Raw genomic sequence first — 46157 nt, 5'->3', positions numbered from 1 at the left:
CGCAGCCGGTCGACGAGCCCGGTGACCGTGGGGTCGCCGGACCGGCGGCCGGCGACCGCGCGCAGGTCGGCCACGAGGCGGCGGGCGTGGTGCTCCCGCTCCTCGGGGACCCCCGCGGCACGGGCAGCCGGGTCGGTGAACCAGCGGTACACGCCGTAGCGCCGGTCTCCCGAGAAGCCGGTCCGGTCGCCCGCGAGCAGGACGGACGCCCGGTTCTGGGCGAGCGCTTCCCCCAGGTCGGACAGCACCATGGCCGGGGTGTCCCCGAGCAGGCCGAGCATGCGGACCAGGCCGGCCCGGGCCAGACGGGCCACCCCGTCGGCGGGCGGCGGCCGGTGGCCGGCCAGGTGGAACAGGTGGTCGCGCTCGTCGTCGGACAGACGCAGCGCCCGTGCCAGCGCGCCCAGCAGCTGGGGCGACGGCTGACTGCTGCGGCCCTGCTCAAGACGTACGACATAGTCCACCGACATCCCGGCGAGCATGGCCACCTCCTCCCTGCGCAGGCCATGCGTACGGCGCCGGGGACCTTCGGGGATGCCGGCCTCGGCCGGGCGGATCGCCTCGCGGCGGAGGCGCAGGAAGTCGGCGAGCTGGTCGCGTTGCATGCACTCATGGTCCCTCGCGGCGCCGGGCCGATCCAGGGAGCGGCGCTCCCATGAGGAACGCTCCGCTTTCGCGCCGGACATCCCGGGCCCAAGGTGGGTGACAGATCCACCACGAAGGAGAACGGGATGCAGAGACGGACCCTGGGAACCACCGGCCCCGCCGTATCCGCGCTGGGCCTGGGCGCGATGGGCATGTCCGGTGCCTACGGAGAGGCCGACCGCGCGGAGAGCATCGCCACCGTGCACGCGGCGCTGGACGCCGGTGTCACGCTGATCGACACCGGCGACTTCTACGCCATGGGCCACAACGAGCTGCTGCTCGCCGAGGCCCTGCACGGCCGGGACCGGGACAGCTACCGGCTGAGCGTCAAATTCGGCATGCTGCGGGGGCCGGGCCCGGAGTTCGGCGGACAGGACTGCCGTCCCGCGGCGGTGAAGAACTTCCTGGCCTACTCGCTGACCCGGCTGGGTACCGACCACATCGACATCTACCGCCCCGCCCGGCTGGACCCCGACGTACCGATCGAGGAGACCGTCGGCGCGGTCAAGGAGATGATCGACGCCGGGTACGTACGGCACCTCGGCCTCTCCGAGGTCGACGCGGCGACGATCCGCCGGGCGCATGCCGTGCACCCGGTCGCCGACCTGCAGATGGAGTACTCGCTGATCTCCCGTGCGGTGGAGGCGGACGTGCTCCCCGCGCTGCGGGAACTCGGCATCGGGCTCACCGCGTACGGGGTCCTCAGCCGCGGCCTCATCTCCGGGCACTGGTCCGCCGGCCACGCCGCGGGCCCCGGTGACGCACGTGCCGCGAGCCCCCGGTTCGCCGACGGGAACGTGGAACACAACCTCACCCTCGTGGAGGCGCTGCGCCGGGTCGCCGACGCGAAGGGGTGCACCGTCGCCCAGCTGGCCATCGCCTGGGTGGCCGCCCAGGGGGAGGACATCGTGCCGCTGGTCGCTGCCCGTACCCGCGAGCGGCTGGCCGAGGCACTGCCCGCGATGGAGCTGCGTCTCTCCCCGGAGGACCTCGCGGAGATCGAGAGGGCGGTGCCGGCGGGCGCGGCGCGCGGCGACCGTTACCCGCCGGCGGCCATGTCGGTGCTCGGCGTGGGGAACTGAGCCACCCAGCCCCGTTCTCGGGCTGTCGGGCTCTCCGGCAGGTCCGCGGCGCCGGCCGGGCTCTCCGGCAGGTCCGCTGCGCCGCCGGTGCAGCGGACCGTACGTCCCGGCTTCGGCGGTGCGCCTACACGCCGTTGAAATAGAGGTCCACTTCGCCGTTGGAGCTGCTGGAGTCGACGACCTTGGTGCTCGCCGCCGAACTGTTGCCGGTCCAGGCGATGGTGGGCGGTGCGGTGTGTCCCGGCTGGCCGGTCAGGCTGATGTTCTTCATCGCGACATCGGGCGCATCCGGGTTCTTCGTCGCGTCCCCGTCGGTGTACGGCTCGAAGCACTCGATGACGCCGTCGGCCGCGCTGGTCCGGTTCACGGTGACGTCGGCGGAGGGGTATCCGGCGAACGACTCCTTGTAGGTGTAGGTGCCGTTGCTCTGGGAGACGAAGTCGATCCTGCCGGTCAGGGAGGTGCCGGGGGAGACGCTCAGATAGGTGCCGTGGGCGTACTTGCCGCCGACGTAGTACCAGTTGGCCATCTGGTAGGCCGCCGTGCCGTTGCCCCACTGGAGGACCGGCTGCAGCGCACCTCCGGCCAGCCCGTTCCAGATGAAGAACGTGGTCGTGCTCGTCGAGTCGGACGGTTTCGGCGGCACCGTCCAAGTGGTCTTGAACGACTGGATGTTGGTGGGGCCCCAGTCGGCCGGGCAGTTGCCCCCGAGGTCGGTGGCGCTCGCGCCCGGCGCGGTGCCTGCCTGTGGTGTGCCTGCCTGCGTGATGCCTGCCTGGGCGCGCAGGCTCGCGGCATGGCGGTACGGGTCGGCCGACGCAGGGCCCGAGGCCGCTGCTCCGAGGCGGGCGACGACGGCGTGGCTGCGCAGATCCACCTTCTCCACCTGGCCGTTGACGACTTGGAGCGTCTGGTGGCTGTCGACCTGTACGACATCGGACCGGGGTACGCGGCCATAGGGGGTGAGGACCGTCGCCGGGGGAGTGTGCGCCGAAGCGGGCACGGCCAGGGCCGCCGCGCCGAGTGACGCCGCGGCGGCCAGGGTGGCGATCCGGAATCTTGTGAGCATGGTGCCTCCGTCCGGAGTGCAGCGGTGAGCGACCGCACCACCCCAGGGAAGCGGCTGCGGGGTCCACGCCGATCCGCGCACTCACTTTGTCGATTTCTGCTCGAAACGAGCCATGACCGAGCGCAATGCGTCACGTACGCTATGGCCTGGACCAGCACCTGCCAAGATGACGACGTGTGAGCTTGTCGTGAAGACCGGCCGGGGAGCCACCCGCTGTCCGGCCTTGTGGGGCCGCCCGGTCGAGGCGATGGGGCGGTGGTCCTCACCCTGTCGTCGGCTGGCCGAGTATCCGGTTCAGGGGCTCGGCGTCGGGACGCGTACCCGCCCAGGCGATGTACCCGTCGGGGCGGACGAGCAGGCTGGTGGTGCGGCCGCTCGTCCAGTGCGCGTGCACCAGCGGAACCGTCCCGGTGCGGTGGGGGACCCCGGGGGGTGTGATCAGGACGAAGGAGCCGTGCCGCAACAGCTCGGGCAGGTGCCCCTCGGCGAGGCGCAGCGCGGGGGCCCGGGTGCCCGTGAGGCGATGGCTGCCCCTGGGGGCGCCGTACGCGATGCCGATGCCGGAGAGCCTGCCGACGACCTTGTCCGAGGCCGGCCGCACCGCGGACAGCGCCCGTACGAGGGCTGCGCGCACCGTGCGCTGCCACGGCGTCCTGGCCATGGCGAGCCGGATGACGGCGCCGCTGGCGCGCAGTACCTGGGCGCCGACCGGGTGCCTCTCCGTGTGGTAGCTGTCGAGAAGCGCCTCGGGGTCCGCGGAGTGCCCGCGCAGGACGGCCGCGAGCTTCCAGGAGAGGTTCGCCGCGTCCTGGAGGCCGGTGTTCATGCCCTGGCCGCCCGCGGGGGAGTGGACGTGGGCGGCATCGCCCGCCAGGAAGACCCGGCCGGTGCGGTAGGCGGGCACCTGGCGTTCGTCGCTGTGGAAGCGTGACAGCCAACGGGCGTCGTGCATGCCGTAGTCGGTGCCGAGCGCGAGGCGGGTGATCCCGCGCAGTTCGTCCAGCTCCACGGGTTCGCTGTCGTCGGCGTGCCGGGTGCGGTTCCAGCCCATGACGCGGTACCAGCCGTCGCCGAACGGGGCGATGAAGGCGAAGGCGTCGCCCGTGCCGTTCACCGTGAGCGGCGCGGGGGGTGTCCCGGTGAGCCGCACGTCGGCCAGGACGATGGACTCGATCACGGATTCGCCGGGGAACGGCAGACCGAGAGCCCGGCGGACCGAGCTGTGCACCCCGTCCGTCCCCACGAGATACCGGGCCTCGATGGTGGAGCGCACCCCGTCGGCGCCGCGTACGACGGCGGTGACCCGGTCGCCTGCGGGGGACTGGCTCAGGTCGGACAGCTCCGTTCCGTGCCGGAAGTGCACCCCGGCCTTCAGCGCGCGGTCCCGCAGCAGCTGTTCGACCTCGTACTGCGGTGTGATCAGCAGGAACGGGAAGCGCGACCGCAGCCGGGAGAGGTCGAGCGCGAGCCGGCCGAAGAGCCGCATCCGGTCCAGCCGGGTGCCGGTCCTGATCAGGGCGTCGGCGAGGCCGCGTGTGTCGAACAGCTCCAGGGTGCGGGCGTGCACGGCGAAGGCCCGCGTCAGATTGCCCGTCCCGGGCGGGCGCCGCTCGACGACCGTGACCGACAGCTGCTGCGCGGCGAGGTCGCCCGCCAGGAGCAGGCCGGTCGGCCCCGCGCCCACGATCAGTACATCGGCCGGGACACAGGTGGTGTCCGGGTGGTTCGCTGCGGTGCTGTACGTGTCCGTCACGGCGGCCTCCGAATCGCACATGCCAACGCCTGTTGGTCAACGCTTGTTGGCAAGGTTAGGGCGGGGCGGTCTGGCATGTCAACTCTTGTTGGCCTACGCTTGTTGGTATGTCAGCTCCGGTCCCCTCCGCCCCGCGCCGGTCGGCCGCCGTCACCAAGGCGGCGATCCTCGAAGCAGCCAGGGAGCGGTTCGCCGCCGACGGATACGAACGCGCCACGATCAGGGCCATCGCCCGCGACGCGCGCATCGACCCGTCGATGGTGATGCGCTACTTCGGCTCCAAGGAAGGGCTGTTCGCCGCGGCGTCCACCATCGATCTGCGGCTGCCCGGCCCCGGCGCGCTGTCCGGGCGGCACATCGGCGCGGTTCTCGTCGGGCACTTCCTGGACCGCTGGGAGCGGGACGAGGTGCTGACCGGCCTGCTGAGGGTCGGCGTCACCAACGAAGCGGGAGCCGAGCGGATGCGGGCGGTCTTCGCCGAACAGCTCGGACCGGTGGCCGCCGGTGTGTGTCCCGACCCCGCCGACGCCCCGCGCCGCGCGGCGCTCGTCGCGTCGCAGATCCTGGGCATGGCCCTCGCCCGGTATGTGCTGCGTATCGGGCCCGCGGTCGCGATGTCCCGTGACGAGATCGTCGCCTGGCTCGCCCCGACGGTCCAGCGCTATCTGACGTCCGAGCACCCTTGACGCGGGACCGGAGAGCGCCTCGTCGCGAACCCGGTACAACTATCCGCGTTGTTCGAGGGTCACATCAGGTGGGAGCAAAACCACTCTCGTACACGCAAGGGGGAAATATGGGGATCACGCGCACTCTCGTGGCCGCCGGGGCGCTGACCGCTCTGGCGGTGGGCGCTACGACCGCGCTCGGTACAACCGCCTCCGCCGCACCCAATGTCACACCGCAGGGCGTCTGCGGCAGTGCCTACAAGACCGTGAACTCGGCGCCCATCGGCTCGCTGGGGACCGTCTACCTGACGTACGACTCCTCCAACGGCAAGAACTGCGTCGCGACCATCCGGTCCAACCCGGGCAAGGCCACGTACGTGTCCACCTTCATCTACGTCCCGGACACCGGCACTTCGGCCGGCGACGACGGCAACTACACCTCCTACGCGGGTCCGGCCTACGTCTACGGCAAGGGCCACTGCGTGAGCTGGGGCGGCACCATCGACAACGTGTACGTGTCGGTGGACAACTCCAACTGCGCCGCGCTCAAGGAGCACCGGGTCACCGGTATCCGCTGAGCCGGGGTCGCCGGACGCGGCTCACGCACCGAAGCCCGACGACCGTACGAGCGGTGCAACCGCACAGGCGCCACTCGTTACAAGTGGACAAGCGGACAGGCGGCCGGACCCCGTGGAAGCGGAGCCCGGCCGCCTGTGGGCCGGTGGGGTGGGGCGGTGTCAGCAGACGCTGTCCGTCGGCTTCGGGTTGCCGAGGCCGAACAGCGGACGCAGCCGCAGCCCCGCCCATGTGCCGAGGATGGCGACCGCACCCCAGACCCACCCGTGCAGCGAACCGGACGCGATGCCCGCGAGGTAGGCGCCGATGTTGCAGCCGCCGGCCATCCGGGCACCGATGCCCATCAGGATGCCGCCGAGCACGGCGGCGAGAGCCGTGCGGGCCGGGATGGCGCGGTGCAGCTTCCAGACTCCGCCGGCGGCCGCGGCGACCGCGGCGCCGATCATGATGCCGATGTCCGTGAGGCTCGTCTTGTCGGTGAGTACGGGGCCGGACAGCTGGGCCGCGCTCCCCGGCTGCCGCCAGAAGGCCCAGTTCGCCGGGGAGCCGCCGACGGCTTCCACCGCCTTGGACCCCCACAGGGCGAAGGCGCTGGTGATACCCCAGGCGCCACCCGACACCATCAGCACCCCCGCGCCCAGCAGCGCGAGCACCACGGCGCCCGCGGCGAGCGGCCAGGAGCCGCGCACCGTACGGGCCAGAGTGCCGCGCGCGGACGGCGGGGCCCCGACCGGGGGCGGGTTGCGGCGCTTCTGGACGGTGCGGCTGATCAGCCAGATGACGGCGAGCACCGCGATGGTCACGGCCCAGGAGCCGAACCAGCCCACATGGTCGGAGAGCACGAACGGGTCGAGAGCCGGGAGATCGCTCCACAGCCCGAACTGCCAAGCGGCCAGCGTCGATCCGACGATGAAACCGAAGAGAGTGAGGACGATCGCGCTCTGGCCGGAGCCGACGGCGAAGAGTGTCCCCGAGGCGCACGCGCCGCCGAGTTGCATGCCGATGGCGAACAGGAACGCCCCCACGAGCAGACCGACGCCGAGAGGTCCCGCGCTCGGCGCGGGCGCCGAACCGAACAGTCCGGTACTGGTACCGATGACCAGCGCGAAGAGGGTCGCCGTCACACCGAGCAGCAGGGTGTGGGCGCGGAGCCCGGTGCCGTTGCCGACGGCGACCAGCTGGCGCCAGGCCGAGGTGAAGCCGAACCGTGAGTGGAAGAGCGCGAAGCCGAGACCGATGCCGAGCAGCAGCAGGACGCCCGGCTTCGCCCCGTGCGCCGCGAACACATAGGCGCTGAGTGCCACACCGACCACGGCGGCGACGGCGAGCGGTGTCCGCCGTACCCGGGGGGCGGGCTCGGCCTCGGGGGCCGGTACGGACGTCGGGAGCGGAGCGAGCAAGGCAGCTCGGGGCGGCGCCCCGGCAGGAGGAGCGGTAGTCAAGGGGTTCTCCGGGACTGGAGGGGGAGGCGGACCGGCGTACGGGCCAGAGAGGGAGGCCCGGTCGTACGTCAGCGGCGACAGAGCGCGTCGTCGACACTCCACGGCGTTGCCGCGAAGAGTGCGAGCGCCAGTCGGCGAGCGGGTCCGAACATGCGTCCCACCTTATGCGGCGCCGAGCGTATGGGAACACCGCGTTCCATTTTGTGAGACGCCGTCCGCGGAGTGAGACGGGCTGGTGGGGCGGGGCCGCGGCCCGTCGTACCAGGTTCAGGGGTGAGGCGGAGCGAGCACCGCGGAGGGCAGACACGCCGCGAGTTCGAGAGCGCAGCGCAGTTCGGTGTTGTTGCGCTTCTCGCCCAGCAGTTGGTCGATCCGGCGCAGGCGGTAGGTCACGGTGTTGCGGTGCGTGTGGAGCGCCCGGGAGGTGAGCGCGATGCTTCCGTTGGCGTCGATGTGGGCCGCCAGGGTCCTGCGCAGTTCGACGGTCCGCTCGTCCTGCGCGGTCAGCGGCCCGAGGACCGAGCGGACGAAGGCCCCGGCGCGCTCGGCATCCGCGGCCAGCAGTGAAACGAGCCGGACATCCTCGTACGCCGTGACAGCGTTCCTGGTCCGGGAGAGCCGGGCCACGTGCTGGGCCGCCTTGGCCTCCTGGTACGTCGACCGGAAACCGGGCAGTCCGCTGCCCGGCCTGCCGACCGCGATGCGCAGCGGGGACGGCCACGCCCCGTGGTCCCGCAGCCGGTCGGCGACGGCCGCGTCGGGTGAGCCGAGCCACACGTCCGCCTGCGAGAACCCCCGCATGACGACCAGGGGGTGGTGACCGCTCAGCGACACGGCGGCTATCTCCCGTGCGACCGCACCGAAGTCGAAGGCGCGGGCGCTGTCGACGTCCACCCCGGCCAGCCACAGCACGAGTCCCGCATGGCTCTGGTCCAGCTCGTGCCCCAGCTCGCGTGCCGCCTCCGCCCGGTCGACCCGGACACCGTTGATGATGCGGCGGATCAGCCGCGCGGTGACGCCGTCGCGGCTCCTGGACCAGCGCTCGTACTCGTCCGCGTACTGGACGGAGATGTTCCTGGCGAACAGCGACCAGGACTCGATGACCACCCGGGTCATCTCCTTCACCACCCGCATCCGCGACTCCTCGGGGACGAGGGCCTCGACGCAGCCGAGCAGTTCCTGGGTGAGGAACTCCTGGCCGGCGTGCACATTACGGACCACTTCGTCGAGCGGGATGCCGTGACGTACGTAGTAGGAGACGTTCTGCAGGGGTTCGGCCGACTGCGCCAGCACGTTCCGGTCGCCCGCGACCAGTGCGGTGAGGGTGTCGAGCGTGCTGGCCTCGGTGGCCCGGCGCAGCGCCTCGGCCTCCCCGTCGGAGTGGTCGCCGGGCCAGTCCACCAGGGTTTCGAGGATGTAGTCGGCCATCCGGCGCCCCGCGGTGACGGCCCACGCCGTCGCGTTCTCACCGATCACGGATGACGCCCGGTGCCGGGTCCCGAGTGACGTGACACCGTCCTCGGGACTCCCGGCCGAGAGCTCCCTCACCCACGTGTGGTCCATCTCCGCTGCCACCTGTCTCCGCCACCCCGTCCCGTGCGCTGAGGGTCTCCGGACACTGTGACTCACTCGCCCGCCGGGGTCACCAGCGCGGTCACGCGTCTGTGCAAAGTGCCGCACATCGGAGACACGTCTGTGCTGCGCGCCCAAGTGGTGCGGCCGGGGCGGATGGTGCGCGGCACGGTGCACAAAGCCCCGTACGGCCTTGGCCGCGCAGCCCATGGCCACCCCTGTTCACCCCGTCGCAGACTCCAGGCAACAGAGATTTCGGGCCGCAGCTCCTTCCCCGTATCGGAGTTCCAGATGAAAGTCCCCACCCTGAGTAATGAGCCCGTGCCCACCCGGGCCGCGGGCACATCCCCTGATACCGAACCGGACCCGGGCCTCGTCGCACGGGCCGCTGCCCTGCGGCCGCTGATCCGTGAACGTGCCGAAGAGGGATCCCGGGAAGGCCGGGTGGTCCCCGATGTGATCCGGGCGCTGGAGGAACAGGGCCTGCTGAAACTGACCGTGCCGCACCGCTACGGCGGCCATGGGGCCAACTCCCGCACCCTGGTCGACGTCCTCGCTGGGCTGGCGCGCGGCGACGGTTCGACAGCCTGGACAGCGATGCTGCTCAACATCGGCAACTGGTTCGCCACCACCTGGCCGGTCCGGGTCCAGGACGAGATCTGGGGCGACAACCCCGACGCCCGGTGCTGCGCGATCCTCGCACCGTCAGCGACCGCCAGGAGCGCCGACGGCGGCTGGCTGGTCTCGGGCCGCTGGCCCTACGCCTCGGGCTCCTTCGCGGCGACACACGCCCTCACGGGCTTCCTGGTTCCCCAGGACGACGGCTCGTCCCGCGCGGCCGTCGGGCTCTTCCACCCCGGGCAGTGGAGCATCGAGCGGTCCTGGTTCCCGGTCGGTATGCGGGGCACCGGAAGCGACACGGTCGTGATCGACGAGGTCTTCGTCCCCGATCACCGGATCCAGTACTTCGACGACCTGGTCGCCGGTGACTACGCCACCGAGCTGCGGGACACCGACATACGGTCCCGGGCCCCGTTCCTGCCCACCGGAACGGTCATCTTCGGAGCGATCCAGGTGGGCCTCGGCAGGGCGGCACTCGACCTCGCGGTCGAACGGCTGCGTTCCAAGGGCGTGGTCGGAAGTGTCTACACCCGGGCCAGGGACTCGCCGGTGCACCAGACCGCCGTCGCCGAGGCTCTCTCGAAGGTCGACGCGGCCGAGCTGCTGGCCCACCGGTCCTGCCGGGACATCGACCGATCGGCCGTCACGGGCGACTACCCGGACGAGCTGGCCCGCGCCCGGGTCCGCAATGACACCGGGACCGTCGTCACGCTGGTGCACGAAGCCGTCGACCGGCTCCTCAAAGCGGCGGGCTCCGGCAGCTTCCTGGAGACCAGCCCGCTCAGCCGGATCTTCCAGGACGTGGGGATGGCCGGCAGCCATGTCCACGCGACACCCGCCATCGCCGCGGAGGTCTACGGCCGGCTGCTCCTCGGCGCCGACGGCGGTCTCACGGTGCAGGTCTGACCGCCGGATCATGGAGGTACAAGCATGACCACCACACTCGTCAACTCCGCGACCGGACCGGTGGATTCGGCCCGCAAATTCCGCCACGTACTGGGGCACTACCCGACCGGAGTCACCGTGGTGACGGCGCTCGACGCCGAGCGGCAGCCGGTCGGCATGACCATCGGCAGCTTCACCTCGGTGTCGCTCCAACCCGCCCTGGTCGCCTTCTTCCCGGCCAGGACATCCAGCACCCTCCCCGCGATCCGTGAGCACGGAAGCTTCTGCGTCGACGTGATCGGGGCGCACCAGGAAGAGATCTGCGGGGCGTTCAGCCGCCCCGGCCCGGACCGCTTCAGGGGTCTGCGGTGGAGGCCCGCACCGTCGGGCGCCCCGATCCTGGACGGCGCGGTCGCCTGGATCGACTGCGAGGTCGACCGCGTCGACGACGCGGGGGACCACCACCTGGTCATGGGGCGGGTCAACGGACTCGAAGTGGAGTCGCCCGACAGGCCGTTGCTGTTCCTCCGGGGCGGCTTCGGCGCGTTCGCACCTCTCCGGCCGGCGGCCGCCACCGCGGCGGACCGGCCCGACGACAGGAGCACCTCATGACCGCGTCACCCGCACCCGGTACCGCCGGGACGTCGTCCGACCCCCGGGTCACCACGGTCCGGCGGTCCACCGCGACCTGGATCGAGTGGGACAACGGGACCACGAACCTGCTCGACCTCGAACTCACCGCCGCCATCAACGAGGCCCTGCTCGACGCCGAAGCGGATCCCGCCTGCGCGGTCGTCGTACTCGCGGGATCGCCCACCGCGTTCTGTGGCGGCGCCGATCTCGCGAAGCTGCGCAGGACAGGCACATCGACCGGATTCGCGGCCGAGGTGATCCGCCTCCTCAAGCTGGTGCCCGCCCTGCGGAAGCCGGTGATCGCCGCGGTACGGGGCGACGCCCTCGCCTCGGGGTTCTCCATTGCGCTGCTCGCCGATGTCACGGTGGCGGCGGACGGCACCCGCCTGGGAACGGTCGAAGTGGCCGGCGGGGGCTGGCCGATGATCGCTCAGGTCCCCGTCCTGCACACGCTGCCGCCCAAGCCGGCGCTCCTGAACGTGGTGACCGGAGTCCCCTTCGACGCGGGCCGGCTCCTGGACCTCGGCGTCATCGCGGACCTGGTGCCCGCTGCGGACGTCGACCGCCGCACCACCGAGTACGCGGATCTCATGGCCCGCGCAGGAACGCTCGCCGGGACCGGGCGCCGGGCCCTCAAGTCCATGAGCCTGTCGGCCGGTTACGAGGCCGACCTCGACGCCGCATACGACGGGTTCGTCGCGATGCTCAGCAGTAAGGACGGCACATGACCAGCACCGCTCACCGCACAGCTGACCGCCCCACTCAGGGCGCCGCTCGCAGCGCCACGAAGCCCGCGGAGCCGCCGGCGGAGAAGACGTCCGCGGAGACCGCACCCGCGCAGGCGGCGGATACGGTCGGGCAGATCGAGCGCCTGGCCCGCAGGATCCGGCTGCGCGCGGTGCGGATGATCGCCCCGCACGGCTTCGGCTACCTCGGGCAGGCCCTTTCCGCGGCCGAGACCATCGCCACGCTGCACACCGGTTTCTTCCGGCCGGGGACCGACCGTTTCGTCTGCTCGCCCGGCCACTACATCATCACGGCGTACGCGGCCGCCGCCGAGGCGGGCGTACTGGCGGACACGGAGCTGGCACGTTACGGGCAGGACGGCTCGGAGATCGAGGCGATCGGGACCGAGCGGTCCCCGGGTACCGACCTGACCTGCGGATCCCTCGCCCAGGGGCTGTCCGGCGGCGCCGGTTTCGCCCTCGCTGACCGCCTCAGGGGAGCGGAGGGAACCCGGCGGACCTTCGTCCTGGTCAGTGACGGCGAAGTGGAGGAGGGCCAGACCTGGGAAGCGGCCCTGTACGCGGCCCACCACCGGCTCGGCGACCTCGTCGTCCTGCTCGACGCCAATGACTCACAGGTGGACGGGCCGGTCAGCTCCCTCACCACCGTCGAACCACTGGCCGAGAAGTGGCGCTCCTTCGGGTGGTACGCCGAAGACGTCGACGGACACGACCCGGTGCAGCTGCTGCACGCCCTGGAGAAAGCGGTGGCCGACCCCCGCCCGGGCGTGGTGATCGCCCGGACCTCCACCACCCACGGCCTGTCCTGCCTGCCACCCGAAGCGGACGGCCACTTCATCAAGATGCCGGCCGGGCTGGCCGAGCTCGCTCTCGGCGAATTGGCGGACGACCATGCGTGAGGCCCCCTACCCGACCGTACTGAAGCCCTACGGCCGCGCCCTGGTCGAACTGGCCCGCAACCGCCCCGATGTCGTCTGCCTCTCCGGTGACCTCACCCGCCAGTGCGAGGTCGATCTGTTCCAGGAGGCGTTCCCGGACCGGTTCATCCACGCGGGGATGGCCGAGGCCAACATGATGTCCATGGCCGGGGCGCTCGCCAGGGAAGGGCTGATCCCGTTCGTGCACACCTTCGGTGTGTTCGCGACGCGTCGCCCCTACGACCAGGTGGTCAACGCGATCGCCTACCCGAACCTTCCGGTCCGCATCATCGGCTTCATGCCGGGGCTGTCCACCCCGGGCGGCCCCAGCCACCAGGCGATCGAGGACGTCGCGATCATGCGGGCCCTGCCCCATATGACGGTCGTCGACGTCGCCGACGCGGTCGAGATCGCCCAGGTGGTCCCGGCGATCGTGGACCACCCGGGACCGGTCTATCTGCGGCTGAAGCGCGGCGAGATACCGGTGGTCTTCGAGGAGGAGCATCGCTTCTCCCTCACCGCGGCACAGCACCTCGTCCCCGGCGGGGACGTCGTCCTGGTCACCAGCGGCATGATGCTGCCCGCGACCCTGCGGGCAGCGAACGTACTGGCCGCGGCCGGGGTGGCGGCCGGCGTGGTGAACGTACCCGTCATCAAGCCGCTCGACCGTGCCGGAATCCTGCGCTCCGTCGGATCCGCCCGAGCGGTGGTCACCGTCGAGAACCACACCGTCATCGGCGGCCTGGGCTCGGCCGTAGCCGAAGCCCTGGCCGAGTCGGGGGCCGGCGTGCCGCTGCGGCGGGTGGGCATCCAGGACACCTTCGCCGAGGGCTCGAAGTCCGGGCCCTATCTCTTCGAGAAGTACGGCCTGTCCACCCAGCACATCGTCGACACCGCCTGGTCGCTTCTCGGCCGGCCACCGGCGGCCCCGCGCGCACCGGAGAACCGGGCCGAGCAGGGCGAGTACGCACCCGTCTGAGCCACCGCCCGCACAGCGAACAACCGTCCGGGCTCCGCCCGGATCCGAAGAGGAGTCATCAACCATGCCGTCCCACAGCATTGCCTCACCCGGAGCCGTCCTCGGCGTGGACTGGGAGGAACGGGTCAACTTCGACCGGCTCCGCAGCGAGCGCCTGGCCCGCGCCATGCGGTCCCTGGAAACCTCCGGCCTGGGGGCCCTGGTGCTGTTCGACATGAACAACATCCGCTACACGACCGCCACCCACATCGGGAACTGGGCCCGTGACAAGCTCTTCCGCTGTGTGCTGCTGATGCGCGGCCACAGCCCGATCCTGTGGGACATCGGCTCGGCGGCCCGGCAGCACAGGACGCACGCGAGCTGGCTTCCCGCGGACAACTGGCGTGCGGGAATCTCCAGTTGGCGGGGCTCCATCCCCGAGGACGTGGGTGTCGAGGCGGGCAACGCCAAGCGGATCGCCGGTCTGCTGCGTGAGAACGGCCTGCACGACGAGCCGGTCGGCATCGACGTCGTCGAGATCCCCGTGCTGCGCGCACTGGAGCGTGAGGGTCTGCACATCGTCAACGGCCAGGAGCTGATGCAGCAGGCCCGCCGGATCAAGACCGTCGACGAGATCGCCCTGCTCGACCACTCCGCCGCGATGGTCGACGCCGCCTACGACGAGCTCTACCGGTCCCTCCATGTCGGCATGCGGGAGAACGACTGTGTCGCCCTGGTCAACAAGGTCCTCTACGAGCTGGGTTCGGAGGAGGTCGAAGCCGTCAACGCGATCTCCGGTGAGCGGTGCAGCCCCCACCCGCATGTGTTCAGCGACCGGATCACCCGCCCCGGCGACACCGCCTACTTCGACATCATCCACTCCTTCAACGGCTACCGGACCTGCTACTACCGCACACTCAACGTGGGAAGCTCCAACGCCCAGCAGCGGGACGCCTACCAGCGCGCCCGTGACGCCATCGACGAGGCCATCAGCGCGGTGCGACCGGGTGCCACCACCGCCGATGTGGCGCGGGCGCTGCCCAGCGCGGCGGACCTCGGCTACGGGAGCGAGGAGGAGGCGTTCGGCCTCCAGTACTGCCACGGCATCGGGCTCTCGGTCTGGGAGCAGCCGCTGATCAGCCGCTACCACTCGCTTGAGCACCCGGTGCCGGTCGAGGAAGGCATGGTGTTCGCGCTGGAGACCTACTGGCCGACCAAGGACGGCTCGTCGGCGGCCCGTATCGAGGAGGAGGTCGTGGTCACCGCGGACGGCCCGAGGGTCATCACCCGCTTCCCGGCCGACGAACTCCTGGTGGCGGGGACGCGCTACTGGAACGGCTTCTCCTTCGCGGTCGACCGGTCGGACCGGGCGGACAGGGGGGACGACGGAGACGGAGCGGGCCGGGGCGCTGCGTCGTACGCGGGCCGGAGCAGCGACACCAACGGAACGGAGTAGCCGGATGCTGGAGCACTATGTCGTCCTCAAGCCCCACCCGGGCCGCGAGCAGCAACTCACCGAAGCCCTCAGGGAACTCGCGGCCGGCATCGGCGGCGGTGTCACCGGGCTGCGGCATCTCACATGGGGCGAGAACACCAATGCGTCCGGGCTTGCCCGCGGCTACACCCACGGATGCCTCGGCCGTTTCGACACCGCCCGGGCGTTCGACGCCTACTGGGTCCACCCCGCGCACCAGTTGTTCATGTCCCGGCTCGACGAGATCTGCTCCGAGAGGTTCGCGATGGACTACGCGACCGACCCGGCACCCCCAGGCGAAAGCCAGGACCGGACATGAGGGCCGACATCGGCTTCGTCGGACTGGGGACCATGGGCCGGCCCATGGCGCGGCGCCTGCTGGAGGCCGGGCACCGTGTCACCGTCTGGAACCGCTCCCCGGCACCGGTGGAGGAGCTGGCCCGGCAGGGCGCGGTCCCTGCCGGGTCGCTCCGGGAGGTCTTTGCCAGGCCGGTCGTGTTCTCCATGCTGGCGGACGACGACAGCGTCCGCCGGCAGGTGGTCGAGACCGGTGTGCTCACCGACGCGGCATGCGGCGTGCACATCAACATGGCGACGGTGTCCACCGCGTTCGCCCTTGAACTCGCCGCCCGGCACCGTGAGCACGGCATCGGGTATGTCGCCGCTCCCGTGCTCGGCCGGGCAGAGGTGGCCGCAGTCGGCGCCCTGCACATTCTGGCGGCGGGCGACCCACAGCGGCTCGCCGAGCTGGAACCGCTGCTGCTGACGATGGGCCGCCGGATCTGGAACCTGGGATCCGGGCCCGAACGCGCGAACGCCGTGAAGATCGCCGTCAACTTCACGGTGGCGAACGCCATCGAGTCGATCAGCGAAGCCTGCGCCCTGGTCGAGTCGTTCGGTGTCGAGCGCACGCTGTTCGCGGAGGTGATGACCGGGACCGTGCTGCCGGGCCCCGTCTACACCGCCTACGGAGCACTGGTCGCGAACCGGACCTATGAGCCGCCCGGCTTCACCGCTCGCCTCGGGCTCAAGGACGTCCGCCTGGCCCAGGCCGCCGCGGCGGCGAACAACGTCCCGCTCCCTCTGGCCGGGCTCGTACATGACGCCCTGCTCCAGGCGCTGGCCAAGGGGTGGGGCGAGCAGGACTGGGCGGTGCTGTCGGAGGTGGCCAGGGACAGAGCCGGGCTGGCCCCCTGACGGCTGGCGGGGGGGGGGAGGGTGCTCACACCCCGTTCCGCAGCACACGCGACAGACCGAGTGCCGCCGTCCGTACCGCTGGTGCGAGTTGCGCGGGATGGTAGCGGTCCATCGGTACGGCGACCGACAGGGCCGCCACCGCGGTGCCGCCTCCGGCGAAGACGGGGGCCGCGATGCAGTTCACCCCGAGGGTGGCCTCCTGCTCCTCGTACGCCATGCCCGACACCTGCGTCTGCTCGATCTCGGTGCGCAGCCGTGCCGGATCGGTCAGTGAGTGCGGGGTCAGTCCGGGGAGCGGCGTGCCGAGCACCTCGTCGAGCAGCTCGGGCCGGGCGAAGGCCAGGAGCGCCTTGCCCACCCCCGTGCAGGTGAGGGGGAGGCGGCCGCCGATCCGGGAGGGCAGGGGCAGGACATCGTGGCCATGGATCCGCTCCAGGTACACGACCTCGTGGTGCTCGCGGATTCCGAAGTGCACGGTCTCCCGGGTGGCTTCGAACAGATCCTGGAGGAAGGGCAGCGCCGACTCCCGCAGATCGAGGCGCCTCGGCACGAGTGTGCCCAGCTCGAAGAGCTTCCCACCCAGCTGGTACCGGTCTCCCGAACGTTCCAGCAGCCCCAGGCGTACGAGGTCGGTCGCCAGCCGGTGCACGGTGGTCTTCGACAGTCCTGTGCGCACCGTCAGTTCCGCCAGACGGTATGAGCCGCCTGCCTCCTGAAAGCAATCCAGGACAGAAACCGCCTTTTCGAGCATATTGCCGACCACGCTGTTCCGTGTCATGGAACGAAGTTTGTCACCTCCGCGACGCTCCCTCTATACCGAGGACATCGACTCGTCACCGAGGACATCGACTCGTCGTTCCCGGGGGCGCCGCCCCCGCACACCACTCCCCGTACCGGAGGTTCCGTATGTCCGTGCCGCGCATCCGCTCCCAGCGAGCCCTCCGCAGGTGCCCATGACCACCCCGTCCGCCCCGGAGGCGGTCCGCGAAGCGGCCGACGCCCTCGCGCGGGCCGAGCGGACCGGCATCCCCTGTCCTCCCGTACGCGATCTGGTGGCCGCCGGGGACATCGTGGCCGCCTACGCCGTACAGCGGGAGAACATCCGGCGCAGGACCGCCCAGGGGCGCCGGGTGGTCGGCCGCAAGATCGGCCTGACCTCACCCTCCGTCCAGCGCCAGCTCGGCGTCGACCGGCCGGACTACGGAGCCCTGCTGTCCGACATGGCCGTGTCCGACGGCGGGGTGATTCCGGCAGGCCGGCTGCTCCAGCCGAAGGTCGAGGCCGAGGTCGCCCTCGTCCTGGGGGCGGACCTCACGCACCCGGAGCCCACCGTGGCCGATGTGCTGCGCGCCACCGAGTTCGCGCTGCCCGCTCTGGAGATCGTCGACAGCAGGATCGCCGCCTGGGACATCAGCATCGTCGACACCATCGCCGACAACGCCTCCTCGGGTCTCTTCGTCCTCGGCGGCGTGCCCGTACCCCTGCACTCCGTCGACCTGCGGTCGGTGCGGATGACCCTCACCAGGGACGGCGAGCAGGTCTCCGAAGGCCGCGGCAGCGACTGCCTGGGCGGCCCGCTCAACGCCGCCGTCTGGCTGGCGTCGGCGCTCGCCGCTGTGGGAGATCCGCTGCGCGCCGGCGACATCGTGCTGACCGGTGCGCTGGGGCGGATGGCCGTGGCCTCGCCCGGCGACACCTTCGAGGCCCGGATCTCCGGTCTCGGTTCCGTGCAGGCCGGCTTCGGCCCGGACGTTCCCGCCACACCGCAGCAGGGAGACCAGAAGTGAGCAGCGCAGAGTCCGGTGTCCCCACGAAGGTCGCCGTCATCGGCTCGGGCAACATCGGCACCGACCTCATGATCAAGGTGCTGCGTCTCTCCGAGCGCCTGGAAATCGTGGCCATGGCGGGCATCGACCCCGATTCGGACGGCCTGGCCCGCGCCCGCCGTCTGAAGGTCGCCACCACCCACGAGGGTGTCGAGGGCCTGGTGAAGATGGATGAGTTCGCCGACGTCGAGATCGTCTTCGACGCCACATCGGCCGGAGCCCACCGCCACCACGAGGAGGTGCTGCGCCCCCTCGGCCGTACCCTCATCGACCTCACCCCGGCCGCCATCGGCCCCTACCTGGTGCCTCCGGTCAACGGCGAAGCCCACCTCGGCGCCCCGAACGTCAACATGGTCACCTGCGGCGGCCAGGCCACCATCCCGATGGTCGCCGCGGTGAGCGCCGTCACCCCGGTCCACTACGGGGAGATCGTCGCCTCCATCGCCTCCCGCTCCGCGGGCCCCGGCACGCGGGCGAACATCGACGAGTTCACCGAGACCACCTCCCACGCCATCGAGCAGGTCGGCGGCGCGGCCCGCGGCAAGGCGATCATCGTCCTCAACCCGGCCGAACCCCCGCTGATCATGCGGGACACCGTCTACTGCCTGGTCTCCGACTGCGACCGGGACGCGGTGCGGACCTCCGTGGAGCAGATGGCGGAGACAGTCCGTACGTACGTGCCCGGCTACCGACTCAAGCAGCAGGTGCAGTTCGATCCGGTCACCGACGACGACCCGCTGCGCAGCCTGCTGCCCGCGGGCGCCGCGGCCGGACCGGCGCTGAAGGTGTCCGTGTTCCTGGAGGTCGAGGGCGCCGCCCACTACCTCCCCGCCTACGCGGGAAACCTCGACATCATGACCTCGGCCGCGCTGCGCACCGCGGAGCGTATGGCCGCACACCGCTCGTCCCGTGAGGTGGCGCCCCGATGACCACGCAGACCGGCAACACACCCACGCAGGCCGGCAACTCACCCGCGCGGACCGGCGACTCACCCACCCTGTACGTTCAGGACGTCACGCTGCGGGACGGGATGCACGCCATCCGGCACCGCTACACCACCGATCAGGCGCGCACGATCGCCACCGCCCTGGACACGGCCGGGGTCGCCGCCATCGAGATCGCCCACGGCGACGGGCTGGCCGGCTCCAGCATCACCTACGGCATCGGAGCCCACACCGACTGGGAGTGGATCGAAGCAGTCGTCGACGCCACCCGCACCGCCGTGCCCACCACACTGCTGCTGCCCGGCATCGGCACGCTGCACGACCTCAGGCAGGCGCACGCGCTCGGGATCAGGTCGGTCCGTGTCGCCACCCACTGCACCGAGGCCGACATCTCCGCCCAGCACATCGCCGCGGCACGCGAGCTGGGCATGGACGTCGCGGGGTTCCTGATGATGTCCCACATGGCGGAGCCCGCCGAACTCGCCCGCCAGGCACGGCTGATGGAGTCGTACGGCGCACACTGCGTCTACGTCACCGACTCGGGCGGCCGCCTCACCATGGACGGTGTCCGCGACCGCGTCCGCGCCTACCGTGACGTCCTCGGCCCGGCCACCGGGATCGGCATCCACGCCCATCACAACCTCGCACTGGGCGTGGCCAATACCGTGGTTGCCGTGGAGAACGGTGTCACCCGGGTGGATGCCTCGCTGGCCGGCCAGGGCGCGGGCGCGGGCAACTGTCCGCTGGAGGCGTTCATCGCGGTCGCCGACCTGATGGGCTGGGAGCACGGCTGCGAGCTGTTCCCGCTCATGGACGCGGCCGACGACATCGTCCGCCCGCTCCAGGACCGCGAGGTCCGGGTCGACCGCGAGACGCTGACCCTCGGCTACGCGGGTGTGTACTCCAGCTTCCTGCGCCATGCCGAGGCTGCCGCCGAACGTCATGGTCTCGACACCCGAAGCATCCTCGCCGAGGTCGGCCGACGGAAGATGGTCGGCGGCCAGGAGGACATGATCACCGATATCGCGCTGGACCTGGTGGCGGGCTCGGGGCGGACAGGGCAGTAGGACTGCTAGTAGGACTGCCACGGTGGCGGCTCACTGTCACCGTGGCAGTCCGGAGTCATGCCCACGCCCCCAGAACTCCTGAGCGGAGTTGTTCGCAAGCTCGCCTTTTGAGTCATGTGCGTGCACTTTCCCTGGACTGCCATCGAGTCCGGCTCTATCGTCTGACGTCGGATGTCAGAGAGTCGTCGACTTCGGGACGGTAGCGCTCATGAGACGTTTCATCCGGCATGTTCTGTCGGTCGTACTACTCGTCGCCGGCCTGGCGCCGCTCGGCGCCACCGGTACCGCCTCCGCCACCGAATCCACCACCGAATCCGCCAATTCCGCCCCGGCCGTTCAGCCCGGTATCCGCGAATGGCGGGGCGGGCACGGCATGTTCCACCTGGGCCCCCGTTCGCGGATCGTTCTGGACGGCTCCGGCGCCGGTCAACTCCGTTCCACCGCACGTACGTTCGCGACCGACCTGTCCGCTCTCACCGGGCACACCCTCCCCCTCGTCACGGGACGCCCCAGGGGTGGCGACATAGCGTTGCGCGCCGACAGCACCGACACCCAACTCGGTCCCCAGGGTTATGCGTTGGACATCGATGAGGTGCTCGCGGTGGATGCCACCGGAGACACCGGTGTGTTCTACGCGACCCAGACCATCGAACAGGCCATCAAGCTCGACGGCCACCACACCTCGGTCCCGCACGGCACCGCACGCGACTGGCCCGACGTCGAGCAGCGCGCCCAGATGCTCGACGTGGGCCGCAAGTTCTTCCCCCTCAGCTATCTCAAGACGCAGATACGCGACATGGCCTGGCAGAAACTCACCACCTTCCATCTGCACCTGACCGACTGGTCCGGCTTCCGCATCCGGCTGCCCCAATTCCCCGGGCTTGCGTCCGCCGACTCCTACACCCCGGCCGAGCTGCGGGAACTGCAGGACTACGCCCGTACGTACCACGTCGACGTCATCCCCGAGATCGACCTGCCCGGCCACTCCACCCCGCTCACCGCCTACGATCCGACCCTGCGCTTCGCCTGTTCCTCGATGGACCACGCGACCTGGCCGGGCGGCGAACGCGGCGGCTGGACCCTGGACATCACGAAACAGCACACCCGCGATTTCGTGCACGGGCTCCTGGAAGCCGTCATCCCCCTCTTCGACAGCAAGTACGTCCATGTCGGCGGCGACGAGATCGGCCTGGACGACAAGAAGAACTCCTGCCCGGAGCTCGTCTCCTACAAGAACGCCCGTGGGTTCGGCTACACCGGGGACGTCTTCGTCGACTTCCTCAACACCCTGAACAAGCAGATACGTTCGCACGGCAAGACCACGGAGGCGTGGGAGTGGTGGGACCAGTACGGCCAGCAGTCCTCCATCGCACCCGACAGGACGATCGTCCTGGACGACTACATCGACAGCGACCCGGCGCCACTGGTCGCCAAGGGCTACACCGTGGTCGCCACACCTGAGCCTGTGCTGTACGTGAGCCCCGGTTTCGGGCAGAAGCCCGGCGAGTACGGCTACGTCGACATCCGTGACACCTACGAGAACTACGCGTTCCCGACACCGGCGACGGGGGGCGGACGCGTCCTCGGCTACAAGGTCGCGCGGTGGTCGGACAGCGCGGAAACACAGAGCACCGCGTTCTTCGACCACTTCGCGCGCAGACCGTTGCAGGTGCTGGCCACGCGTACCTGGGGATCGCCACGTGCCGCATCCGCGTGGGCGTTCCTCGGCCGGGTGGACGCCGTCGGCGGCCCGCCCGGCAGCACCACCGACTACCTCAGCGCCCTGCCCAAGGCCGGGATGACGGTCACCACCGACAGCGAGGAGACCACCGGGGAGGACGGGCGGGCCGGCAACATCCTCGACGACGACCCTTATACGTGCTGGCACACCGCCTACACCCCGGCGGCGGCACCGATGCCGCACCATGTCACCGTCGGCCTGGGCGCCGAGCGGCAGCTCGCCGGGTTCCGTTACCTGCCCAGGCAGGACGCGGCGCCCAACGGCCGTATCGGCGACTGGACCTTCGCCGTCAGCTCCGACGGCACCACCTGGCGCACGGTCGCCCGGGGGGCCTTCGCCAACGACCAGACGGAGAAGGAGATCACCTTCCCGAGAACCGGGGCACGCTACGTCCGGCTCACCGCGACCTCTGCCGCGAACGGCCTCGCGTACGCGGGAGCGTCCGAGCTGACCCTGCTGCGACCCGCTTCCGCCGGCCCCGGACGTCGGTAGAGCCCGGTGCGGTCTCCGCCGGCAGCGGCGGTGGGCCGCATCCTGTCCGGGGCGGTGGCGGACACGTCAGCTTCGGTGCGAAGCCGCGGTCGAGGCGGGCCGGGGCGCGTTATCCGTCGCTCTTCAGCCGGTCGCCGACGGCGAACCGGTCGGGCTCCGTCTCGTGGACCATCACCCGGACGCTCTCCAGCGGCGCGTCCAGGGTGCGTGCGGCGGTCCTGGCGAGCTCGCGTACGCACGCGCGGATCTTCTCGTCATCGCGGCCCTTGACCAGTGTGACCTGGATGATCGGCATGGAACCTGCTCCTTGCTGGGATGGGTGTCGTGCGTTTCGGGTCGACCCGAGGCCGGCCCGGCGGCGGGCTCACACCGGACGGCCGTGGCCGAACTCCCGGGACAGCTCAGCGGCGCCGGTCGTGACGGCGGTGATGACCTCGTGCGGCGGCGGGTCGGGCAGGTAGTGGATGGAGGCCACCACGGCCAGTGTGCAGATGACGCCGCCGTCGGCCGAGAACACGGGCGCCGCCACGGTGTTGATGCCGCGGTAGGTCTCCTCGGGCGCCGAGGCCCAGCCCCGGCGCCTGACCGTGCCGATCTGCTGCCACAGCACATCCTGGTCCACCACGGTGCTCGGAGTGCGCTGTTCGTCGAGGAGCCCGCCCCACTGCTTCAGCTGGTCGGGTGAGGCGAACGCCAGCCCCACCTTGCCCTGCGCGGAGCTGTTGTAGGAGAACTGCGTACCGGGGTTGAGGACCACGTCGATCGGTGATCCGCCGGGCAGTACTTCGGTGACCGTGACGCCCGCGTCGGTGAGCTGTGAGAACACGATGGTCTGGGAGACCTGGTCGCGCATCCGCCGCATGACCGGCTTGGCCAGGGAGACGAGCTGGGCACGCGCCTCGATGTGCTGGCCCAGCAGCACCAGCCGCCACCCCGGCTCGTAGCGCCTGGTGCCGGAGTTCTGGGACAGGAATCCGGCCTGCCGCAGATTCGAGACATGCCGGTGCACGCGCGCCTTGGGGAGACCGAGGGCGTTGGCGAGTTCGGTGACGCCCCAGGAGCCGTTGCCCTTGAGCAGGGTCTCCAGGAGCAGCAGCGGAAGCAGCGTCGGCGAGGGGGAGTCGCTCCGTCCGGCAGGCGGATCGTCCTGCTGTGGTGTCGGTGCCTGTTCCTCGCTCAAGCCCTTGGCTCCCCGGTTCGGTCGCGGACGACGGATGGTCTGCGGCGCCGGCCCTCTCGGCCGCCGCCGTATGAGGCGCGGTGCGCGGAGCACCGCACATGATCGTAGTCAAGCGCCTCAGGTGCCGGACGCCAGGACCTGCTCCGCCAGGACACGGTACTTCTGGGTATTGGGCTTGGCGCGGTCCTCCGGCTCGACGATCCGGATCGAGCTGACGCCCTTGTTCTGCTTGGGCAGCAGGAAGCACCGCACGAACGTCGTCGGCCGGCGTTCCGTGGTGGGGGCGCGCACGGGGAGTACGCCCTGCTCGGCCCAGGCGTCCCCCGGCAGGTGGGTGGCGGAGGTGCCCTCGGTCTCGATGGTGATCTCGCCGTCCAGGACCACACGGATACCGGGCCCCTGGTGCAGATGTGTCAGCGCGGTGCCGCCTGCGGGGAAGCGCACCGTGTCGCACCGCATCAGCCAGGTGTACCGGTCGTCGAAGTCGAAGGCGGCCCGCAGCTTGAGGGTGCTGTCGGCCTCAGGGGCCGAGCGGAAACGGAAGTCCCGCTCGTCGGCGTCCCCGTCGGCCAGCTCCCACCTCCACAGCACGGTGTCCTCGTCACCGGCCGCCAGGGTGGCCTCCTTGCCGGCGACCAGGGCGGCGCCCTCCCACAGGAAGCGGCTGCCGTCGTCGCCGATCACGTCGACCGACCCCGACCGTACGTAGACGGCGCGGGCGCCTGCGGGCAGATACACCGGCTTGGCCCCGGCGGGGAGGGTGTCCTCGAACAACAGGAGGGTTCGCTGAGTCATGTCGGTCTTCCACTCCGTCTCTGTCGCCGCCGCCACTCGACCGAGTAGCTTCTGCGGCTCCGTATGTCGCGGTGAACGATACATGCGTACTGGTCACTGTGACAGATAGAGTTGCCGTGTTAACTTCGTCGCGCACATCGATATTGCTGTCTCGTTGAGCAATACGGGACTGTTTGAGTGGCTGTCATCCGACCGGTATCAGGACAGGACGGCCAGGCGAAGGAGTGGGTGTGGCACAAGGCAACGGACCCGATGCGGCGACGGACACCGGTCGCTGGTTCAGAAACAGGAGCAGGAACCAGTGGCGTACGTTCTGGGCCGCCTACCTGGGCTGGATGCTCGACATCATGGACTTGATGATCTTCTCGATGGTCATCACCTACATCATCAAGGACTTCCACACCGACCAGGGGCTGGCCGGTCTGATCGCGTCCCTCACGCTGGTGGCCTCCGCGTTCGGCGGCCTCATATTCGGCTTCCTCGCCGACCGGTTCGGGCGGACCAAGTCGATGATGGCCAGCATCCTGTGCTACTCCGTGGGGACACTGCTCTGCGGCTTCACCACGGGCGTGCCCACGCTGATGATCGCGCGCCTGATCGTGGGGCTGGGCATCGGAGGTGAGTGGGGCGCGGGTACCGCCCTGCTCTCCGAGAGCTGGCCGGCGCGCCACCGCGGCAAGGTCATCGCGTGGGTGCAGAGCGCGTTCGCCACCGGTTACGCCGCGGCCGCCGTCGTGACCCTGCTCGTGGTCCCGGCGCTCGGCTGGCGGTGGGCGTTCTTCGTCGGCGCGGCCCCCGCGGTGCTCGCCTTCTGGGTACGCCGCGGAACCAAGGAGTCCGAGGCATGGACATCGGCGAGTGAACGTCTGAGCCCCAAGCAGTCCTTCCGGCGCCTGTTCGCGGAACGGCCGGGGACCGTGGTGGTGTGCCTGGCCTTCACCACGGCGGCCATGTTCGGCTACTGGGGGCTCTTCACCTGGATTCCCAGTTATCTGTCGACTCCCGTCGCCGACGGCGGGCGGGGAATGAGCCTGGCGGACTCCACCACCTGGATCGTGGTGATGCAGATCGGCGCCGCCGTGGGCTTCGTGACCTTCGGCTACGTCGCAGACCGCTTCGGGCGCCGCACGGCGTTCCTCGTGTACTTCCTCGTCGCTGCGCTGTGCATCCCGGTGTTCTTCATGCTGCAGAACCAGATCGCCATGATGCTCTTCGGGGCCGTCATGACCCTCTTCGGGACCGGCTTCTACTCGGGCTTCGGACCGACCTTCGCCGAACTCTTCCCGACCGAGATCCGCGCTTTCGCGCAGGGCTTCATCTACAACGGCGGGCGGGCGCTGAGTGCGCTCGCGCCGGCTGTCGTCGGATTCCTGGCCGACTCCGCGGGAGCGTCGCTGGCGATGACGGGGACCGCCGTGTTCTACCTGCTGGCGGCCGTCGTGGTCTTCTTCTTCCTTCCTGAGACCGCGAACCGGAAACCGGGCCTCGAAACCGGTACCGAAGCCAGCGCACAGACCACCGCACGCTGACCGAACCCACCTACCGATACGGAGCCCGTCAATGACCCAGTGGACTACGGAAAAGGTCGCCCGAGAACTGCTCGGCGCGGAACACGAGCGCCGGGACCGTGACCCCTTCACCGACGCATGGCCGGACTTCTCCCTGGCCGACGCCTACGCCGCACAGGACCGTCTGCTCGACCTCAAGCGGGAGCAGGGCGAGCGGGTCATCGGCGTCAAGCTGGGGCTCACCTCACGCGCCAAGCAGCAGCGGATGGGAATCTCCTCCCCGCTGACCGCATGGCTCACCGACGCGATGGTCCTCCCGCAGGGCGAGCCCGTCCCGCTCGGCGAACTCATTCACCCGCGTATCGAGCCCGAGATCGTGTTCGTCATGGGAGAACGGCTGGAGGGCCCGGGAGTCACCGGTGCGACCGCCCTCGCGGCGGTGCGCTCGGTCCACGCCGGGTTCGAGATCATCGACTCCAGGTACCGGGACTTCCGCTTCCGTCTGCCCGACGTGGTGGCCGACAACGCCTCCTCGTCGCGTCTCGTCGTGAACCCCACCGGATACCCCGTTGCGGACCTCGATCTCGCCCTGGAAGGCTGCGTGTTCCGCGTCGACGGTGAGGTGGTCGACACCGCTACCGGGGCCGCGGTCCAGGGGCACCCGGCGGAGGCGCTGGCGCTGGCCGCGAACTCACTCGCGGCGCGAGGGCAGGCGATCGAAGCCGGTGCGCTGGTCCTCACCGGGGGCCTGACCGACGCCGTGACCGTCACGGAGGGCACGCACGCCGTGGCCGACTTCACCCGTCTCGGCTCGGTGAGCGTGGCCGGCAGGTGAGTGCCGGCAGGTGAGTCCCGGCAGGTGAGCACCGGTCGCTGGGCGTCGCCCCGGAGGTCCGGCCGCACTGCCGCCGCGTCAACCGTACGACATATCGGGTGATATGAGCTGGGTCCTCCGCGCGCCTGCCGGAGTGTCCCCCCGGACTCCCCGCAGGCTGGGCTCGACCCTTGGAGGAGTCTCATGTCTGTGACCGCCTGTACGCCTCGCCGGAGGTCGACCGTTCTGGCCGCTCTGGCCATGGGTGTTCCTGCCCTTGCTCTCGTGTTGTCCAGTGCCGCGGGCGCCGCCGCCGGCGTCACCGAGCCCTCACACCCCGGGGACGACTTCGCCGGCTCCCAGATCCTCAGGCATGAGGGCACCAGCAGGAGCGGCGTCGCGCTCACCGGCGCCCGGGGGACGGAGGGTGTCGACGTCAGCAGCCATCAGGGCAGCGTCGCATGGTCCCCGCTGTGGAAGTCCGGCGTGAAGCTGGCCTACATCAAGGCGACGGAGTCCACGAGTTACACGAACCCGTCCTTCGCCCAGCAGTACAACGGGTCGTACAAAGCCGGCATCATCCGGGGTGCCTACCACTTCGCCACCCCCAACACGTCGAGCGGCGCTACGCAGGCCAAGTACTTCCTGGCACACGGCGGAGGCTGGTCCAAGGACGGCAAGACCCTGCCGGGCGCTCTGGACATGGAGTACAACCCCTACGGCGCCACCTGCTACGGACTGAGCCACCAGGGGATGGTCAACTGGGTCAGGGACTTCTCCAAGACCTACAAGGCGAAGACCGGCCGGGACGTCGTGCTGTACACCTCCACCAACTGGTGGAAGTCCTGCACGGGCAACAACTCCGGTTTCGGCAAGACCAATCCGCTGTGGGTTCCGAACTACGGGTCGTCCGTCGGAGCCCTGCCCGCGGGCTGGAAGTACCAGACCATTTGGCAGTACACGTCCAAGGGGGCCGGGGTCGGCGACCATGACCGGTTCAACGGCAGTCTCGACCGTGTGAAAGCCCTCGCGAACGGCTGACCGGCGGGAGACCCGCAGCGGTCGGGCCGGCTCCGCCCGGGCCGGCTCGCCGTGGTTACCCGTGGGACTGCTGATGCAGGATGAGAGCGGTGCAGAGGTCGCTCTGGTCGTCCGGGTCGGACACCCGGCGGCCGGTGAGTGCCTCTGCCCGTTCGATCCGGTAGTGAACGGTGTTCACGTGGAGATGCAGGGCCGCCGCCGTGCGGGTCCACGACGCCCCGTTCTCCAGGAACGTCGCCAGCGTCAGCAGCAGTTCGGTGCCCTTCGCGGTGTCATAACTGATCACCGGGCCTATCGTGCGCATCCGGTAGGCGTGCGACACGGGAGCGGGCACCCCCTCCAGGAGCGTACTGAGACGCGTGAGGGCGGCGCCTGTGCGGACCCGGGGCCCGGCGCCCGGTCGTCGGCCGGCGGCATCCGCGAGGAAACGAGCCCCGTGCACAGCCGGGGCGAGATCGCTGGGACGGGCACCCGGGCCGACGCCCACCGCGATGGTGACGTCGTCGACGAGCCTCTGCAGAGCGGGCAGTTGCCCGGACAGCAGGGGGGCGAGCCGGTCAGGCGGCGCGGCGACGAAACCGACCGCCTCGGCGGCTCCACCCGGGCACACGGCGAAATCCACCGCGCATGCTTCGAGCAGCTCGTTGGCCGCGTCCACGGCCCAGGAGGCCGGCGCACCGGGTGTTCTCACCACGACCGGTGTGAGTGCGACGTCGCCGGGCAGGCCGCACGCGTGCACGGCCCCCGATCCCGCCGGAGCGCCCTTCGTGCCGAGGCCGGCGAGCAGCTCCCCGGCCGCCGCGCCACGGGCAGTGAGCCGCTCCCGGTGCTGCGTCAGCCTGGTGGCGAACAGGGCGGCCAGCTCGTTGAGTACGGGCCAACGGCGTGAGCCGACCGCTCGGGCCGTGCGCAGCCACCAGCCGTCGAACGGTGATTCCTGACCCGGTGTGACCGGCGCCTGGGTGCCCTGCTGGCCGTCCGCGGTGTACGGGGCACTGCTCGCGATCACCCGGCCTGCGGGGGAGACCAGCGCGAGCTCCGGGAGTTCGAGGCGCTCGACCGCCGTTCTGAGCACCGCGCCGACCGGGGCCGCGGAGGTGATGCCGGTGAGGAGTTCGTCCCTGACGATCGACGGCAGTGCCGGGGCGCCGGACTCCCGTATGTCGGCCCACAGCCACACATAGATCCGGTCGAGGACGGCGCGGAACGTGGTGCTCTGCGGCACCGAGAAGAGCGGCAGCTCATGGTCCCGGCACGCGTCGAAGAGCTCATCGGGGATCGCGCCGTGCACACCTTCTCCGGCGATCAGCGCGACCGCCCCCGCGGCCCGGAGCGCCGAGACGAAGGCCCGCGCCGCCCCGCGGTGGTCCGGCTGCCACCAGACCAGTCCGGTCAGAACGATCTCCCCCGGCGACAGATACGTCGACGGATTCTCCATGTCGGACGTCGTGACACCGGTGACGGTCCGCCGCAGCGCACGAGGGGGCGCCCACAGCGGTGCCACCCCGAGGTCGGCGAGTTCCAATACCTGTTTCACCTGCACGGAGCCATCACTATCAGACCCGGCGTGACACCTCACCCGGCGATCCGCCAGTTCGGTTGATCCACCGATTGCGGGCCGGAAAATACGTATGCGGCGGTGGTGACGGGCGGCAGACCCCGGGCGGTCTACTTGGCGCATTCCGAGCCGCTGTCCCCGGCGGCGCACGTGGGAACGAGGTGAGCCGTGGATTTGAACACCATCGAGACGTGGCGTACAGCACGTACACGCGAAGACCTCATCCTGGCGCCGGGCGAGGCGGTCCTCGGTGGCGGCACCTGGCTGTTCTCGGAGCCACAGGTGAGTACGACCGGTCTGGTCGACCTGGGGGCGATGGGGTGGCCGTCGATCGAGGAGACGCCCGACGGCCTGCGGATCGGGGCGACCTGCACCGTGGCCGAGCTGTCCCGGATACGCCGGCGTGAGGGGTGGACGGCGCACCCGATCTTCTTCCAGGCTGCCAGTGCGCTGCTCGCTTCGTTCAAGATCTGGAACATGATGACGGTCGGCGGGAACATCTGCCGCTCGTACGCCGCTGCGGCCATGGTGTCGCTGGCCACGGCTCTGGACGCCACCGCGCTGATCTGGACCGCGGACGGCGACGAGTACACCGTGCCCGTCGCCGACATCCCCACGGGCAACGGGACCAACTCGCTGGGCGAGGGCGATGTGCTGCGCTGCATCGACATTCCCGCCCACGCGCTCCGTGCGCGCACCGCCTTCCGCAAGATCGCGCTGGTCGAGATCGGCCGTAGCGCCGCGGTGCTCACCGGCCGGCAGGACGAGTCAGGCGCGGCGGTGTTCAGCATCACGGCCGCCACGCTGCGCCCGGTGGTACTGCGGTACGACACCCTGCCCAGCTCCGTTCGGCTGCGCCAGGACGCCCTGGACGCGGAGGGCTACTACACCGACCCGATGGGCACCGCCGACTGGCGTCGCGCTGTCAGCAGCGTGCTGCTCGAGGAGATTCTGGAGGAGTTGCTGACATGGAGCTGAACATCAACGGCGAGGCATACACCGCCACTCCGCGCCCCGGCCAGTGCCTGCGTACCTTCGTACGCGACCAGGCGCACTTCGAGGTCAAGAAGGGGTGCGACGCGGGCGACTGCGGGGCCTGCTCGGTGCTGGTCGACGGCAAGCCGGTGCACTCGTGCATATTCCCGGCGCGGCGCGCCGAAGGCCGGTCGGTCACCACCGTCGCCGGTCTGGGAACGGTCGACAACCTGCATCCGATGCAGCAGGCGTTCGTCGACAACTTCGCCTTCCAGTGCGGCTTCTGCACCGCGGGGATGATCGTCACCGCGTCCACCCTCAAGGAGGACCAGCTCGACGACATGCACCGGCTGATGAAGGGCAGCCTGTGCCGGTGCACCGGATACCGCCCCATCCGCCGGGCGATCGAGCAGGGTGTCGCGGCCGCGGCCTCCACCGAGGACTCGGCGGACGGCGCGGAGCGGGCGTGCGGAGCTGACGGACGGACCGCCTGTGCCCGGCCGGAATCCGGCACCTGCGCCGGGCCGGAGTCCGACGGTGTGAAGACGACCGTCGGGACGTCGGTGAACCCGCCCGCCGCCAAGCGAGTCGTCACCGGGACCGAGCCGTACACCTTCGACATGGAACTGCCGGGCGCCCTGCAGATCCGCGTACTCGGATCGCCGCACGCCCATGCCCGCATCGTCGGCATCGACACCACCGAAGCCGAGCAACTGCCCGGGGTGGAGCTGGTGATGGACCACCGCAACGTACCCCGGATCCGCTTCTCCACCGCGCAGCACGAACACCGCACCGACGACCCGCACGACACCAGGATGTTCGACGACGTCGTCCGCTTCCGAGGCCAGCGGGTCGCGGCGGTGGCCGCGGTCTCGGCAGCCGTCGCCGAACACGCCTGCCGTCTCATCAAGGTCACGTACGACGTCCTGCCCTCGGTGCACGATCCGGAACTCGCCAGGTCACCCGGTGCACCCGTACTGCACCCCGACCTGATCGACAGCGACCAGCCGGAGGCGGAGCTGCCGGAAGACCCCTCGCGCAACCTGCTCGCGTCCATCCACGGCGGAGTGGGCGGGGACATCGACCAGGCACTGGCGGACTCCGACGTCACCGTGCACGGTGAGTGGCGCACCCAGCGGGTCTCGCACATGCAACTGGAGACCCACGGCAGCCTCGGCTGGCTCGACGACGGCAGGCTGACCGTTCGTACCAGCTCCCAGGTCCCCTTCCTGACCCGGCGTACGCTGTGCCGGCTCTTCGACCTGCCCGAGGAGAAGGTCCGCGTCTTCACCAAACGCGTCGGAGGCGGCTTCGGCGGCAAGCAGGAGATGTTCTCCGAGGACCTCGTCTCACTCGTGGTCCTGCGCACCGGCAAGCCCGCCATGTACGAGATGAGCCGCCCCGAGGAGTTCTCGCGCACCTCGGTGCGGCACCCGTTCCGTGTCCAGGTCACCGTCGGGGCCGAGAGGGGCGGCAAGCTCACCGCGGTCAAGCTGAACGTCCTCGCGGACACCGGTGCCTACGGCAACCACGCGCCCGGTGTGCTCTTCCACGGCTGCGCCGAGTCGCTCAGCCTGTACAACGCGCCGGTGAAGCGAGTCGACGCCGAGTCGGTGTACACCAACAACGTCCCGTCCGGTGCTTTCCGTGGCTACGGTCTCGGGCAGGTCATCCTCGGGGTCGAGTCCGCTCTGGACGAACTGGCGGTGGCCCTCGACATCGACCCGTTCGAACTGCGCCGCATCAACATGGTCGGCGACGGCGACCCGCTGATCGAGGCGCATCCGGCCGACGACGGGCTCGTCTACGGGAGTTACGGACTCGACCAGTGCCTGGACTTCGTGCAGCAGGGTCTCGACCGCGGAAACGGTGTGGCTCCGCCGGAAGGCGAACACTGGCGGATCGGCGAGGGAATGGCGGTCTCGATGATCGCCACGATGGCGCCCTTCGGGCATGTCTCCAAGACCACGCTGGCCGTGCAGCCGGACGGCACATACGTCGCGGGAGTGGGCACCAGCGAGTTCGGCAACGGCACCACGACCGTACACACCCAGATCGTCGCCACGGACATGTCGACCGAGCTGGACCGGGTGCGGCTGACCAACTCCGACACCGACGGGGCCATCTACGACACGGGGGCGTTCGCCTCCGCCGGCACCACGGTGGCGGGCAAGGCCCTGCACGCCGCGGCGATGTCCTTGCGTACGCTGCTGCTTCAGGTCGCCGCCGAGATCACCGGCAGCAAACCCACCGAGTGCTCGCTCTTCCCCGGCGGCATCCGGACCCCGAACCGGGTCGTGGACTTCGGCGAGGTCATCAAAGCCTGCCCGGAGGCCAACAGGAACGGTGACACCGCCTTCGCGCGCGGCGACGAACTGGGCGAGTACCGCTCGCTGGCCTGGAACGTGCACGGAGTACGTGTCGCCGTCGACATCCGCACCGGCGCGGTACGGATCCTGCAGTCGGTGCACGGCGCCGACGCGGGCACCGTGATGAATCCCCAGCAGTGCCGCGGACAGGTCGAGGGCGGCGTGGCCCAGGCGTTCGGCACCGCGTTGTCCGAGGAGGTCATGGTCGACGAGGAGGGCTACTTGCAGACGCCGGTGCTGCGCGCCTACCGGATCCCGCAGATGCATGACGTCCCGGAGACCGAGGTCTATTTCGCCGAGACCTTCGACCGGCTCGGCCCCTTCGGCGCGAAGTCGATGAGCGAGAGCCCGTACAACTCCGTCCCGGCAGCCGTGGGCAACGCCATCCGTCGAGCGGTGGGCGCCCGCCCCTATGAGACTCCGTTCTCGCGTGACCGGGTCTGGCGCATGCTCAACGCCCCGGAAGCGCTGCCCGGCTGGTGGAAGTCGGGGAGCGTGCACATCAACGAACAACGGTCCAAGGAACTCACCTCCGCCGGCTGACCGCCGTCCGCCGCCGGTGGCGCTCGCTCCCCGCCCCGCACTCGGGAAGACGTCACCTCCACCGTCCCCGCCCCTCCTCATCTCTCATGTCTCATCGCGAAGGGAAACACCCATGACCGCCCACATCGAGGAAGCCAGTGCCCAGGACCTTGAGAACGCCTGGATGCAGGAGGCGATCCTGCTGGCGACGACCAGCGTGGCCAACGGCGGTGGCCCGTTCGGTGCGCTGGTCGCCAAGGACGGCCAGGTCGTCGCCACCGGAAACAACCGGGTCACATCGACCCTGGACCCGGTGGCACACGCCGAGGTCACCGCACTGCGCAACGCCTGTCAGGAGCTGAACACCTTCTCCCTGGAAGGCTGCACCCTGATCACCTCGTGCGAGCCCTGCCCGATGTGTCTGACCTCTTCGCTGTGGGCACGCGTCGACCGGCTCGTCTTCGCAGCCGACCGGCACGACGCGGCGATCGCCGACTTCGACGACCGCAGGTTCTACGAACTGTTCGAGAAGAAGCCCTCCTCGATGTGGCCCATGACGATCGACCGACTCGACCTGCCCAACCGCAACGCGCCGTTCGAGGCATGGCTGGCCAAGACCGACCGCGTCGCCTACTGACGGCGGGCGGGCGACGGGGCCCGACAGCCCCGGCCGAGTAGCTGCGGTGTCCGCCGGCCGGCGGACACCGCAGTCACCGGGACCGAGGTTCGATCACTCAGCCGGTCCCGGGTTTTCGCGCCGGCCGGCATGGAAGCGCGCCTTCTTCTGGCGGTTCCCGCAGGTGTTCATGTCGCACCATTTGCGGGTGCGACTCCGGCTGGTGTCGAAGAAGGCCGCCCGGCAGGTCGGCGACGCGCACAGGGCCAGCCTTCCGTCTCGTTCGCCTGCGATGATGCTGATGGCGTCGGCGGCGATCACGCCGAGGGCGTCTTCCATGGAGGAAGCCGAGCTGAGCCGCCATCGCCGTTTGCCCTCGGGCGTGAGGACGGCCGCGGCCCGACCCCGAGCGCTGCGGTCGTTGATGACGTGGACAGCAGCCGCGGGGAGAGCGTCCCCGGTCGCGGCCGCTGTCGCGGCGGCGTGAACCGACTCCCTCAGTTCCCGGGCCAGGTCCAGCTGGGCGGTGGTGCAGGAATCCACGGTGAGGCCGTTCACCGTCAGCCAGTCGATGAGCCGGTGCGGCGTGGGAATGCGCTCCACGGCGTTGCCATGACGCTCCGACAGAGTCCCCGTGAAGCTGGTCGCCAGCACGTTGCCGAGGCGGAAATCAGGAAACCCAGCATGCATGGAACCACCTTAGCCGGTTGCACCTGGGCCTCACGGCATAGTAGAACCGTCATAGCCGGTTCTCGATGCTCATGGCCGGTCCCGCGACGGCCAGGAGGTTTTCATGCCCCGTCCCACCAGCGACGTGCAAGCATTTGAAGCCCACGCGACGGACGCCGACCTCGACGATCTGCGCGCGCGACTCGCCGCCGCGCGACTGCCGGAGGCCGAGACGGTCTCCCGCGCCGCGTCCGGCCGTCGCCGATGGGACCAGGGCGTTCCTCTCGCCGACCTCGTCGATGTGGTGGACTACTGGCGCACCGGGTACGACTGGCGGTCGTTCGAAGCACGCCTCAACCGGATCGGCCAGTTCCGCACGACCATCGACGGTCTGGGCATCCACTTCCTGCACCGCCGCTCCGTGCGCGCGGATGCCACTCCGCTGATCCTGACGCACGGCTGGCCGGACAGCATCGCCCGGTTCGTCGACGCGGTGGACGAGCTGGCGGATCCGGAAGACGCGGACGCACCGGCGTTCCACGTCGTGGTCCCGTCGCTTCCTGGCTTTGGGTACAGCGACAGGCCGGCCACCACCGGGTGGGGTACCGAGAAGATCGCGGCCGCATGGGTGGAGCTGATGGGAAGGCTCGGCTACGACAAGTTCGCAGCCCACGGCGGTGATTGGGGAGGCAATATCACCACGGTACTCGGCGGCAGGTTCCCGGCGCACGTTCTCGGCATCCACACCACGTTCGCGGAGGCGCCGCCCGGATTGACGACGCACGGGCTGACGGTGGCCGAGCGCGAGTGGACCGAGCAGACCCGTGATTTCTGGCGCGACCGGGCGGCGTACGCGAAACAGCAGGCGACCCGGCCGCAGACCATCGGCTACTCGCTCGTCGACTCACCGGTCGGGCTTCTTGCCTGGATCCTGGACAAGTTCGCCGAGTGGTCGGATACCGAGGACAGCCCGTTCGAGACGATTTCCAGAGACCGCGTTCTCGACGACGTCACTCTGTACTGGCTGACGCGGACCGGCGCGTCGGCGGCCCGTATCTACTACGAGAGCCACAACTCGCTGGACCCCGGACTGCGGGTCGACGTCCCGTCAGCACTCACGATGTACCCCCGCGACGTCGAGAAGTGTCCCCGCCCCTGGGCGCGGGAGCGGTACCGGCAGATCGTCCGGTGGAGTCTGCCCGAAAGCGGAGGACACTTCCCGTCGCTGGAGGTTCCCGGGTATTTCGTCCGAGATCTGCGAGAGGGCCTCGCGGCGGTGCTGGCCGCGGGCAGCGCGCGTTCCGCGCTCAGCTGCGGCTGACCGAGGCCCCCTGGAAGTCGGCGTCGAATGCCTTCTCGATGCCGCTGACGACCGCTGAGTCGCCCACGACGAGGCCGAGTTCGCGGTTGTGGTTGAGCGAGTTGTCGGAGAAGTTCTCCGAGCCGGCGAACACCTTGGCGTCGGAGGTTCCGTAGTCGGCGACGATCGCCTTGGCGTGGATGTAGAAGCCGGTGGAGCTCGTGTACGTGGCCACCTTGCCGCCCGCGGCGGTGACCTGGTCCAGCTCCTTGCTGTACTTCGACGACTCGTTCTCCGCGACGACGCGAACGGCGACACCGCGCTTCGCGTCCGCGACGACCGCGTTCACCAGCGCGGGGTCCCCGAACTCCTCCTCCTGGACATCGAGGCTGTGCTTCGCCCCGGTGACCAGGGCCAGCAGGCGGCTCTGCGAGTCGGTGGGCGACCAGACCAGGTCGGTGCCGTCGGACGGGGTGACGGCGGTCTTCGCGTAATCGGCGTCGAAGACCTTCTCGATGGCCGCGACATCGGCCGTGTCGGAGTCGAAGACGCCGTAGTCACGCGAGGTCGCGTAGTACGTCGTGTCGAAGTTGCCGGTGCTGATGTACGACGTGGAGCCGTCGACGGTGATCGTCTTCTGGTGGGTGTAGACGTACGAGGATGACGAGTATGTGACCCCGGCCCCGGCCGCGGAGAGTGCCTTGTAGGCGGCGCCGTCGATGGACGCGTGCTGGGAGTCGAAGACCACGCGGACCTTCACGCCTGCCTTCTGCTCCTTCACCAGGTCGTCGACGAGGGTGGTGTCGCGCAACTCGTAGATCGTCACGTCGACCGACTTCTTGGCCGAGTTGACGAAGTCGTAGATCGCGCCTTCCTTCTGATCCGGAAGGACCACGAGGGAGTAGGCGCTCGCGGCGTGGGCGGTAGCCGGCACGAGACCGCATGCGGCGGCCAAGGCGCCTGCGGCCAGGGCTTGCATCAGACGGTGTGTGGGGTTCACCGGGGCTCCTGACGTATCGAGGAAGCGCGCAACGCGCGTAGCACACCCAGTAGGGCACAGCGCCGGGGCCCGCTGAAGCTCAGTTGATTGAACAGAGGGGCACTGTTGGGCAAAGCGATACCGCACACCTGCCCCGGGGCAACTTCCTCGTAGTGTTGCGCAGTTGGCGCATCTCGGTGCTCGGCCGCCGTGATGGCCGGCCGGGCTTCGAGGCCGGGCGGTTGTTCTGCGGCTTCAATTCGAGGCCGCCCGGTGCGCCAGGGCGATGCAGCACCGGCGACGCGCGTGCCGTGACCCGGTGTTCCGCAGCGGGGAGTGGTTCCCTGGCCAACCGCGCGCGGGATCCTCCGCATGCGGGGCACGGGCGTGGTGCAGGAAGAGGGCGAACCAACCGTGTTCCTCAGGGCGAGATTCCTGCACCGCACGCTCGCAACCCTTGCCGTCGTGGCCGTCGTGGCCGTCGTGGCCGCCGTGGTCACTGTGCCGCTCGGCGCGCGAGCGCTGCGGCAGCCGCACCGGTGGACGCCATCACCGTCGAGCTGTGTGAGTACGGCGGCGGTCACCTCGACTTCGGCTCGCACAACAACACGGTCTGCATCGGCGGCGTTCGACGGCAGCCGGGTCGACTGGTGACCGAACCGGGCTGGAGAGCATCGCCACGCCGGCGGGGGATGCTGCCTTCGGATGCGTAGCCCTGATCATTTCGCGCCGCCGGAATTCCTCCGGCGGCGCGAAATGCTGCGCGGCAGGGCGCCCTGCCCCCTCGGGGACGGACGTGTGCCGTTGATGTTGTCCGGCCCGGCCCGGCCCGGCCCGGCCCGGCCCGGCCCGGCCCGGCGCGGCGCTGGCGACTGTGCTGAGCGGGCCGCGTCCGGGCGGTTCTTACTGGAAGAAGGACCAGTTGCCCCGGATGGCGAGGGGGTAGCCGGAGTCGGTACGGTCGGCCGCCAGGTCGTAGCGGACGTACTGGTCGTCCTTGAACAGGTAGACCTTGTTGCGGTTGGTGGCGTGGGGGGCTGCCGCGTCGATACGGCGGTTGAAGGAGTCGGGCAGGCCGGACCAGTTCCCGGTGATCGACTTCGGGCCGGCCAGGAGCTTGTTCTCGGCGACGTCGTAGCGGACGTACTGGTCGTCCTTGAAGAACCAGGCGATCTTCGGGTTGTCCTGGTGGTTGACGGCGGCGTCGATGCCGAGCTGGAAGTGTGCCGGCAGCGCCGACCAGCCCTCCGCGATGGTCTTGGGGTAGCCGGCGTCGGCCGCATCCGTCTCCAGGTTCCAGCGCACGTACTGGTCGTCCTTGAACAGGTAACCGACGCCGGGCTGGTCCCTGCGGTTGAGCGCGGCGTCGATACCGCGGGTGAAGGAGTCCGCCAGCCCGGACCAGTTGCCCGCGATCGGCTTCGCGCCGGCGACGCCCTTGTCGGCCCTCAGGTCGTACCGCAGATAGTGGTTGTCTTTGAAGATCCAGGCGATGTGGCCGTCGTCCCGGGACCTGAGAACGGCGTCGATACGGCGGTAGAAGCTGTCCTGTACGTCGGTCGCCATGACCATCTCCCTCATCGTGGTGCGAATTTCCCAGCCGCCCAAGCCCCCCAGCTGCGGGCGGGCACTGCGTTCGGCAAGGGGGGCGACAGTGCGGTGAAGCCGGCCGCCCCTGAGAGCACTCTTGCGCAGCCGATCGGTGAATATCCCCAGGTCACACGATGGAGCGATCGTTTTCCCGCCATCCTGTATCCGCCGCAAACCACGGCCGCACACCGACGAGCGAAGCACCCAGGCAGATTCCAGGCCTGGCGAACTCGTCCTGAAAGACGCGCTCCCGGAAGAGAGCCGCGCGGACCACGATCCACACGCACGAACGGGGCCGTGCGACTGACGGGCAGCCCGGCTACCCGCACTCCGGTTCGGGGCATGCGGCGAAGCGCACAACGATGTGGCGACGCTGGAGAAGTTCGTGACCCGCATGCAAGCCGGTGACCTGAGTGGGGCCCTGGAGATGGTCGACGAGGAGGCGGTCTGGCAGGAGGCCGAGACCCTGCCCTGGTCAGGGCAGTGGCGAGGACCCGACGGGTTCGCACGGCTGGAAGGCGCGATCAACGTTTCGGCAGAAATGACCGTGCGGGACTACGCCATCGTCGAAGCCGGCGAGGTGGTGGAGATGCGGCTCAACCTCGAATTCGTCTCCCGGAAGAGCGGGCGCCGACTCCCGATGGAGGTTGTGGAGCACTACACGGTGCGTGAGGGCAAGATCCACGGCGCGAACGCCTTCTACAAAGACACCCAGGCCGTCAACGACCTGGTCAAGCACGGCTGACCCCCGCAAACACAGCACCGTTGCGGGAGTACTCGGCGACGACGCGGTGCCCGCCCGAGAGCTCATGGTGGTACTGGAAACGGACGCGGACGACGCGGACCACTTGGTTTCGTCAGTCGGCCCGGGCCCGGGCCTCCCCGAGCGGGGAGTGCGGTCTTCGGTCGTGCGGATTGCCAACATCGCGCACAGCAAGGGACCCGAACCGCAACGAGTCCGGCAGATGACAAGGATACGGCTCTTCTGGAGGGACGGAATATGACAACTGTGGGATTCATCGGAAGCGGCAACATCGGCAGTACCATCGCGCGGCTCGCCATCGAGGCCGGGCACCAGGTCGTGCTCAGCAACTCACGCGGTCCCGAAACGCTCGCGGACACGGCCGCGGAACTGGGGCCGCGGGCGTCCGCGGCAACGAGCGGGGAGGCCGCGGCAGCCGGTGACATCGTCGTGGTCTCGGTGCCGGTCAAGGCGTTCCCCAACTTGTCCGCCACGCCACTGGCCGGGAAGACGGTCATCGACACGTGCAACTACGGACCCGAGCGGGACGGGCACATCCCCGAGATCGACAGTAAGTCGCTCACCTCGAGCGAGCTGCTGCTGCGTTACATCCCGGACGCCATGCTCGTGAAAGCGTTCAACAACATCTTCTTCAAGCACCTGCTGTCCCTCGCCCGCCCGGCGGGGGCGGCCGACCGTTCCTTCCTGCCGATCGCCGGGGACTCCGCACAGGCGAAGGCAGCGGTGGCCGAATTCATCGAATCCATCGGGTACAGCGTGGTGGACGCGGGACCGCTGGCCGACAGCTGGCGGCAGGCGACGGACACGCCGGTGTGGGGGACCCCGTACGGGCCGACCTCGAGCGAGAAGGGCCGGCCCGTCGGCGAGGACGCCATCCGCGCGGCACTGGCCACCGCAATGCCGTAACCGTAAATTGGCGCGGGCCTCGGTAAAGTCCGGCCGTGTTCCGGGCCCCGTCCGGCGGGCGTCGGGCGGGGCCATAACGCAGAACTCGTTGCCGTCCGGATCCGCCAGGATGTGCCATGCCTGCCGTTCTCGCGGACCCGACGCCCGTGAGCACGGCCACTCCCAAGTCGGTGACCCGGCGGACCTCGGCGGTTACTGAACTTCCCGAAGGGGTGTCGGCGGTGACACTGCGGGTGCTTCGCGCTACGCCGATGTCATGCGGTAGGCGCCAGGAGGCAGAACCATTCTTTACCGCGCCTCCCGGCGAAGCCACCCACATCTTCGACAGCCGAGATCTCTGCGCTAAAGCCCCGACAACATCGAACCCGACAACTGACTTGCCCAATGAACGGCCAGTACGTGCCAGGTGGATGGCGCGAACGCGGAGTTGGGGTGGTGCAGCCCGAGCAGCACGCTCCCGTCGGGGCGCTCCAAGTAGAGGTGGACGCCGATGATGTTGGGGACCGTACCGTGCGGTGAAGCCGGACTTTCCTCCTCGGGTTCGGGCCCGCTCTGCGTCGTCGGGAGGCTGGCGGCGTGGCGCCGTACGAGGTCGCTGGTGGTGTCCGCGATGCGCAGGCGGTGGAGGCCGTCGGGGGTGAACCAGGCGAGCATCACCCCTTCGGTGAGGCGGAGTTCGCGCGGCACCGGCCAGCGCTGGAAATCCTGCGTCAGCAGCGAGACGCGGTCGAACACCAAGTCGCGCCTTGCGTGCTCATGTTCGGCCCAGCGCATGCCGTAGTGCAGCGGCCCGCCGAACAGATTCCGCTCCGCTTCCGACACCGCCGGTTCGGCCATCCGCACGGGTCCGAAGGAGCGCCTCACAGGGTGCCTCCCGTGTTGTTCCGGTTCAGTGCCCTGTACGAGGGGCCATCGGTGAGCGTCTGGAAGATGTCCAAGGTGGCGGGACGACAGTCCGACGGGGGTTTCTCCATCGATACCCAGAGGAGTCCTGCATACCTGTGGGGCTCGGCGTTGTGCGGCTCACCGGGCCAGGACTGCGCCATGAACGCGGCGGTGATCCTGCTGGTTCTCCCGGGGGCGTGAGGGTGCAGGAGTCCACAGAAGTGGTGGCGGGGTCCGTAGGCCCGAGCGCTGGCCGCGCCGGCTGCGGCGAAGGCTGTTCCCACGGGTGAAGAACTTCACCGAGGGCGAGACCTCCAGGTTCCACACCCGGGCGTGGTCCCGCTCGTGCGAGGCGTCGCGGACGGACACGATGGGACCGATCCGCTGTTCCGCCCAGCGCTGCGGTGCCGCGGGCAGCGGCACCCTGGCTCGGTGGCTCGGGCACTCCTCCCCGGCGATCACCCTCGGTTACTATGCTCACTTCATGCCGGAAAACGGCAGCAAGGGGCGTGGCACCATCGACGGTCGGCTGGGGGAACGGGGAGACCGGCTCGCCGGCCGAAGCTCCCCAGATTCTCACCAGCGCCGTTGACCGGTGATTCCTGCCTCTACGCCCCGGAGAGGTCGTTCGTGGATTGCAAGGCTGAAGAGATGGGTGGCCCGGGAAAGTGTTGGAAGAAGTCGTAGCGACCCGCTATGTCACGCCTTTGCGTGAGGGCGGTTCGCTCCCCGGGATCGTCGAGGCCGACGATCTCGGTACGTACGTCATGAAGTTCACCGGCGCCGGGCAGGGCCGCAAGACGCTCGTCGCCGAGGTCATCTGCGGGCAGCTCGCCCGCAGGCTCGGGCTGCGGGTGCCCGAGCTGGTGCGGATGCAGCTGGACCCCGTCATCGGGCTCTCCGAGCCCGACCAGGAGGTGCAGGAGCTGCTGAAGGCGAGCGGCGGGCTGAACCTCGGCATGGACTACCTGCCCGGCTCGCTCGGCTTCGATCCGCTCGCCTACCAGGTGGGCCCCGACGAGGCCGGCCGGATCGTCTGGTTCGACGCGGTGATCAACAACGTCGACCGTTCCTGGCGCAACCCCAACCTGCTTGTCTGGCACGGCGATCTCTGGCTCATCGATCACGGCGCCACCATGATCTGGCACCACAACTGGCCCTCGGCGAAGAACTACGGAAGCAAGCCGTACGACGCCTCCGACCATGTCCTCGCGTCCTTCGCCCCCGATGTGGCCTCGGCGGCCGCCGAGCTGGCGCCGCTGGTCACCGAGGAACTGCTCACCGAGGTCACCGCCGACGTCCCCGACGTCTGGCTGCGGGACGAGGCCGGATTCGGCAGCGCCGACGAGCTGCGGCGCGCGTATGTGGAGGTCCTGCTGGAGCGGGCCGCCTCCATGCACACCCGGATCACGCTCGGGCCGCCGACCCCGGCCACTCCGTCCCGGGCCCCCGGCTGGCTCTCGGAGCGTCTCGCTCCGCCGGCGCGACAGCAGGGCGAGCAGCAGGGGGACACCCGATGACCGAGCGTGCGAGCGATGCCGGCCGCCGGGACGTCTACGAGTACGCGCTGGTACGCGTGGTGCCGAGGGTCGAGCGCGGAGAGATGTTCAACGCGGGGGTGCTGGTCTACTGCCGGGCCAGGTCCTTCGTCGCCGCCCGTACACATCTCGACGAGGCGAAGCTGAAGATGCTCGACCCGCACGCCGATGTCGTCGGGGTGCGCGCCGCCCTGCGCGCCGTCGAAGGGGTCTGCGACGGCGGTGAGGCGGCGGGCCAGGCCGGCCCCGACGACGCGGGGCGCCGGTTCCGCTGGCTGATCGCACCCCGTTCGACGGTGGTACAGCCCGGTCCTGTGCACACCGGACTCACCACCGACCCGGCCGCCGAGGCCGACCGGCTGCTCGGACTGCTGGTGCGCTGAGAGGGTGGCACCCGGTGTGACGTTCACTGCTGATCCCGTGTGCCGTTGACACCGGGTGCCGCGCCTTCTAGCGTCTCGTCTGCTGAAGGTACTAAGCGGTTGCTCAGTGATCGAGGGCCGCGATCCGAGGGCGAGGAGAGCCAGTATGTCCACCACCGAGCAGCGCGTTGCCATTGTGACCGGGGCTGCGCGCGGCATTGGCGCAGCCACCGCCGTACGTCTGGCGGCGGAGGGCCGCGCCGTCGCCGTACTCGACCTCGACGAGGCGGCCTGCAAGGACACCGTCGAGAAGATCACCTCCGCGGGCGGCCGGGCCATCGCGGTGAGCTGTGACGTCTCGGACAGCGCTCAGGTCGAAGCGGCGGTCGCCCGGGTCGCGGCCGAGCTCGGCGCCCCGACGATCCTCGTCAACAACGCCGGTGTCCTCCGCGACAACCTGCTCTTCAAGATGAGCGAGTCCGACTGGGACACGGTCATGAACGTCCACCTCAAGGGCGCGTTCCTGATGTCCAAGGCGGTCCAGAAGCACATGGTGGACGCCAAGTTCGGCCGGATCGTCAGCCTGTCCTCCAGCTCCGCGCTCGGCAACCGCGGCCAGGCGAACTACTCCGCGGTCAAGGCCGGTCTGCAGGGCTTCACCAAGACGCTCGCCAAGGAGCTCGGCAAGTTCGGCGTCACCGCCAACGCCGTCGCCCCCGGCTTCATCGTCACCGAGATGACCGCGCAGACCGCCGAGCGGGTCGGCATGGGCTTCGAGGAGTTCCAGGCCGCCGCCGCCACCCAGATCCCGGTGCAGCGCGTCGGCAGGCCCGAGGACATCGCGAACGCCATCGCCTTCTTCACCGGAGAGGACGCGGGATTCGTGTCCGGCCAGGTCATGTACGTCGCCGGCGGCCCGCTCAACTGATCAGGGAAGCAAGGGACAACGGACATGACTGCACAGGACAGCGGGAAGGTCGCGCTGATCACCGGCGCGAGCCGCGGCATCGGATACGGCATCGCCGAGGCGTTCGTCGCCCGCGGCGACCGGGTCTGCATCACCGGACGCAATGAGGACGCGCTCAAGGCGGCGGTGGAGGCGCTCGGCGCCGACCGGGTCATCGGCGTCGCGGGCAAGGCTCATGACGAGGCGCACCAGGCGGCGGCCGTCGAGCGGGTCATGGAGGCGTTCGGCAGGGTCGATCACCTGGTCAACAACGCCGGGACCAACCCGGTGTTCGGGCCGATGGCCGAGATGGACCTGAACGTGGCGCGCAAGGTCTACGAGACCAACGTCATCTCGGCGCTCGGCTTCGCACAGCAGACCTGGAAGGCGTGGCAGAAGGAGAACGGCGGCGCGATCGTGAACATCGCGTCCGTCGCCGGGGTCTCCGCGTCGCCGTTCATCGGCGCGTACGGCATGAGCAAGGCCGCGATGGTCAACCTCACGCTCCAGCTTGCGCACGAGTTCGCCCCGGCGGTACGGGTCAACGCGATCGCGCCCGCCGTGGTGAAGACCAGGTTCGCCGAGGCACTGTACGAGGGCCGGGAGGCGGAGGCGGCCGCCGCTTACCCGCTCGGCAGGCTCGGGGTGCCCGCGGACATCGGGGGCGCCGCCGCGTTCCTCACGTCCGACCAGTCGGGCTGGGTGACCGGTCAGACCCTGGTGGTCGACGGCGGGATCTTCCTCAACGCCGGCGTCGGCTGAGCCCCGGTCCCGGACACCCCGCAGGCCCGTACCCAGCGCGGCCCCGCTCATCGCACGGCCCCGCTCATTGCACGGCCCCGGACATCCGTCCGGGGCCGTTGTCAGTGGTCGCCGGTAGGTTCTGTGGTGAGAACGGATCGCACACCGGAGGTTGTTGACGTGACCGGAACCGACATGCTGCCCGAGTCCTGGCGCGGCGTCCTCGGCGATGAGCTGGAGAAGCCCTACTTCAAGGAGCTGACCGCTTTCGTCGAGGAGGAGCGGGCCAAGGGGCCGGTCTACCCGCCGCGCGAGGAGGTCTTCGCCGCGCTGGACGCCACGCCGTACGACAGGGTGAAGGTGCTGATCCTCGGCCAGGACCCGTACCACGGCGAGGGGCAGGGGCACGGTCTCTGCTTCTCCGTCCGCCCCGGCGTCCGGACGCCGCCCTCTCTGCGGAACATCTACAAGGAGATGAAGGAGGAGCTGGGCCACCCGGTTCCGGACAACGGCTATCTGATGCCCTGGGCCGAGCAGGGCGTCCTCCTGCTCAACGCGGTGCTCACCGTGCGGGCCTCGGAGGCCAACTCCCACAAGGGCAAGGGCTGGGAGAGGTTCACGGACGCGGTGATCAGCGCGGTGGCCTCGCGGCCCGACCCCGCGGTCTTCGTCCTCTGGGGGAATTACGCGCAGAAGAAGCTGCCGCTGATCGACCAGGAGCGCCATGTGGTGGTGAAGGGCGCACACCCCTCGCCCCTCTCCGCGAAGAAGTTCTTCGGCTCACGGCCGTTCACCCAGATCGACAAGGCGGTCGCCGGCCAGGGCCACGAGCCGATCGACTGGCGGATCCCCGACCTGGGCTGACCGGGATCACCGGCGACAGCCCTTAGCGTCGGTGGTGGGCCGGGACGAACCGGACATATGTGTGTGCGGGTACAGGAGGCAGCGGTGACGGAGTCGCAGCGGGAGACGTCGGGGGACGTCGTCATGGGCAGGATCGGCCAAGTGATCATGCTGCTGCACGGGGGCGACCGGGAGGAGGCCCGCAACCGGTTCGCCGGCCTGTGGGACGAGATCGGCGAGGCCGGCGACGCGCTGCACCGCTGCACGCTCGCGCACTACATGGCGGACACCCAGGACGACCCCGAGGATGAGCTGCTCTGGGACCTGCGGGCACTGGCCGCCGCGGAGAGCCTGGACGACGGGAGGGCCGCGCACGATGCCAGCACGGTCGCCGTCCGCGGCTTCTGTCCCTCGCTGCACCTCAGCCTCGCGGCCGACTATCTGAAGCTGGAGCGCAGGGAGGCCGCGCGCCTGCATCTGGTGCGGGCCCGCACCGCGGCGGGCGCGCTGGCCGACGACGGCTACGGAGACGGTGTACGGGCAGCGATCGAGCGACTGGAGTGGCGGCTGGGGGAGGGGGAGAGTCGGAGGTAGGCGCTGGGGGAGGAGGGGGAGAGAGCGCGCGGAGGGGGAGAGAGCGCGCGGAGGCAGGGCGCTCGGCTCGCGGCGCGTGAGTGCTATGCCGGTGCGCCGGTCCGCCGGTGTGCCTGTGGCCGTGCTGTCCTGCCCGTAGCGTCTCGGCCTGTCCCGCGCGTGCCGCCTGTGCAGCGAGTGCCGCCTGTGCAGCGTGTGCCGCCTGTGCAGCGTGTGCCGCCGGTGAAGCGCGTGCCGCCTGGGTCGGCCTGTCCCGCGCGTGCCGACTGTGCAGCGTGTGCCGTCCGTCCCGTGCCTGCCCCGCGTCTCCCCGTCCCGCGCCTGCCGTCCGTCCGGCGCCTGCACCCGCCCGTCCCAC

At 70.0% G+C, this 46157-nt stretch carries 43 protein-coding genes and 2 pseudogenes; 31 read left to right on the top strand and 14 right to left on the bottom strand.

Annotated elements, in window-relative coordinates; genetic code table 11:
• Nucleotides 1-605, bottom strand: a 605-nt coding sequence (locus G3I19_RS08930; protein ID WP_164261692.1) for a helix-turn-helix transcriptional regulator, incomplete at its 3' end; no start/stop codon positions are given.
• Nucleotides 606-731: 126 nt separating this feature from the next.
• Here G3I19_RS08930 and G3I19_RS08925 point away from each other — a divergent pair.
• Nucleotides 732-1727: an aldo/keto reductase gene (locus tag G3I19_RS08925; RefSeq protein WP_164261689.1), complete on the top strand. Its 996-nt coding sequence runs from the start codon at nt 732-734 to the stop codon at nt 1725-1727.
• Between the two features lie 124 nt (nt 1728-1851).
• On the opposite strand, the gene G3I19_RS08920 is transcribed toward G3I19_RS08925, so the two are convergent.
• On the bottom strand, nt 1852-2796 hold the full coding sequence (locus tag G3I19_RS08920; protein WP_164261686.1) for a hypothetical protein: 945 nt from the start codon (nt 2794-2796) through the stop codon (nt 1852-1854).
• 262 nt (nt 2797-3058) lie between these two features.
• Nucleotides 3059-4570 (bottom strand): FAD-dependent oxidoreductase, encoded by a 1512-nt coding sequence (locus G3I19_RS08915; RefSeq protein ID WP_203599348.1) that lies wholly within the window; start codon nt 4568-4570, stop codon nt 3059-3061.
• An 86-nt stretch (nt 4571-4656) separates the two neighbouring features.
• On the opposite strand from G3I19_RS08915, the gene G3I19_RS08910 reads away from it, so the two are divergent.
• Both G3I19_RS08910 and G3I19_RS08905 read left to right on the top strand, forming a co-directional pair.
• On the top strand, nt 4657-5235 hold the full coding sequence (locus tag G3I19_RS08910; protein WP_164261685.1) for a TetR family transcriptional regulator: 579 nt from the start codon (nt 4657-4659) through the stop codon (nt 5233-5235).
• A gap of 107 nt (nt 5236-5342) precedes the next feature.
• The gene (locus G3I19_RS08905; RefSeq protein WP_164261682.1) at nt 5343-5792 is read left to right on the top strand and encodes a spore-associated protein; all 450 of its coding nucleotides are present in this window, start codon (nt 5343-5345) and stop codon (nt 5790-5792) included.
• Between the two features lie 159 nt (nt 5793-5951).
• Here the strand turns inward: G3I19_RS08905 and G3I19_RS08900 are convergent, their stop codons facing one another.
• On the bottom strand, nt 5952-7232 hold the full coding sequence (locus G3I19_RS08900; RefSeq protein ID WP_164261679.1) for a YeeE/YedE family protein: 1281 nt from the start codon (nt 7230-7232) through the stop codon (nt 5952-5954).
• Between the two features lie 267 nt (nt 7233-7499).
• Nucleotides 7500-8795 carry a helix-turn-helix domain-containing protein gene (locus tag G3I19_RS08895; protein ID WP_164261677.1) on the bottom strand — a complete coding sequence of 432 codons (1296 nt, stop codon included), beginning with the start codon at nt 8793-8795 and terminating at the stop codon, nt 7500-7502.
• Between the two features lie 300 nt (nt 8796-9095).
• Here G3I19_RS08895 and G3I19_RS08890 point away from each other — a divergent pair, with 300 nt between their 5' ends.
• From G3I19_RS08890 to G3I19_RS08855, 8 genes are all read left to right on the top strand, one after another.
• A complete protein-coding gene (locus tag G3I19_RS08890) occupies nt 9096-10331 on the top strand; it encodes an acyl-CoA dehydrogenase family protein (protein WP_164261674.1) in 1236 nt (411 codons plus the stop codon).
• A gap of 24 nt (nt 10332-10355) precedes the next feature.
• Nucleotides 10356-10922, top strand: coding sequence for a flavin reductase family protein (locus tag G3I19_RS08885; RefSeq protein ID WP_164261671.1), 567 nt, complete (start codon nt 10356-10358; stop codon nt 10920-10922).
• Complete coding sequence (locus G3I19_RS08880) at nt 10919-11671, top strand: enoyl-CoA hydratase/isomerase family protein (RefSeq protein WP_164261668.1); 753 nt, start codon at nt 10919-10921, stop codon at nt 11669-11671. Before G3I19_RS08885 ends, G3I19_RS08880 begins: the two co-directional genes overlap by 4 nt.
• A complete protein-coding gene (locus tag G3I19_RS08875; protein WP_164261664.1) occupies nt 11668-12588 on the top strand; it encodes a 1-deoxy-D-xylulose-5-phosphate synthase N-terminal domain-containing protein in 921 nt (306 codons plus the stop codon). Before G3I19_RS08880 ends, G3I19_RS08875 begins: the two co-directional genes overlap by 4 nt.
• A complete protein-coding gene (locus tag G3I19_RS08870; RefSeq protein WP_164261661.1) occupies nt 12581-13585 on the top strand; it encodes a transketolase C-terminal domain-containing protein in 1005 nt (334 codons plus the stop codon). Before G3I19_RS08875 ends, G3I19_RS08870 begins: the two co-directional genes overlap by 8 nt.
• 64 nt (nt 13586-13649) lie before the next feature.
• Complete coding sequence (locus G3I19_RS08865; RefSeq protein ID WP_164261658.1) at nt 13650-15020, top strand: Xaa-Pro peptidase family protein; 1371 nt, start codon at nt 13650-13652, stop codon at nt 15018-15020.
• A gap of 4 nt (nt 15021-15024) precedes the next feature.
• On the top strand, nt 15025-15357 hold the full coding sequence (locus G3I19_RS08860; RefSeq protein WP_164261655.1) for a Dabb family protein: 333 nt from the start codon (nt 15025-15027) through the stop codon (nt 15355-15357).
• Nucleotides 15354-16235 carry an NAD(P)-dependent oxidoreductase gene (locus tag G3I19_RS08855; protein ID WP_164261652.1) on the top strand — a complete coding sequence of 294 codons (882 nt, stop codon included), beginning with the start codon at nt 15354-15356 and terminating at the stop codon, nt 16233-16235. Before G3I19_RS08860 ends, G3I19_RS08855 begins: the two co-directional genes overlap by 4 nt.
• 25 nt (nt 16236-16260) lie before the next feature.
• Here the strand turns inward: G3I19_RS08855 and G3I19_RS08850 are convergent, their stop codons facing one another.
• On the bottom strand, nt 16261-16986 hold the full coding sequence (locus tag G3I19_RS08850) for an IclR family transcriptional regulator (RefSeq protein ID WP_164261710.1): 726 nt from the start codon (nt 16984-16986) through the stop codon (nt 16261-16263).
• Between the two features lie 202 nt (nt 16987-17188).
• Here G3I19_RS08850 and G3I19_RS08845 point away from each other — a divergent pair, with 202 nt between their 5' ends.
• The 4 genes from G3I19_RS08845 (at nt 17189) to G3I19_RS08830 (ending at nt 22305) form a co-directional block, all read left to right on the top strand.
• Nucleotides 17189-18022: a fumarylacetoacetate hydrolase family protein gene (locus G3I19_RS08845; protein WP_164261649.1), complete on the top strand. Its 834-nt coding sequence runs from the start codon at nt 17189-17191 to the stop codon at nt 18020-18022.
• Complete coding sequence (locus tag G3I19_RS08840; RefSeq protein WP_164261646.1) at nt 18019-18990, top strand: acetaldehyde dehydrogenase (acetylating); 972 nt, start codon at nt 18019-18021, stop codon at nt 18988-18990. Before G3I19_RS08845 ends, G3I19_RS08840 begins: the two co-directional genes overlap by 4 nt.
• A complete protein-coding gene (gene dmpG, locus G3I19_RS08835) occupies nt 18987-20072 on the top strand; it encodes a 4-hydroxy-2-oxovalerate aldolase (protein WP_275402708.1) in 1086 nt (361 codons plus the stop codon). Before G3I19_RS08840 ends, dmpG begins: the two co-directional genes overlap by 4 nt.
• Before the next feature lie 208 nt (nt 20073-20280).
• Nucleotides 20281-22305 carry a family 20 glycosylhydrolase gene (locus tag G3I19_RS08830; RefSeq protein WP_164261642.1) on the top strand — a complete coding sequence of 675 codons (2025 nt, stop codon included), beginning with the start codon at nt 20281-20283 and terminating at the stop codon, nt 22303-22305.
• Nucleotides 22306-22414: 109 nt separating this feature from the next.
• On the opposite strand, the gene G3I19_RS08825 is transcribed toward G3I19_RS08830, so the two are convergent.
• The 3 genes from G3I19_RS08825 to G3I19_RS08815 form a co-directional block, all read right to left on the bottom strand.
• Nucleotides 22415-22600 carry a tautomerase family protein gene (locus G3I19_RS08825; RefSeq protein ID WP_164261638.1) on the bottom strand — a complete coding sequence of 62 codons (186 nt, stop codon included), beginning with the start codon at nt 22598-22600 and terminating at the stop codon, nt 22415-22417.
• Between the two features lie 69 nt (nt 22601-22669).
• A complete protein-coding gene (locus G3I19_RS08820) occupies nt 22670-23485 on the bottom strand; it encodes an IclR family transcriptional regulator (RefSeq protein ID WP_164261635.1) in 816 nt (271 codons plus the stop codon).
• A 117-nt stretch (nt 23486-23602) separates the two neighbouring features.
• Nucleotides 23603-24280 (bottom strand): hypothetical protein, encoded by a 678-nt coding sequence (locus tag G3I19_RS08815; RefSeq protein WP_164261631.1) that lies wholly within the window; start codon nt 24278-24280, stop codon nt 23603-23605.
• Nucleotides 24281-24510: 230 nt separating this feature from the next.
• Here G3I19_RS08815 and G3I19_RS08810 point away from each other — a divergent pair, with 230 nt between their 5' ends.
• From G3I19_RS08810 to G3I19_RS08800, 3 genes are all read left to right on the top strand, one after another.
• Nucleotides 24511-25809 (top strand): MFS transporter, encoded by a 1299-nt coding sequence (locus G3I19_RS08810; RefSeq protein ID WP_203599347.1) that lies wholly within the window; start codon nt 24511-24513, stop codon nt 25807-25809.
• 31 nt (nt 25810-25840) lie between these two features.
• The gene (locus tag G3I19_RS08805) at nt 25841-26623 is read left to right on the top strand and encodes a fumarylacetoacetate hydrolase family protein (RefSeq protein WP_164261629.1); all 783 of its coding nucleotides are present in this window, start codon (nt 25841-25843) and stop codon (nt 26621-26623) included.
• 240 nt (nt 26624-26863) lie between these two features.
• Nucleotides 26864-27643, top strand: coding sequence for a lysozyme (locus G3I19_RS08800; RefSeq protein WP_239074081.1), 780 nt, complete (start codon nt 26864-26866; stop codon nt 27641-27643).
• Between the two features lie 55 nt (nt 27644-27698).
• Here the strand turns inward: G3I19_RS08800 and G3I19_RS08795 are convergent, their stop codons facing one another.
• The gene (locus G3I19_RS08795) at nt 27699-29180 is read right to left on the bottom strand and encodes a PucR family transcriptional regulator (RefSeq protein ID WP_164261623.1); all 1482 of its coding nucleotides are present in this window, start codon (nt 29178-29180) and stop codon (nt 27699-27701) included.
• Nucleotides 29181-29369: 189 nt separating this feature from the next.
• Here G3I19_RS08795 and G3I19_RS08790 point away from each other — a divergent pair, with 189 nt between their 5' ends.
• From G3I19_RS08790 to G3I19_RS08780, 3 genes are all read left to right on the top strand, one after another.
• A complete protein-coding gene (locus G3I19_RS08790; protein ID WP_164261621.1) occupies nt 29370-30179 on the top strand; it encodes an FAD binding domain-containing protein in 810 nt (269 codons plus the stop codon).
• Nucleotides 30170-33088 carry a molybdopterin cofactor-binding domain-containing protein gene (locus G3I19_RS08785; protein WP_164261618.1) on the top strand — a complete coding sequence of 973 codons (2919 nt, stop codon included), beginning with the start codon at nt 30170-30172 and terminating at the stop codon, nt 33086-33088. Before G3I19_RS08790 ends, G3I19_RS08785 begins: the two co-directional genes overlap by 10 nt.
• Before the next feature lie 112 nt (nt 33089-33200).
• Nucleotides 33201-33704, top strand: a complete 504-nt coding sequence (locus G3I19_RS08780) for a nucleoside deaminase (RefSeq protein ID WP_164261615.1) — start codon at nt 33201-33203, stop codon at nt 33702-33704.
• Between the two features lie 93 nt (nt 33705-33797).
• Here the strand turns inward: G3I19_RS08780 and G3I19_RS08775 are convergent, their stop codons facing one another.
• Nucleotides 33798-34373 (bottom strand): CGNR zinc finger domain-containing protein, encoded by a 576-nt coding sequence (locus tag G3I19_RS08775; protein WP_164261612.1) that lies wholly within the window; start codon nt 34371-34373, stop codon nt 33798-33800.
• Between the two features lie 103 nt (nt 34374-34476).
• Between G3I19_RS08775 and G3I19_RS08770 the strand changes: the two genes are divergently transcribed.
• Nucleotides 34477-35673 carry an epoxide hydrolase family protein gene (locus tag G3I19_RS08770; RefSeq protein WP_164261610.1) on the top strand — a complete coding sequence of 399 codons (1197 nt, stop codon included), beginning with the start codon at nt 34477-34479 and terminating at the stop codon, nt 35671-35673.
• On the opposite strand, the gene G3I19_RS08765 is transcribed toward G3I19_RS08770, so the two are convergent.
• Both G3I19_RS08765 and G3I19_RS08760 read right to left on the bottom strand, forming a co-directional pair.
• Entirely contained in the window at nt 35660-36652 is a 993-nt protein-coding gene (locus G3I19_RS08765; protein ID WP_343235030.1) for a phospholipase D-like domain-containing protein, read from the bottom strand. The genes G3I19_RS08770 and G3I19_RS08765 overlap by 14 nt on opposite strands.
• 882 nt (nt 36653-37534) lie before the next feature.
• The gene (locus G3I19_RS08760; RefSeq protein WP_164261607.1) at nt 37535-38197 is read right to left on the bottom strand and encodes a hemopexin repeat-containing protein; all 663 of its coding nucleotides are present in this window, start codon (nt 38195-38197) and stop codon (nt 37535-37537) included.
• 409 nt (nt 38198-38606) lie between these two features.
• On the opposite strand from G3I19_RS08760, the gene G3I19_RS08755 reads away from it, so the two are divergent.
• On the top strand, nt 38607-38966 hold the full coding sequence (locus G3I19_RS08755) for a nuclear transport factor 2 family protein (RefSeq protein WP_164261604.1): 360 nt from the start codon (nt 38607-38609) through the stop codon (nt 38964-38966).
• Nucleotides 38967-39200: 234 nt separating this feature from the next.
• Nucleotides 39201-39890 (top strand): annotated as a pseudogene (locus tag G3I19_RS08750) (NAD(P)-binding domain-containing protein); the annotation flags it as partial.
• A gap of 342 nt (nt 39891-40232) precedes the next feature.
• On the opposite strand, the gene G3I19_RS37345 reads toward G3I19_RS08750, so the two are convergent.
• Nucleotides 40233-40754, bottom strand: coding sequence for a hypothetical protein (locus tag G3I19_RS37345; protein WP_239074085.1), 522 nt, complete (start codon nt 40752-40754; stop codon nt 40233-40235).
• 442 nt (nt 40755-41196) lie between these two features.
• Between G3I19_RS37345 and G3I19_RS38235 the strand changes: the two are divergent.
• The 7 genes and pseudogenes from G3I19_RS38235 to G3I19_RS08710 form a co-directional block, all read left to right on the top strand.
• Nucleotides 41197-41367 (top strand): annotated as a pseudogene (locus tag G3I19_RS38235) (site-specific integrase); the annotation flags it as partial.
• A gap of 76 nt (nt 41368-41443) precedes the next feature.
• Complete coding sequence (locus tag G3I19_RS08735) at nt 41444-42295, top strand: HipA family kinase (protein WP_343235029.1); 852 nt, start codon at nt 41444-41446, stop codon at nt 42293-42295.
• On the top strand, nt 42292-42696 hold the full coding sequence (locus G3I19_RS08730) for a DUF3037 domain-containing protein (RefSeq protein ID WP_164261598.1): 405 nt from the start codon (nt 42292-42294) through the stop codon (nt 42694-42696). The genes G3I19_RS08735 and G3I19_RS08730 overlap by 4 nt, the downstream gene beginning before the upstream one ends.
• Nucleotides 42697-42841: 145 nt before the next feature.
• Nucleotides 42842-43603 carry a 3-oxoacyl-ACP reductase FabG gene (gene fabG, locus G3I19_RS08725; RefSeq protein ID WP_164261595.1) on the top strand — a complete coding sequence of 254 codons (762 nt, stop codon included), beginning with the start codon at nt 42842-42844 and terminating at the stop codon, nt 43601-43603.
• Between the two features lie 24 nt (nt 43604-43627).
• Complete coding sequence (locus G3I19_RS08720) at nt 43628-44383, top strand: SDR family oxidoreductase (RefSeq protein WP_164261592.1); 756 nt, start codon at nt 43628-43630, stop codon at nt 44381-44383.
• Nucleotides 44384-44542: 159 nt separating this feature from the next.
• Entirely contained in the window at nt 44543-45226 is a 684-nt protein-coding gene (ung, locus tag G3I19_RS08715) for a uracil-DNA glycosylase (RefSeq protein ID WP_164261588.1), read from the top strand.
• Nucleotides 45227-45283: 57 nt separating this feature from the next.
• Nucleotides 45284-45799 (top strand): hypothetical protein, encoded by a 516-nt coding sequence (locus G3I19_RS08710; protein WP_164261585.1) that lies wholly within the window; start codon nt 45284-45286, stop codon nt 45797-45799.
• Nucleotides 45800-46157: the final 358 nt, after the last annotated feature.

The sequence above is a fragment of the Streptomyces sp. SID10853 genome (assembly GCF_010548145.1).
In the GTDB taxonomy this organism is placed as follows: Bacteria; Actinomycetota; Actinomycetes; order Streptomycetales; family Streptomycetaceae; genus Streptomyces.
Note: the sequence above shows the minus strand (reverse complement) of the source record. Positions and strands in the feature narration are given on the sequence as shown.

What these genes read in the sequence shown, in the direction of transcription:
- G3I19_RS08775 (WP_164261612.1), bottom strand. Translation starts at nt 34,373, where the DNA reads ATGCATGCTGGGTTTCCTGATTTCCGCCTCGGCAACGTGCTGGCGACC.
- G3I19_RS08850 (WP_164261710.1), bottom strand. Translation starts at nt 16,986, where the DNA reads ATGCTCGAAAAGGCGGTTTCTGTCCTGGATTGCTTTCAGGAGGCAGGC.
- G3I19_RS08730 (WP_164261598.1), top strand. Translation starts at nt 42,292, where the DNA reads ATGACCGAGCGTGCGAGCGATGCCGGCCGCCGGGACGTCTACGAGTAC.
- G3I19_RS08920 (WP_164261686.1), bottom strand. Translation starts at nt 2,796, where the DNA reads ATGCTCACAAGATTCCGGATCGCCACCCTGGCCGCCGCGGCGTCACTC.
- G3I19_RS08815 (WP_164261631.1), bottom strand. Translation starts at nt 24,280, where the DNA reads ATGACTCAGCGAACCCTCCTGTTGTTCGAGGACACCCTCCCCGCCGGG.
- G3I19_RS08845 (WP_164261649.1), top strand. Translation starts at nt 17,189, where the DNA reads ATGACCACCCCGTCCGCCCCGGAGGCGGTCCGCGAAGCGGCCGACGCC.
- G3I19_RS08785 (WP_164261618.1), top strand. Translation starts at nt 30,170, where the DNA reads ATGGAGCTGAACATCAACGGCGAGGCATACACCGCCACTCCGCGCCCC.
- G3I19_RS08885 (WP_164261671.1), top strand. Translation starts at nt 10,356, where the DNA reads ATGACCACCACACTCGTCAACTCCGCGACCGGACCGGTGGATTCGGCC.
- G3I19_RS08865 (WP_164261658.1), top strand. Translation starts at nt 13,650, where the DNA reads ATGCCGTCCCACAGCATTGCCTCACCCGGAGCCGTCCTCGGCGTGGAC.
- dmpG (WP_275402708.1), top strand. Translation starts at nt 18,987, where the DNA reads ATGACCACGCAGACCGGCAACACACCCACGCAGGCCGGCAACTCACCC.
- G3I19_RS08910 (WP_164261685.1), top strand. Translation starts at nt 4,657, where the DNA reads ATGTCAGCTCCGGTCCCCTCCGCCCCGCGCCGGTCGGCCGCCGTCACC.
- G3I19_RS08895 (WP_164261677.1), bottom strand. Translation starts at nt 8,795, where the DNA reads ATGGACCACACGTGGGTGAGGGAGCTCTCGGCCGGGAGTCCCGAGGAC.
- G3I19_RS08905 (WP_164261682.1), top strand. Translation starts at nt 5,343, where the DNA reads ATGGGGATCACGCGCACTCTCGTGGCCGCCGGGGCGCTGACCGCTCTG.
- G3I19_RS08805 (WP_164261629.1), top strand. Translation starts at nt 25,841, where the DNA reads ATGACCCAGTGGACTACGGAAAAGGTCGCCCGAGAACTGCTCGGCGCG.
- G3I19_RS08825 (WP_164261638.1), bottom strand. Translation starts at nt 22,600, where the DNA reads ATGCCGATCATCCAGGTCACACTGGTCAAGGGCCGCGATGACGAGAAG.
- G3I19_RS08800 (WP_239074081.1), top strand. Translation starts at nt 26,864, where the DNA reads ATGGGTGTTCCTGCCCTTGCTCTCGTGTTGTCCAGTGCCGCGGGCGCC.
- G3I19_RS08770 (WP_164261610.1), top strand. Translation starts at nt 34,477, where the DNA reads ATGCCCCGTCCCACCAGCGACGTGCAAGCATTTGAAGCCCACGCGACG.
- G3I19_RS08720 (WP_164261592.1), top strand. Translation starts at nt 43,628, where the DNA reads ATGACTGCACAGGACAGCGGGAAGGTCGCGCTGATCACCGGCGCGAGC.
- G3I19_RS08760 (WP_164261607.1), bottom strand. Translation starts at nt 38,197, where the DNA reads ATGGCGACCGACGTACAGGACAGCTTCTACCGCCGTATCGACGCCGTT.
- G3I19_RS08890 (WP_164261674.1), top strand. Translation starts at nt 9,096, where the DNA reads ATGAAAGTCCCCACCCTGAGTAATGAGCCCGTGCCCACCCGGGCCGCG.
- G3I19_RS08780 (WP_164261615.1), top strand. Translation starts at nt 33,201, where the DNA reads ATGACCGCCCACATCGAGGAAGCCAGTGCCCAGGACCTTGAGAACGCC.
- G3I19_RS08915 (WP_203599348.1), bottom strand. Translation starts at nt 4,570, where the DNA reads ATGTGCGATTCGGAGGCCGCCGTGACGGACACGTACAGCACCGCAGCG.
- G3I19_RS08710 (WP_164261585.1), top strand. Translation starts at nt 45,284, where the DNA reads ATGTGTGTGCGGGTACAGGAGGCAGCGGTGACGGAGTCGCAGCGGGAG.
- G3I19_RS08875 (WP_164261664.1), top strand. Translation starts at nt 11,668, where the DNA reads ATGACCAGCACCGCTCACCGCACAGCTGACCGCCCCACTCAGGGCGCC.
- G3I19_RS08925 (WP_164261689.1), top strand. Translation starts at nt 732, where the DNA reads ATGCAGAGACGGACCCTGGGAACCACCGGCCCCGCCGTATCCGCGCTG.
- G3I19_RS08855 (WP_164261652.1), top strand. Translation starts at nt 15,354, where the DNA reads ATGAGGGCCGACATCGGCTTCGTCGGACTGGGGACCATGGGCCGGCCC.
- G3I19_RS08860 (WP_164261655.1), top strand. Translation starts at nt 15,025, where the DNA reads ATGCTGGAGCACTATGTCGTCCTCAAGCCCCACCCGGGCCGCGAGCAG.
- G3I19_RS08830 (WP_164261642.1), top strand. Translation starts at nt 20,281, where the DNA reads ATGAGACGTTTCATCCGGCATGTTCTGTCGGTCGTACTACTCGTCGCC.
- fabG (WP_164261595.1), top strand. Translation starts at nt 42,842, where the DNA reads ATGTCCACCACCGAGCAGCGCGTTGCCATTGTGACCGGGGCTGCGCGC.
- G3I19_RS08870 (WP_164261661.1), top strand. Translation starts at nt 12,581, where the DNA reads ATGCGTGAGGCCCCCTACCCGACCGTACTGAAGCCCTACGGCCGCGCC.
- G3I19_RS08880 (WP_164261668.1), top strand. Translation starts at nt 10,919, where the DNA reads ATGACCGCGTCACCCGCACCCGGTACCGCCGGGACGTCGTCCGACCCC.